Here is a 55,300-nt window from a genome sequence, read left to right on the forward strand (position 1 = left end):
TCATCTATTTTGGCAGCATTTTTGTCATCAATGTGGCTCACTGAGCTTTTTTCAACATCTGAAGCTGATGAAGCAGCAAACTGCCCGTCAGCCTGAGTCTGTTCAAACTCTTTTTTTATAGGCTCAAATGCATTGTGCGCATCTTGTAGCTGAGTAAAAAACTCCGCACCTGATTCATCACCGGAAGTAGCTAAGCCACTGTCTTTAAATGCTAAAAAAGACTCTTTATCAGCCGCAATTGAAACAGACATATCATTCATCGCCATAAATCACCTAATACGGTTACGGCAACATGTCACCGCACATTGCCCAAAATTAAATACCACCCATTAACAAAGCAATAAACGTGCCTAACTTAAGAAAGTTTTCGACGCTGAAAAAATTGATTAGATGTAAACTCATCTAACATTTTCTGTTCGTTTTTAGCAACTATAGCTGCAGCTTTCACTTTTTGATTCTCTATCAGTTTAGCAACCGCTTTCGCTTTTATTTGTTGTTTTAGCCACAGCGTTTTTCGCTGTGAAACAACTTGCTTTGCTGTATTAACAGTACTTGCCTGTTGGCGAATAGCTTCTTCAATTTTTGCAATAAACGCATGATACTGCCCAAAACCTGCACTTGATAAACCCGACTGCCCTTTTAAATGTAATTGCTGGGAGTACTCAAGTCGAAAGTCATTTAGGCCTTGAAGTTTTTGCTGATTTGCGAGCAAGTTTTGATTTGCTTGCAGGTAACTCATACGCAAGTTTTCTTCTTTTTCGCTTTCAAGCTTTAGTAATAATTCGAATTTACTTTTAGCCATTATCCTTGGCCTAATAATTGAGCAAGACCTTGTAACCCATCGTCATAACTTATTACATCACGCATACCCTGCTGTAAAAACCCGTTAACCCTAGGCATCATGTTTATTGCTTGATCGAGCATAGGATCGGTTCCCTTTTGATACGCACCTAACGTGATCATGTCTTTGTTTTGTTGGTACATCGAATACACCTGCTTAAGCACTCGCGCTTGCTGCATATGAGGTTCAGAAACTACTTGAGGCATAACTCGAGATATTGATTTTTCGATATCTATTGCGGGGTAATGTCCGCTATCGGCCAACTCACGAGAAAGTACAATATGACCGTCGAGAATGGCGCGAGCAGCATCAGCTATTGGGTCTTGCATATCGTCACCTTCACTCAATACAGTAAAAAAGGCCGTAATTGCACCTTGCCCTTCTCCCCCATTACCCGCTCGCTCAACCAAGGCGGGTAACTTTGCAAAAACCGAGGGTGGATAACCTTTTGTAGCCGGTGGCTCCCCTACAGCTAAAGCAATTTCTCGCTGAGCCATGGCATAACGTGTTACTGAATCGAGTAGCAGTAATACATTTAAGCCTTGGTCTCTAAAATACTCAGCAATAGTAACTGCGCTTTCACAGCCTTTTAGACGCATTAGCGGTGATGAATCAGCCGGTGCAGCAACAACAACTGAACGTTTACGCCCTTCTACACCAAGTATTTCTTCAATAAACTCTTTTACCTCACGGCCACGCTCACCTACCAAACCCACTACAATGACATCGGCTTCACTGCCCCGTGTCATCATGCCTAATAATACAGATTTACCTACCCCAGAGCCTGCAAACAATCCCATTCGTTGACCTTGGCCTACGGTGATCACTGAGTTTATAGCACGTACACCTACATCCATGGGTTGGCTGATGGGCCGTCTTGCTAATGGGTTTATTGTATTTTGGGCAAACTTTAAGTAATGCTCAGCATTAATTTTGCCTAAACCGTCGAGTGGTCTGCCTAACCCATCAACAACACGCCCTAATAAGCTCATGCCTACAGGTAAACCCAAATTATTTATTTGAGGAATTACACGCGCACCAGGTAGCACACCAGAAATATGATCGTTGGGCATTAAATATAAGGTTTGATCGTTAAAACCAACGATTTCGGCGTCAACAAAACCATTCATGGTTTCTATTTTACATTGACTACCAACAGGCGCTCGTAAGCCCTTAGCCTCTAGAGTAAGGCCAACTACACGCGTTAATATCCCCGCTACAGCAGGTGTATGGGGCTTAATATTTTGTTGATATTGCGATAAGCGTTCGCTTAAAGAAGCACTTTGAGCAGACATAGTACGCCTAAAAAATACTTAGATATTGCTACTATGCAAAAAGCTATCCAACGTTTCTTTGACACGTGTTTTTAGAGTCATATCAAGAGAGGATTGCGCGGTTTTCACCTCACATCCACCTCTATCAAGCGTGGGTTCGGGAACCAATTGCCAGTTGTTTTGTGCAATAGTTTGTTCGCCATAGCTTTCTTTGATTATATCTAGGTCAGTCGGGTTTAGGTGAATTTTCACTGTTTCTTGCTGCGCATTTAACGAATCAATACTGTGTTTTAATGTATGTAAAATAACCTCTGACGATGTTTGTACCTCTTGGTAAATCACCGCCTCAGCAAGCATGCTAGCCAATTGAACAAGCTGCAATTCGGCTTGTTCGTCCACCTTTTTTAGCGGTGAATTAAGCGCCTCTAAAATGCTTTTTAAGCTAATTAGCTGCTCTTCAACAATCGGTTTAATATCTTCTTGCCCTTGGGTTTTCCCAAGCTCTAACCCTTCTTTATAACCGGCTTCTTTTCCCTCACTAACGCCTTTTTCAAAGCCGTCAATGTAGCCTTGTTCATGGCCTTGCTTAAGGCCTTCTTCGTAAGCATCTTGCCTAATGCGTTCAAGCTCAACCATAGTAAGCTTAGGCAGCTCGGGTTCTTGTGGTTCATCAGCGGGCATTTCTTCGGCAAGCTCTTTTTTATAAAGCTCACTAAGGGGCGTACCATAGGCTGTTGAGCGGTTACCAAAGCTTTTTTCGTTAGGTGCTACATCTGGGATAGCCCAGTTTTTTAATAATTCATCGGCTTCTTCAGCTCGAAGTGGACGCCCTTTGAGTTTGCTCATGGCTTATAAGAACTCCTCACCACCACCACCGCCTAACTGAATTTCACCCGAATCAGATAAACGTCTTGCTGTTGATAAAATCTCTTTTTGTGCTGCTTCTACTTCACTAATACGCACAGGCGCCATTGCCTCTAGATCATCGGCAAGCATATCCGCGGCACGTTTAGACATATTACCAAGTATCTTATCTTTCAGACCGTCGTCAGCACCTTTGATTGCTTTCATTAGCACGTCCTGTTGTACTTCTCGTAATATAGCTTGAATACCACGGTCATCCACATCCATTAAGTTTTCAAATACAAACATTAGATCTTGAATTTGCTGAGACATCTCTTCGTCATGCTCACGAATAGAATCCATTAACTGACCTTCAACATTTGTATCTAGGTAGTTCATGATGTCTGCCGCTGCTTTTAAGCCACCCATTTTCGCAGCTTGTGCACCCGCTTGACCGGCAAATTGTTTTTCCATTATTTCATTAAGTTCTTGTAGTGCAGCTGGTTGCACTTCTTCAAGGTTGGCTATACGCATGGTCAAATCAAGGCGAACTTTTTCAGGGAACTGCGCGATAATCTCAGCAGACTGCTCAGGCTCTAAATAAGACAACACAATAGTTTGTATTTGCGGGTGCTCATTACGAATAATGTTTGCCACTTGCTTAGAGTCCATCCATTTAAGCGAATCAAGGCCTTTAGCACCCGATCCCATAACAATTTGATCAATAAGGCTAGCGGCTTTATCTTCACCCAATGCAGCGGTAAGCGCCTTTTTAATAAAGTCTTCTGACTGAAACCCGATAGTGCTAAAGCTTTGAATCTGTTCAATAAACAAATTATGAACTGCACTAATCTTAGCCTGCGAAAGATCATCTAACGCCGCCATTGCCATGCCCACTTTTTGCACCTGCTTAGGCTCTAAGTGTTTTAGTATTTGCGCTGCATCTTCTTCTGATAGGCTCAACAGTAATATTGCGGCTTTATCTACGCCATCGAGCTTATCAACATCAAACGCTGGCGGTAATTGTTTTTGTTCTTGATCAGTCATCTTCTGTTAACCACGCTTTCACTACTTGTGATGAGAGTTCTGGTTCATTGGCTACAAGGGCACGAATTGCTTTTAGTAAGTCTTCGTCGCCATGTAGGTCTGGTAACTGAAGTGTACCATCGCTTGAGAAACCAATTGAAGCAGAATCAAAGTCTTTGTTTAGCATATCCAACGTGCTATCGCCAATATCTACACCAGCACTTAAGGCATCTTCGTCATACTCTTCAAGTGTATCGTCTGGGTAAATTAAGCGTTTAAGCATCGGTTTAACTACCGCCATTATCAGTACAATAATAACGAGGGCACCCAGTACTAAGCGGATTATTTTCATAAACCAGTCTTGTTCCCAAAGCGGCACACTAATGTCAAAATCAGTTGCTTCACGCACAAACGGAACCGTTACCACTTCAAGTGCATCACCACGTTGCATATCAAAACCAACACCACCTTGTAATAAACGGCGAATATTTGACAGTTCTTCCACTGAGCGCGGTGTCATGGTTGTTTCACCGTTTTCACCTACTTTTGGAGTGTAATCAACAGCCACCGACACGCTTATTCTACGTATTACACCTGTTTGCTGGCGCTTATGTGAAATAGTTGTATCTAGCTCATAATTACGCGTAGCTTCTTTATGTGTTCTTGATGGTGAAGTTGCACTACCTACTCCACCTTGGCCAGCTACTTCAGGAATGTTTGAGTTTACTGGCGGCTGATTCGTCAACGCACCAGGTATACCTACCGCTAAACCGCCTATATTATTTTCTTCAAACGTTGTTTCGCTTCTTACTGCAGGCAGATCTGGGTTGTAGCGCTTTTGCGTTTCTTCAATGGCACTAAAATCCATGCTTAAATCAACTTGTGCAGTGTAGTTTGCAAGCCCTACGACGGGAATTAGAATGCTATCAATTTTTTCAAGATACTCTTGTTCACGCTTGCGCTCTATGTCGTACTCTTTGCGCGAACGTGCCGCAAGAGACGTTTGTGAGCCAGAATTTAATAAGCGACCATTTTGATCCGTTACCGTTACACGAGCTGGCTCTAAACCTTGTACAGCCGATGCAACCATATCAACAACAGAGTCTACTTCTTCGCTGTCAAGTGAACGCCCTCGCTTAAGAGTCAATACAACGGTAGCTGAAGGTTTTTTCTCTCTGCGCGCAAATACATTTTCTTTTGGGATGGCAAGTAATACACGTGCGCGAGTAATGTTGTTAAGCTCTTCAATTGTACGTGCGAGTTGTTGCTCACGACCATGCTTTAAGCGTTCGCGTTCTAAGCGTTGACTTACACCAAAGCCCATGTCTTGCATGATGATATCTGAACCCGATGTAGGCCCTTGCTCTAACCCTTCACGAGTCATTAACAGCTTAATGTTTTGATATTCGGTTTCAGGGACAAGTACCACATTACCATCAACTTGATATTCAATTTTTTGTGCATCTAAAAAGTCGAGCGTTTGTATTAGCTCTTCTGTTTGCATTTTACCAAGCGGGCGCATATCTGGCTGGCGAGCCCAAATAATGATGAATATAGCAATTGCTAAACAAATGCCTAAAGCAATAACAAGCGTTACTTGGCGCAATAAATCAACACCGTTTAACGAACTTAAATAGCCAGATTTTTGTTCTTGTTGATCGTCGCTATCGCTTTGGTCAATATCACCAGTAGCAAGTGCAAGATCGGTTGATTGATTAGATTGCGCCACAATAATTCTCCACTACCTAGTTAAACAGGCATGTTCATAATTTCTTTGTAAGCTTCAACAAGTTTATTACGAACTTGTACTGTCGCTTCAAATGCCACTGACGATTTTTGAGATGCAATCATCGCTTCAGCCAAAGAGACGCTTCTGTCGCCGGTCTCTACTGCAACCACTTTTTGCTTAGCATCTTGCTGTAAACCGTGCACAGTATTAATTGCATCTGACAGCATGTCGCCAAATTGAGCCGTTGATGAGGCTTGTGTTTTTACTGGCAGTCGTTCAACTTGATTACTACGACCAGCCTCTAAAGCCATTGATTGCATTTCTTGAAATACAGCGCTATTTTGAATTTTCATAATTTTTCTCTGACAATGCAGTTAACTCTTAATATAGATAAAGCACAAACCATGCCAAATAATAAATGTTAACTTTCAATAACTTAAAGTTTAATTTTGTGAGTCAGAGTTTTGACAGCCCTTAAATTCAATAACTGAATCAAGGGCTAAATGTGAGGCTACGCAGGAAGTGAAATACCTAAGTCGCGCATTTGCGCTAGTTTATAACGTAGAGTACGAGGGCTAATACCGAGGGTTTCAGCAACATCTTTTCGTTTACCTTGGCACCTTGCTAACGTTTCTAAAATGATACGGTGTTCTTTATCTTTGAGCTCATCTTTATAACTGCCCGTATCACCAGCTAATAAGTCTTGTTTTGGCGGCTCTACTAATGATGACTTTTCATCATAATAAGCCGAGCTAGTAGGGCCATGCTCAATACTTTTATCAGCAGTGTTCGCCTGAGACTGACTAGCACTTTGTGTGCTAATCGATGTAGGCGTCATTACAAAATCTGTTGCGGCTATATTTTCAATAAAAATAGCATGCTCATTAATAGTATTACCAGTCCTAAGTATAAGAGCACGTTGTATAACGTTATCAAGCTCACGCACATTACCCGGCCAAGAGTGAGCAAGTAATTTTTTCTCTGCGCCACTATCGAGGTAAGCCATAGGCTCTTTACTTTTGCTTAAATGACGTTCAATTAAATGTTTAGCCAATACAATAATATCCCCTGGGCGCTGATTGAGCGGTCGCCACATTAACGGAAACACGTTAAGTCTGTAATATAAATCTTCTCTAAATTGATTCTCGCTTACCGCTTCTTTTAGGTCACGGTTACTTGTTGCAAGTATGCGTACATCTAACTGAATTGTCTTGCGTCCACCCAAGCGCTCCACTTCGCGCTCTTGCAAAACGCGTAATAATTTAGCTTGTAATCCAAGATCCATCTCAGTTATTTCGTCGAGCAAGATAGTTCCGCCTTGCGCTTGCTCAAACTTACCAGGGCATGCTTGAATTGCACCTGTAAACGCGCCTTTCTCATACCCAAATAAAGTTGCTTCTAACATGTTTTCAGGAATTGCTGCACAGTTAATTGCAACAAACGGCTCATCGCATCGATTCGATTTATCATGTATGTAGCGAGCTAACACTTCTTTACCAGAACCACTAGGACCAAGCACCATCACACTTGCATCGGAACGTGCCACTCTACTTGCCAATTCTAATAACTGAATACTACTTGGATCGGCAACAATAGGACCGTCTGTCTCTTTTGCTTTTTCAGGTAAGTAGCGGCTTACCATATTGAGCAAAACTTCAGGTGCAAACGGCTTTGCCATGTAATCAATCGCACCTAAGCGCATAGCTTCAACGGCATCATCTATGGTGGCGTACGCCGTCATCATTAAAACAGGTAGCTCAGGGTGGTTAAGCTTAATACTTCGTAGTAAATCTAAACCACTCATAGTCCCCATTTGTACATCACTCACCACCAGCGAAAATTGCTCTTTTTTAAGCAAAAGCATGGCTTGCTCTGCACAATTAGCCGCAATGCATTCAATCCCCGACATTTCGAGTGTATCAATTAAGGCTTCACGAAGCCCTGCATCATCTTCTACAACTAAAATAGTGTTACTCATAATGATTCCTCTAATTTAGATGCGGTGCGAATAGGTAAAAGCAAACTAAAACATGCTCCACCGCCTTTATTATTGGTCACTTCAACACGTCCTTGATGTGCGTTTGCAACTGAACTCACAACAGCAAGCCCTAATCCCGTACCTTGACTTTTAGTGGTATAAAACGGTTCAAATATTTTTTCTGCTAAGCTTAAATCAACACCGGGCCCGTTGTCAGCAACGCTAATGCGCACATAGTCTGAATCTAGCTCATCGGTAACTGCACTTAAATGCACTTCTGCGCCAGCACCAGTGATCTGGATACTGTTATGAATCAAGTTTTGAATTGCACTGGCTATGGCTGATTTATTACCTGTTATTTGAATATCTGGTTCTGGGAGACTGACAGCTAAGTGGCTATCGTTTAGTGTCACCATCGCATCGGCGCCCGCCTTTACTTCGCTGAGTAATTGCTGCATAGACACTTGCTCAACAACCTGCTGATCGCCGCTTTTGGCAAAAAGTAGCATGTCGTTTACTTGAGTTTCTAAATCTTTTAAGCGAGACATTAACTTGGTTTGAAAATTATCGCGAGATGCCTCAGGTAAGCGCTTAGAGCCTAAATTAGCAGCATAAAGCATAGCCGCTGAAAGCGGCGTGCGGACCTGATGCGCAAGAGACGCCACCATTTTACCCAACGCACTAAGGCGCTGCATATGGGCAACACGCTTTTGCAAACGGCGTGTTTCACTTAAATCGGTCATTAAAATAAGTTGCCCCGGCTCGGGAGCTAACGCTGTTATATCAAGCTTTATTAACCGTCCATCTTTTAGTGACACTTCGTGGCCATCGTCCTGGTGGGGTCTAAAAGAGCGCTGAATTACATTAAACCACTTCTCGCCCTCTAAAGGCTCACCCAACATATCAATCGCTATTTGATTGGCCTTTGCAATCATTCCTTTACCATCAAGCACAACTACACCTGCTGGCATAGTATCAACTAAATGAGAAAGCCAACTTGCTTGCTGACGCAGATCGCTTAATTCACCTATGTACTCCTCTTGAAGTAAACATGGGTTATACTGATTTGCAGAAATAAACTGTGGTTTTAGCACGCTAGCAAGGGCCATAATCAAATCTCGAATTTGTATAGATACAAAGCTTAATGCACAATACGTACCAAAATTAAATTGCTATATTTTCATAATCTTACAATAATAATAACGCGACATAAAAATGACGCGAATAAAAAGGAATACAGATGAGTGAGCAAAATAAGTGCCGCTGCCCGTGGCTCGATACCACTAAGCCCGATTATGTTTTGTACCATGATTTAGAATGGGGTGTGCCTGTTTACGATGACCAAACCCTGTTTGAATTTATCACACTTGAGTCAGCTCAGGCGGGATTGAGTTGGTATACCATTTTAAAAAAACGACAAGGCTATAAAAACGCATTTGCTAACTTTAATGTAAACAAAGTGGCCTTGTTTACAGCTGATGATGTTGAGCGACTCATGCTTGATAAAACAATCGTTCGCAACCGTTTAAAAATTACAGCAACAATAAATAACGCGCAGCGATTTTTAAACATTCAAAAAGAGTTTGGCAGTTTTAGCGCGTATCAATGGCAGTTTGTAAATAACACCCCCATAGTCAGCAATTTTAATAATACCGAGGACTACCCCGCAATCACTGAGGCATCAACAGCTTTTGCAAAAGATTTAAAAAAGCGAGGTTTTAAATTTTTAGGCCCTACAACAGTATATGCCTACATGCAGGCTTGCGGTATGGTTAACGACCATAGTAATGATTGTTTTAGAAAAGAAGAAATTATTAAGGCTTTTGCTGAATAAGGACTTATAACCATAAAAGTGTTCTGTTCACAAAGAGGCTAAGAGACGCTTCGCTTTAGAGAAGTAACGTGTAAGTTAACTATGGTTTCTCATTTGCCTTCGTTTTTAAGATGCGTGTTTAAGTAATTAAAAGCTACGCTTTTCACGCGAGCAAGCTCAGCGTCTACCGCTAAAATTTACACCTAGGCTAAATTTACTCGTAGACGTCAAGCTTGCTTACGTGACGGGCAAAGCCCGTAAAGTGATTGATCACAAATGAATAACTAAAAGTATTTCACCATTTGCGTACTTCTAATCTCGTGAAAGGTTATACTTTTTCATTTTTTCGACTAGTGTTGTTCTTCTCACGCCCAGTATTTCAGCTGCACGGGCCACCACATAATCGTATCTTTCTAGCGCCTGCGTTATTAGGCTTATTTCAAGCTCAGCTAAATACTCTTTAAGCTCAATGCCATCATCTGGAAGTAAGCCACCGGCGTTACTATTAAACTCTGCCTCGGGTTCGTTTTCATAGTCACTAAACCCAGTACTGAATATATCGTTAAACGCATCTTTCTCCATTAGTTCTTCAGGATACTCAGGCTCATAGGCATCAACTTCAATATAACGGTATTTATTAGGTAGGTCAGGTATGTCTACTACCTTTTCGGGGAACATTATAACCATGCGCTCAACCAAATTCGCAAGTTCACGAATATTACCCGGCCACGCATGCTCTTTTAAGCTTTCAATTGCACGCTCAGTAAACTTAGCGGTAGTACCCGTTTGCTCATTTACACGACGCATTAATTCTTTGAGTAATAAAGGAATGTCATCAGCACGCTCACTTAGCGACGGGTTCTCTATAGGGAATACATTTAGCCGATAATACAAGTCTTCACGAAAGCTACCGGCTTCTATCATGGTTTCAAGGTTACGGTGAGTCGCAGCAATAACACGTACATCGGCTTGAATTGCTTTAGTGCCACCTACACGCTCATAGCTTCGTTCTTGTAATACGCGTAAAAGTTTAACCTGCATTTGTAGCGGCATATCACCAATTTCATCTAAAAACAGCGTACCGCCTTGCGCTAACTCAAAACGACCTTTACGAGCAGAGATAGCCCCTGTAAACGCCCCTTTTTCATGACCAAAAAGCTCACTTTCTAGTAACTCTGCCGGAATGGCCCCACAGTTTACTGGTACAAAGGGTCCTGTACTTCGCTTAGATAGCAAATGAACGTTACGCGCAACCACTTCTTTACCTGTACCTGACTCACCTAAAATTAAAACGTTTGCATCTGTTTTTGCAACTTGCTCAATTAAAAAGCGGACCTCTTTAACTGCTTGTGTTTCACCAACAAGGCCATCAAAAGACTTATGCGGCTGACTATTTTTGTGCTCCCCCGGCAACATACGATGATACTGCTGGCAATCATGAAGTAACTGTGTGGTAACTTCGTGATTAAATGGCTCGCAAATAAGCCCAACTACGTTAGCAATGCTAAGTAACGGTCTTAACGTTTCACCAATTAATAAAAATGGAAGTGTTGGGTAGCGCTTGATTAAGCTTTCATGATCGAGTGACTGTAAAGCCCCCAAAATAACCATGCACTCGTGCTGCTTATATTTTGCACACTCTTGTTCAAAGTTATCTTCATCTAAGCGATGAGTAACCTCACCGATAAAACCAAGTGATGCGTTTAACCCAATAGAGCGATTGTTATTATTATCTAAAATCAGGATCATAGTTAGCGAGCCGTGCTTCACTCTTTGATATAATTAGCTAAATTGTAAGCCAGTTAAGCAAGGATGCAAGTGATAGCGGCAGTTTTTTGACATAAACGCCAAAAAACAGACGCACTAGTAAGATCAATAATACTTAAGAATTAACTATTAAGTATTAAAATTTAAAGTAAACCTAAAATAGACTCAGCAGATTGGTTAGCCTGACCACGAAGTGCAACTGATGATTGCGCTAAAATGTCATTAGACACTTGTTGCGAAATTGCCTGCGCATAATCGGTATCTTGAATTCGGCTTTGACTAGCTGCAATATTTTCTTGCTGCCCTCCTAATCCTTTAATTGTACTTGCCAACGTATTTTGAAATGCACCTAACTCAGCGCGTTGCGCATTTATTTCATCATTTGCTTGCTTGGTTATATCGATAGCTGCTTGTGCTCCAGCCTGAGTCGAAATATCAATAGTAGATAGCGTCGGGGCAAGACTTCCATCAGATTGGTTTAGTGTTTGACTGATATTTGCATCAGAGCCTACCTGAAATGATACAGGCTCACCATTAAACAACGGTTTCCCTGCAAAATTAGCGTTTTCGAACGTGTCGTTAATTTGACTTTGCAGCTGCACGACTTCTTCTTGTAGCGCAGCACGATCATTATCAGTCAGTGCACCATTACCCGCTTGAACAGATAACTCTTGAATGCGCGTGACAGCATCATTTACACCACTCAAGCTAGCTTCGCTTACTTGAGTATATGAAATTCCGTCATAGGCGTTATTTAAAGCCTGACTGAAGCCATTTTGCTGTGAAGTAAGTCTATCAATAATTTGTAACGCTGCGGCATCATCTGCTGCACTATTTACTTTTTTACCGGTTGCTAGTTGCTCTGCAAGTTTGTTATTTGTTTGCTGAGTTTGGTTTAAAAAGTTAGCTGATGGTGATTGAATTTTCATAACGGCCTCCGTGGTGCTGACTGATTAAATTATAGCTTAATTTGCGAAATTTTGTGCTTTGTACCATGGTTAGACTAAATTAACTTGGCACTTTGCTTGCTTAGTGGTTAAAGTATTGAGATGCGTATTAAAAAATCACGTTTGCGTGTCATATAACGCCAATAATAAATAATTTGGGTAGCACTATGTTCGATAACAAAACAATTTTAATCACCGGTGGTACCGGTTCATTCGGGAAAAAATACGTCAAAACGCTACTTGAGCGTTACAATCCAAAAAAGATCATTATTTTTTCACGCGATGAACTTAAGCAATTTGAAATGCAACAAGAGTTTGACCAACCTTGTATGCGTTATTTTATTGGCGATGTGAGAGATAAAGACAGATTAATACGTGCCATGCGCGGTGTAAACTATGTTATTCACGCAGCTGCTTTGAAGCAGGTTCCGGCCGCTGAATACAACCCGATGGAATGTATTAAAACAAATATTAACGGCGCTGAAAACGTGATTGATGCAGCTCTTGATAACGATGTCGAAAAAGTAATTGCGCTGTCTACTGATAAGGCTGCAAACCCAATTAACTTGTATGGTGCCACTAAATTGGCATCAGATAAACTTTTTGTAGCCGCTAATAATATTGCAGGTGGCAACCGCACTACCTTTTCTGTTGTACGCTACGGTAATGTGGTTTGCTCTCGCGGCTCTGTTGTGCCTGTTTTTCAAAAGTTTATTGATGAGGGGCGCGACCATATTCCAATCACACACGATGAAATGACTCGTTTTTGGATAAACCTTCAACAAGGCGTCGATTTTGTACTGACTAACTTTGAACGTATGTTAGGCGGTGAAATTTTCGTTCCTAAAATTCCTTCAATCCGTATTACCGATCTTGCCAAAGCGATGGCTCCTGACTTACCACTAAAAATAATTGGCATTCGCCCTGGTGAGAAACTTCATGAAGTAATGTGCCCAGCAGACTTGTGTTTTGAAACCTACGAGTACAACGACCACTTTGTTATTGCGCCTGGTATTAAGTTCAGTAGTCGCAGTAATGACTTTACCGTTAACGCGATTGGTGAGAAGGGTAAAAAGGTAGATCAAGGATTTGAATATAACTCTCTGCATAACTCGCATTACATGACGATTGATGAGATTAAAGAATTTAACACTCAGGCATTAAGTTAAAGCTGAATAAAATAAATGATTCCATATGGTAAACAACTAATAAGCCAAGCAGATATTGATAGCGTTGTAGCTGTTTTAGAGTCTGATTGGCTAACTCAAGGACCAAAAGTACCCGCTTTTGAGGCTGCTATTGCAAAATACTGTAACGCTCAATATGGTATTGCTGTTAATAGCGCGACTTCTGCTCTACATATTGCATGTTTAGCATTAAATGTAAGCGAAGGTGATACTGTTTGGACGTCGCCAATTTCATTCGTAGCCTCAGCCAATTGTGCGCTTTACTGTGGGGCTGCTGTGGACTTTGTAGATATTGATTTGGCGACTGGCAATATGTCAGTGCCAGCCCTTGCTGATAAGCTTATTAGCGCAAAAAAAAATAATTGCTTACCTAAAGTCGTTATCCCTGTTCACTTGGCAGGTCAATCGTGTGATATGGAAGCTATTTACGATTTATCAAAGCAGTATGGTTTTAAAATCATTGAAGATGCATCACATGCTATTGGCGCACAATATAATGGCAATAAAGTAGGTTGCTGTGAATTTTCAGATATCACTGTATTTAGTTTTCACCCGGTAAAGATAATTACCTCTGCCGAAGGCGGTATGGCAGTTAGTAATAATCAACAGCTTGCAAAAAAATTACAGCGCTTAAGAAGTCATGGGATCACTAATGATCCAAATGAAATGACTGAGCAAAGCCATGGCCCTTGGTATTACCAGCAAGTAGAGCTTGGCTTTAATTACCGAATGACAGAACTACAAGCAGCACTTGGTCTCAGCCAACTTGATAAACTTGATGAATTTGTTACAACCAGAAACGCACTCGCTATTTCATATTCTAATGCGTTTGAAACTATGCCACTCTCGCATTTAACACAACTTACAAAATGCTATTCGAGCTACCATTTATACGTAGTTAAACTTGCTGATGGCCACTGCCACCTTCATAGGCATATTATTGAGCAATTGAGGAGTAAAGGCATTATTAGTCATCTTCACTATATTCCAATACACACTCAACCTTTTTATAAAGAAATGGGCTTTAAAGATAGCGACTTCCCCAACGCAATGAAATACTATAAAACAGCATTCACTATCCCTTTGCATCCTCAACTTACAGAGCAAGAGCAGAACTATATTATTGATGAAATTGGTAAATTACTGTGAAGCTCGCACTAGGTACTGTTCAGTTTGGTGTTGACTACGGAATAAGTAATACACGTGGCAAAACACATCAGAAAGAAATAAAAAAAATACTGAACCTTGCCAAAAGCGAAAATATAACGACCATTGATACTGCATCAGCTTATGGTAATGCTGAAAAAGAATTAGGCCAGTGCCTAGTAAATTCATTCAATATAGTAAGTAAAGTTCCTCCTATATCTAATTTAATCAATGTTGATGATTTTATAACAAAAACGGTTAAACAGTCTCTTTGCGACTTAAATTGTGACGCTTTATATGGATTACTACTTCATCGCTTTGAAGATTTTAGTCAATTCCCTGTTGCACTTGATTGCTTAAAGCAAATTAAAGCAGATAATAAAGTAAAAAAAGTGGGAGTATCTTTATATTCCCCCGAGCAGCTTAATAATGATGTATTAGCATTTGCAGATCTAATTCAGTTACCTCTTAATATTCTTGATCAACGCTTCGTTCAATCAAATTCATTAAAACAACTAAAAGCTGCAGATATAGAAATTCATACTCGTTCAGCCTTTCTTCAGGGGTTATTGCTAATGGAAAGTGACACTTTCCCAGATTATTTTAAACCTATTGCTCCTTTACTAGAAAAGCTTACCACGCTGAGTAATTACTTAAATGTCTCAACGTTATCACTAGCATTAAATTATGTGGTTAGTATTGATGAAGTAGACAAAGTGGTTGTAGGCGTAAACAACGAACAACAGCTTAATGAAATTTTAAGCTGCTTAACTTCAAGCTTATCCAATATTGATTTATCTGAGTTTAGCCTACCTGATGAGCGTTTTATTAACCCAGCACTTTGGCAATTAAACTGATAGAGATTGATAGTGAGTATGTGCTCTCGTGCATGTATTAATTAATTTAGCTGTTTCAACAGGCCCAACGTTAAATAAGCAGTCAATCACACTTAAATGAGAGATAAACTCACCCTTAATTTGTGGGTATTTAGGATGAATAAAGTTTTGATAAAAAACATCAATACCATTTTTAACTAATGCCCCGCCTGGGGTCTCTTGTTCAATGTAAGCCTGCGCGCCTACTGGTGATAAATAAGTATTACATTCTAACTCATGACAAATAGATACTAGCCGAGCATCTTTAACACCAGACACGCCTTTAAGCTGAGAAGCAGTAAATGTTGGTGTGGTTATATTCATATACCCTATCAATACTCTAATGATTTTAATATTCATTTGAGCCAGGCAAGTAATGCTCTCGTCTTTATAAATGGGAGCTAATAGTGGAAACAAGGAACTAAAAAACGGTGCTTTTGCGTAGCTTTCAGCAATGCTTTTAAGATGCTTTCTTCGCCAAGGATTTGCACTGACAAATTGAGTGTTTTCAATTGTTGCTGTCATTCTTCCTTTAGGGGTACTTACCGGACAAGTCAGCATAAGCTCTTGCTTACCCGATTTAATTTTATTTCTAACATGCCAATCACTTTTTTCAAGCTTTACGTTGTCTAAAAATACGAATTTATCGGCGCTGTTAATTAACCCAAAATAACCTAACCAGGGTAAGTAAGTAGGCTGCATTATACTCAGTAACATGTTATTTCGCTTTTACTTAATTGCATTGTAAATTCATAAGGGTAACCACCTGGCTTAGTAACGTAGTCATGCTTTAAGGAAACAAAAGGTGTCATTGTTGTTTTGCATAATTCAAATAATTCTAAGGGTGAGACATAAAAAAGAGCCTCATTTTTAAATTCCACAAATGTCGATAACGCATTAAAAATAACCGACTGCTCACACTGCTGAATACTTTTTTGTAAGGTAAGTGTTAAAAAGCCCATGTTATCAGTCATTTTATTATTGAACACACCGCTAATAAGCACATGGTCATAGCCTTGTGCTATCTCATCCTCATAGATATCAAACACTTTGAATTGAGCTTTTGTATCTGAGGTAAACTTGGCATTTGCGGCGTCTATAAACTCTGGTACAAAGTCATAACCTAAATACTCACCGGTAAAACCGTTTTTTCTTAGATATGAAAGCATATCACCCAGCCCACAGCCTAAATCAATAACTCGGCTACTTGATGAAATCATATTCAGAAATATCGCAAATCTTATATTTTGTGATTCTTTTGATACATGCTGTACTGATTTGTGGCTGTCACCATACTCTTTATACAGAGACTGATAATACGACTTTAAAGTATTACTTGTCTTGGTAGTCATTTATAAACATTACCATATTGGTTAATTGCTCTTGAGGTGTTTCGGGACGGACAAATAAATTTATAATTTGATCATCAATCAGTGACGCATTTGGATAATGTCCATTGGTTTGTAATTCACCTAACGATTTATAATGCTTAGTAAAAATAATGCCACTCTCTTTTGCCTTAGCTAAAAAGTGACTTCTATTTTTTATAAGTAAAGGGTAGCGCCAATACGTTACTTCAGCATCAAAACTTGCTTTTACAAAAAGCGAATTAGTAATATTATTTTGCAGATAATCTACATTCTCTTTTCGCACTTGCATTTGCTTATTTAAATTTAAAAAGCGGCCATTTAATACTTCTAACGGTTTTACGTCACTAAATTGAGCCATTTTATTCTCGTTTAAAAACTCCTTAGCGCATTCAAATAGCCGCTCAGAGTTAGTTAAAATAGCTCCGCCATATTGATTATCAATAGGTTTATCATACCCAAAACTTAAAATAGAGAAGTCGCCAAAGCTACCTAACGGTTTGCCTTTGTATTTACTGCCATACACCAAACATGCATCTTCTATTAGTGTAATGTTATTGTGTTTTGCAAACTTTTCTATTTCATCAATTTTACAATAGTGTCCGTAACCATGAACGGCCACTATTACTGATACAGAATCATTAAAAACAGCTTCTATATTAGTGACCTCCATAGACAAAGAGCACAACGAAACATCAGCCAAAATAACGTTGTAACCTGCCATTTGAATAGCAAACAAAACAATCGGGCAACAGCTTGCTGGCATTATTACTGAGCTACCCTTTGGAGCCTGTGAGGCATTGAGTGCAGTTATAAGCGCAAAGCTTCCAGAGCTAGTCAATAATGCATGCTGGCGGTCAAATGCAGTAGCAATAAGGCTCTGTAATCGAGTTAAACCCATAACCTCAAATCCTTGCGATAACGAGATAAAGGAAAACCTTCTGGTTGAGTCAGTATTTCTACTTTCTTAACACAATGCTGTAAATCAGTTTTCAATTGCTCAAAAGAAAAAAAGCGCCACTGAGAATAACGATGTATCAACGGAATCGTTTTTTCATATTCCAGATCACTTGCACTTTTTATATCGTGCTCAAAGTGTTTATCGAGTATATCGCCAATCAAAATTATACCTCCGGGCTTGCATACTCGTATCATTTCTTTAATCGCATCAAGTGCATATTGATAGCTTGGGAAGTAATGAAAGATACTGTAACTGAGTACTCTCTCAAACTCATTGTTTTCAAATTGAAGAACACTCGCTTGTGATTGATAAAAAACGCCTTGAGGGAGTAATTTTTTTGCTTCATCTATCATTGCTTGAGAGTAGTCAACACCTGCATACTGTGAGCACTTGTGTAATTTTGATAATAGTAAGCCGTTACCACACCCTACATCTAAAATACTATTACCTTGCGCTGAGAACATGAGTTTTTGCTCAACATCATCGATGAGCGCCTGCCAAAGTGTATCGTCAAAGGGTCGCCCAACCTGTGCTTTAAAATCACTGTTTATACGCGCAATTTCATCCCACTCTGCTTGTTTAGAATTAAACTCACTCATTTGATACCTTTAAAATTTCTTTTGCGAATTGCTCGGTCGAATCGAGATAATATGATGATAACATTGCGTCTCTTTGCGCCAGAACACCGGTGTGTAAAAACCCCTCAATGTTTAATGTTAAGCTTTCTATCGTTGCATCTTCAGCAAGACCCAAATCAAAGGTTAAATGTGCTCTGGCAAGTTCTAAAGTATCGGTATGTTGTTCTCTCGTTTGTGAAATGGCGCAGTTAGGTATAAGGCAAAAACCTGCTTCATACTTTGTTAATCCCCCGCCATTAATGATTAAATCGGCTTGTTTGTATACAGCAGACATATCATCAACAAACTCTAATGCTTGGTAAGTGTTATTTTTTAAACTAATAGAAGGGGCTTTTTGATCTAATAAAATAATTTTCTTACCTACCACTAGCTTATCTAAGGCATTTACAACATGCGTAGCCACATCAAATCGATCATTACCGCCAATAAAAACCAAAATAGTATTAATACTATTTTGAAAGTGACCTTGTGAGCGGCTTCGCCTTAATGATAATAATTCTTGGGCAAATGAAAAGTAACGTACCCCTAACCTATGTTTATTGGTTGAACGACAAAACGCCTCAGCGTTAAATCTAAAATTCACAATAAGATCTATAAAAGTGTAATTATATTGATCAAAGTCGTCGATGATGCATAGCTTCAACCCTATTTTTTTTAACTCAAATAATTGCTCAAAAGTGAACTGATAGCTATCGGCAAGCACCGTCATATCTGGCTCAAAAGTAAAGTCACTGCCTGCTACGGTGAAACCAAAATTATTAATACGCTGGGTAGAAAATTGATCAAAGTCGCCAAAAAAAACAATATTACTAAAAGGCTGTAATGCAAAGGTCGCCCTTGCAACATTTAAACACCTTGATAAATGCCCAAAGCCTGTTTTCATAGTTCCATTACAATAGAATATAAAATTAGCCAACAGTGCAATACTCTTTTAATTCTTTATGAGCAAGAATTAGCACATCAGATAACAACCAGCAACGACCACTAAACCTACCCGATACAATAATATTTTTAAACGAATTTGTTAATGTTTCATAATTAATCTGTGTTGTAGTACAAAAATCATGCGTAGGTACAGGAAAAGTATTATCAATTATTTGTACACAACCACTTTTTATTTTGGTGTCAGCCGTTAAAACTCCCATATTTTTTAGATCAATAACACCCTGCTCTAATGTGTATGTAGGATCTGCTTTGTACCTTAATACCTCTGCCGATACTTGATACTTATCACTTTGCCTTAAATTGTTATACAGTGTAACCCTGAAAATATCCGAACATGGGTCCCAGTTCCAAAGGTAATGCGATTCTTTATTTAAAGGCTGCTTATCAAACGTAAAATGTAAGATATTTGCGGTCCTAAATATGGGTTTATAATTTGCGATCGGTAAATTAGCGGCCTTTAGTGCAAATACAGGCGGCGCACTCCAAAATAACAAGTCGCACTTAATACGTGAGCCATCGTTAAGGCTAAACGCACTAACTAAATCATCTTGATATTCAATATCTACCACTTGACTACTACAGCGAATTTCAACTCCTAAAGATTCAGCTTTTGCCTGTAATTGATCGATCCAAGTCTGCGCGCCTTTAGCGCTATTTGGGTAGTAATAATTAGGAAGGTATGAACCTTGCTCTGCAAGTAATGTTTCAAATTCAGCAGCACTATGATAGCCAAGCTTTTTATCAAACTCTGGATGTTGCTTTAACACTCGTGACAACGATGCATTGAATGCTTTTATTCTTGTAGCGCCAAAATAATTAATGCTGGTATTTTTAGCTAAATCAGTAAATGCTACGTCGTCACCATAAAGCTTATTAATAACCGGTTTTGCAAGGTACTGATAAAACACTACACCTAAAGTTTCACATAAATATTGCTCAATGTTATTAGCCTCAGACCCTGATGTGAGTGACATAAACTCACCAATACCTTGTTTATAAAGTGCTGTATCTAATTTTCTTGCATCAATTGTTTGTGTTTCTAAATCCCACTTACCTGCAAAGTAATTTCCTGTTTTGAGGTGTTTAAATGTACGCCAATTCTTAGAAAATTGAGGGTGGTTGAATAGTATCTCGTCTATTTCAGCAACACCGGTGCTAGCTGGAATGTGTGTACCTTGGTCGTAAAAATTACCAGCATCGTCAGTGACTGAATTCAACAAGCCACCTAACGATTCAGACTGCTCAATTAATACAACGCGATCGTAATGCTTGCGCAACAAAATGCTTGCCGTTATTCCACAAATCCCACCACCGACCACTGCACATGTTTTCATAGCTAGCCTCTTAACTTATTCGTTAACGCAAAACTAACTCTATCACCCAGCTCTACATCGCTTGTTAAACACAGCCCTATTACATCATCAAAATGCTTAGTGTGTAAGCCAAAGCCTGGCCTAACCGATTTGATATCGTGTTTTGTAATAACATGGCCCTTAGGTAAATCCTTAGCAAAATAGAGTGAGCGCCTAGCTAACATATTTTTTTTCGCTGAATCTGTTATGTCATAGCTCACAGTACCTATTGCTTTTTCGGCGTCTCTTACTGACCTAACCAGTGATGAAAATTCGTCTCTATCTAATGAGAAAAAGGCATCTACTGAATCGTCAGATTTATCAATAATAAAATGTTTTTCAATTATTTTTGCACCCAATGTAACACTTACTATCGGTGAAATAATCCCTTGTGTATGATCAGATAAACCAGCAATACAATTAAATCGTTTAGCTATATCGGAAATTGTTGCTAAGTTGCATTCTTCTAATGGGGTTGGATAAGCTGTTGTACACTTTAAAATTGCAATGCTATCACACCCGTTATTGCGCAATGTACTAACCGCAAGTTCAATGTCAGCTAACTCAGCAATTCCTGTTGAAAGAATCACAGGCTTGCCTGTTGCCGCAACATATTTCAAAAGGGGAATATCTGTTATTTCCGGAGAGGCAATTTTATATACCGGTGTATTTAATGATTCAAGTAAATCAACGGAAGATTCATCAAATGGGGAAGAGAATATATCAATTTCGCAACGCTTGGCCTCTTCGAACAGCGCCTGATGCCATTCCCAAGGTGTAAACGCTTTTTGATAAAGTGAGTGCAAAGACACATGTTCTTGCCAAGGGTTGTCGCTAGGCAAACAAAAATCTGGCTTCGAACAATTTAGTGTGATTGTATCTGCCGTGTAAGTTTGTAGCTTTACAGCATCTGCCCCGGCTAACTTAGCCTCAGCGATTAATTTTTTCGCTTTATTTATATCTCCACCATGGTTTGCAGACATTTCAGCTATAATGTAACACGGACTATTTTCATCGATTATTTTATTGTTAATTTTCATAATAAGTCCAAAGCTAATTAATGTTGTTCATTTTGTAATGAAATAGCTAACCCTTCGTTACGAATAACTTGGCTATTAATCTGTTTAATGTGAGGATAAGCATCAAGTATATTTTTTATATTTTGATAATTAATGTTAACAGTATCGTTAGTAAAACGTGCTAATTCTTTAATAACCTGCCAATCTTCAGGTGTATCTAATGTAAACCGATAGCTGCTGTCATCTGTTGTGTTTTGCATTTCATAGGTAGAAAATTGATTTAGTTTATTTTCGTAAAAATGTAACGTCACGTGTTCACGTTCAGACTCTCTGAGTGCAGCCGTATCTAAAGAAGACAGTACGCTCGTTTTAAAAACCTCACAATCAACGCCTTCGGCAAATTGTTCACTCAAAAAGGCATAATCAACCTGTTTTTCAAAGTACGTCTGCAATAATAAATCACACACGCCAACATCTACAAAAGGTGAATCGCCTGTTATTCTCACAATATGGTCTGATGGATATGCTTGGCTTGCTTGCTGGAAACGCGCTAAAACATTATCCTCTGAACCTCTAAACACGTTGATATTATGGCGTTTGGCTAACTTAACCAACTTATCATTTTCTTCGTTAAAAGAAGTAAGAAGAACAATATTATCAATGTACCTAGATTGCTTTAAACGCATTACAATGTGCAAAATAACGGGGATCCCATTTAATTCTTTTAACACCTTGCCTGGTAATCTTGACGACCCCATTCTTGCTTGAATAAATGCAGCAACTGATTTCATTAATTTAACCTTTGAAAGCCACTGTGGCATACCGGCCCATTGATTAGGCTTTCTATATCTGCATTACTGTCTAGCGACTGCTGAAGAAAATAAAAAACATCTCTCATTGCATCAATATATTTATCGCAAAGCTCATCGGTATGGGCAATCGAAAGGTAAATAACATTACTCGCTAAAAATCCTCTTTTAAGCATTTCTTGGGTAAATAGTGTTTTTAATGCCAAAGCATGATCACCTGGAAATATAAATATAGGGACACTATCAATACCTATAATTTTTAGGTTAAAGCCTGTTTGAGTGACGACTTCTTCAATTCGAGATTTTAGTCTTGCGCCAGTTTCATTTAAGCGTTTGGGAATATTATCTCTTTGAAATACTTCTAATGTTTTTAACGCAGCTGTAAAGCCAACTCGTTCGGTCCAATAAGAACTACTAATGAAAGATTGTTGCGCTGCATCCATCACTTCAGAACGACCTATTATAGCCCCTATTGGATGGCCGTTACCCAGTGCCTTTCCTAGTACACAAATATCTGGCTCTATCGATGTTAAAAGATGAGAAGCCCCTGTGTTGAGTCTAAACCCTGAGGATATTTCATCAAAAATTACAACAATGTTATGTTCAACAGCTAAATCTTTCACAGCTTGAAGAAAGGCAACATCCGGCAACCCATGACGAAAAACTTCCATCATAACAACGCCAAGGTTATCACCGTGAGCATCTATGATTGCCTTAAAGCCATCAATATCACCTTCTTTAAATGGCACCACAGTATTTTGTAATTGCTTAGGTACACCAGCAGGCCTTAAACCAGGTAATAATTGCTCATCTAAATTTTCAGCGTCAGTTATATTTGTTGCTAAGTACCAATCATGCCAACCATGGTAGCCGCAAAAGGCAACAACATCTTTTTTACTATAGGCACGGGCAATTCGCACTGCTAACGCACACGATTCCCCACCAGTACGAGTAAAGCGGACAGCTCCCGCCCAAGGGTGTATTTCAATAAGTTTTTCTGCTAATTCAACTTCTTCATGGCAATTCAAACTACTCATACTTCCGTTAGAAATCGAACTTATCACCGCATCGTTAATTTCATCATTAGCGTAACCTAAAGAACTAGTACCAATTCCCATAATAGAGAAGTCATAGTAATGGTTATCATCTAAATCCCAAACTTCACAGCCTTTAGACTTTTTATAATAGGCAGGCCATTGATCGGGTAAAAACATTTCGGCACGCTTTGAAAGTAATTGATTCCCACCTGGAATAATTTTTTTGGCTTTTTGCCACAGCTCAGCACCCGAATTGCTTTTTGATGACATGTTTTTTCCTTAGAAATAATAAGTTTAAATTATTTATCAACCATTATAATAACTTATCGGCTATTTTAAGAAAAGGCTTAGGAAGAATAGATATTTTTTATAGAAGTGATTTTTTCATAAACAAACCATGGTCAGTTTGCTCGCTAATTTCAAAACCCAATTTATTATAAGCAGATATTGCAGGTATATTACCCTTATCAACACCCAGTATAATTGTTTCTATATGAAAGTTTTTAGCTAAGTAATCTGCACTTGCAGAAATAACCTCAGCTGCAACACCTTTACCACGCCATCTAGCCTCACCCAACAAAATCCCCATTGTCGCGGTTTTATTAACTAAGTCGATAGGCTCATACTTTATATTGCCAATATGCTCACCATCAGCAAAAATACCCAGCAAAATAGCTGCGGGGTCTTCATTTTTAGTTTTAATATAAGCCTTCAATTCGTTTAAAGATGACGATGTATAGCTAATAAACTCTTTAGCTTTATTATCTTCAAACCAGCTGAGGTATCGATTTGAAGCATGGGCCTCAGTTAAGAGCGTAAGAACAAATCGTTTACTCTTAATCTGCATATTTACTAGCTCACAGAAGGTTTTGAGTAATCAAAGCTGTAATCACTTAACTCATTCCAACGGTCTCTATATTGCTGTGGAGCATCCGCAATGAAATCTCGCCAAAGTGTTTTTGCTTTCTCATAATAAGGTACTATCGATGTCTCATCACCAAAGTTATAAAGTAACGAGATAAGCACCGAGGTAACGTAAAGCGACTCACCTTCAAGTAACAAATAAAGATGTGTGTATCTTGGATGATTTTTAAATGAGAACAAATACCTTAAACTTTCAAGTAGCTGCTTGAGCGCTTCAGCTCGATTTAAAATTGGACCATCAAGTATCTCAACCATTGTGTTACATAGCTGCTCAAACTCATCAAAATCCAAATAATCTGTTAAACACACACTTTCATCTACACTAGAGAATGGCTGCGTTTTTATATGATCAATAACTTCATTTTTAGAAAAAATAAATTCTTCTAGTAAAATATCATCTGACCTTAAAGGCATGCTCCCCTTAACAGCGGCCCCATCACTGCAATTAAAACAATTTATCCCTGAATCAAGTTTAGACTCTAAAAAACGTTCCATTTGCACTTTTCCTGTGTGCATGAAGTGATCGGTAATTATATCGCCGCCAAAATTGCCAGGTATAATGAGCTCGCCCCCCATTTTTAAAGGCGCATGTATCGTTTCACCCTCACCTGAGTAATAATAGCTACCTTTTGAATGATGATGGTTAGGATCTTTATAACCATTATCAGCACCGAAAAGATAAATATTTTTAAATTCCATACTACCAAAAAAACTAAGTGCTGTGTTCCCAACCAAGGGGTTGCTGAACCCTATAGTTGATGTGATTCTGCCATTATTTAAAAACTCCGAAATATGAAATAATGATGTACCTGCTTCGTTACTTTTTAGTGCAACGCCACACCAGCCAAACAAATCGAGTACGTTTGGGTACATTACATTTAGCACAAGTAGATTTATTTTTTGGCGGGTATTTTCAGGAATAAATGCTGTTAAAAAATCTTCTGTTGCCTTCGTTCTTTCAAGTGCAACATGAAAATCAGGTGTAATACCTTGCTTTAATAATGCTGTTGTAGCAGAGTTACATGCAACGACAATGACCTTGTCTTGTAACTTTTTAATTCTTTCAATATCGTTATCCAATGAAGGTCCATTTGCAACAATAAATATAGGATAATGATTATACTTTTCGGAAACCTTTTTCGCAGGCTGTAGCAAATTAATAGGTTTTAAAGAGTTTTCGACTGAATGAGCAACGCTTAAGAGCGCATCATCAAAAAAACCCCACCCCATAAAAAACTGATGATAATTGCCTTTAAACTCATTAATTAATTTATTTACAGATTCAGAAGGGTAATGTTGAAAAAATAGTGCACTTGCAACACTAAACGCACCAATTTCTCCAGCTCTTAAATGCAAAGCTTCATACATTTCTTGCTCAGGCACACCAATCGAGAAATATAAATAACTTCCAGCTTCATCTACTTTGCTAAGAAAATTAGCCCAGTCAAATGTAAATAAACTTGCAAAAAAATAATCTTCATTGGGTTCAAAGATGCTTATATAAGCTGCATTAAAAGAGTCAAAAAAATGATCTAAATGATATCCTAAGCCAACGCCAAAAATAATTGCACTGGGTACATATTCAGCAACATCTTTTGTCGAAGGAAGATCCTGTTGCGTTTCATTGTAGATAGCGCCAATTTCAGCCATTAAATCAATATGGATAAAACCCGTCTCATTTTTTAAGAATTCCAATTGGCTATGGTCAACTTTACCCATTATAGGGTTTTCAAGCATATTCTTTATTTGCTCACTAGACTGCTTATGCGGGTCTTCACTATAAATAGGAACCCCTGTGTCGTAGTCAACAAAATTAGCTGTACCATTGTGGTTAAGAAATAAATTAAATTTACTGCTTGGCTGATGCGAACTAAATTTCTCGGCAATATCAGGAAAATACTTTTTAAACGCTACGATATTATTGTCGAAAGTCGTATTCGCTTTATCTACAAAAGCATCTTCGTTTTTTTGTTTTTGCGAAATTGAATTAAGGGTCTCTTCAATCTCATTTATTGACTGTTGAGCACTTTGCAGATCATTTTTAGACATTTTGATATTTCTTAATATTCTTTTGGTTTTTATTAAACTGAGTAATATTTTTAAAAGACTGTTTTTTTAAGTCGTCGACTTTATTTATTATATTTTGATGCTTTGCGGCGACTGATAGAAAATAAGTAGCATTTTCATGTAGGGATATTTCATCGGTCGCTTTTATTTCATCAAGTAACTTGCGGTCTAAATTGAGTGCTTTTTCGAGGTTTGGCTCATCAATCGCAGCTTCGAGCTGCGAAATCAAAGAGTCAATTTTATCCAACATGAGCATCGATACCATTTTCAGATAACGTTTGTTCTCTTACTTCATGAGGGATTGCATCCCACGCTGATTTTATCTCTTTTAATAGGTTCGACACTTCAGTAATTATTTCAGGATCGTTTTTGATACTCGCATCCAATAGACGCTCATCCATGTAAGTATAAAGTGAATAAAGATTTGTTGACACATCACCACCAGCGTCAAAATCTAAACAACCGCGCAATGCATTGATAATCGCTGATGCTCTTGAGATATGTTCGCTTTTAGCTTCCAAGTGTTTTTTTTCAATCGCTACTTTTGCTAAGACCATTTTCTCAATTGCGCCCGCCATTAGCATTTGAATAATTTCATACCTATCGGCCCCTGCAACTCGCGTTTTTAGGGCCTCTTTTTGATAATTTTTTACTTTAGCGTTGTACATAACTCACCTATATATTTTATTGCTAAATCAATTACTTACACTTAACTATCTGAACGTGTAAAGCCCGGAAGACTTGCCAATTGTGCACTCAAGTAGGTTTGCGTTGACTGCATTTGTGCAAGCAGTACATCTAACCCTGCATATTGTTCGCGAAGTCTAGCTTCCAAAGATTCCATTCTGAATTGATGATTTTCAACATCATCTTCTAAATCAGAAATTTGTCCATTTAAACTGTCCTCTCGCTGCTTCATAATGCCGTTCGTATCGACATAGTTATCCAATAACGTTTCAAACTTTGAAGCTATACCGTTTTCACCTGCAAAAGCCTTGCCAATATCATCAAAATTATTATCTAACGCATCATTCAAGCTTCTCACTAGAGTCGATTTTTCTAAGTAACCTTCTTTATTAACTCCAAGCCCGATATCAAAAATACTCTCAAAAGGACCTGCATCTGATAAGCTAGTTGATAGAGCATTCACTAATTGCGAACTAAGAGAGCGGATAGTAGAATCACCATTTAAAGGCTTACCGATGCGTGACTGAAACCCTAGTTGACCTATAACATTGTTATAATTTGTGATTAATTCATCAACTAACGTTGTTGCACTTTCTCGGTCAAAATCAACTGAAAGCTTGGCTGTCTCATTGTCGACACTTTCACGTTTTGCTGTTATCGTCATATCTTGTACAGCATCTTTAAAGGTGTTTGTATCGTTTGTTATGGTAATACCATCAACTTTAATAATTGCATCTTTTGCGGAGTTTTCTGCTGCTATTCCAATGCCGCCTGCACCACCTGCATTTGCTATAGTAGATACGTTATCAAGTTCAGCGTTATCGTTTGTGATAACAAGATCGTTTCCGGTCCCTGTTACAGTAGAAGTCAAAACAAGCTTCGCTTCAGTACCCGTGTTAATAATATTTGCCGTAACACCAAAATTACTGTCAGAGTCGTTTATAGCATCACGTAAGTCAGAGAGAGTAGCACCGGCGTCTAAGGTTAAATCAAAAGTTTTATCAGGGCCTGCAGAAAACGATAATGTGCCACCTGAAGCACTCACAACGTCTTCATTAGTAGCAAATAACCCATCTTCAGATAAAGCTCTACTCCCTTGAGCAATTGCAACCACTTCTATCTTGAAGTCACCTGGAGTTATATCAGAGGTAGGTGTAACAGAGATCAAGTCTCCGTCATCACTTGTTGGCTGGGTTATATTAGCAACTCGTTTATTGAAGTTATCTGGGTCTGCTAATTTTTCAATTGTATCTTGTAACTGCGATAAAGCAGATTTAACTTCACCTATCGCTGATAACTCGACTTGAAGCGCCTCATCCTTCGCTGCAAAGGCATTCATTTTAGGTACATTTTCAGCATCAACTGACGCCGAAATAATACTTTCCAAATCGAGACCTGAACCAATACCCGCAGATGTAATAAGAGGCATAATATAATCCTAAATAGCTGGAATGGCCTAAACTGTTTTGTTAAACAGTAAACCTTTATTAGTTAATTTATCGGCAAATTCATCTAAAGCTTTAGCTATTTCCCTAAACTCTTCGGTAGGTATCTCTCTAATTACTTCATCGTTACTTTTATCAAGCACTTTAATGATAGGAAGATCTCCACTATCATCAAACTCAAATTTTAAGTTAGTTGATGTTACCGGGATATACTCATTTAACTTCTCTAGATTATCTTTTACCTCGACAAACAAATCTTTATCTTGTTTGCCTTCTTGTTCCTCAATATTTTGAGCATTCTTCAAATCAACAGCTTCTCTTGCTGTTAAAGAGGTGCCCTTTTCAAGCTTTTCCTCTTTTACCGCATCTTTACTAATAGATGAACTTACAATACTAAGCCCGTCTATTGTTTTTTGTGTAGAATTTAAATCAATCATCTCGGCTATCCTCGAAACATATAATAAGACTATAAGCCACATTTGAACTATTTGCTTAGTCTAAAGTGGCTCATAGTTCAAATCAATTAGCCTAAAAGCGATAACGCTGCTTGTGGACGTTGATTTGCTTGGCTTAAGATTGTTTGGCTAGCCTGTTGTAAAATCTGCATCTTAGTTAGGTTAGCTGTTTCTTGCGCAAAATCGGTATCTTGAATACGTGATTTTGCAGCCGATAAGTTTTCTGAGATATTTGACTGATTTCGAATAGTTGATTGAAAACGGTTTTGAACAGCACCAAGCTCAGCACGCTTCTTATCAACAACAGCAATCATCGAGTCCATACCAGCTAAAACAAACTGAGCATTACCCTGCGTTGATACACTAATTGTATCTGCTCTAAATTTAGTATCAAAGTCATCTGTTGCACCAACTGCTGCGCCAGAAACATCAGAAACACCAGCAGCTAAAGTTGTTAAACCTTTACCTGTTAGGTTACTAGCAACACCTGCGATTCCTGATAACGTGAATCCACCATTTGCAGAAATAGAGTTAGGACCACTTGCCGTAGTACCCACATCTTGCATACTAAAACCAATAGTTTGCACAGCATCTGCACCTACTTGGAATTTGGCGTCATAACTACCATCTAATAAATTTTGACCACCGAATGTAGTGTCTTCTGCAACACGGTTTACTTCTGAAGACAATGAACGAATTTCTTCTTGAATCGCTAGGCGATCTTCATCTGTGTTTGAACCATTTGATGCTTGTTGTGCCAGTGTACGAATACGTTGGAACATCGATGTTACTTCATCAAGTGCCCCTTCAGCTGTTTGTGCAAGTGAAATACCATCATTTGCGTTTCGGTTACCCTGATTTAAACCATTAACTTGTGATGATAAACGGTTTGAAATCTGCATACCTGCAGCATCGTCTTTTGCACTGTTGATACGCATACCTGAAGATAGACGTTGGAATGAAGTATCCAATGCATTACTTGATTTGCTCAGTTGTCTTTGTGCGTTCAAAGAACTCACATTACTATTTACATATAAAGCCATGATAGCCTCCGCTTCAAAGTTCGATAGATAGTAACGGGATACCCCTACCCTGTTATTATCCGTGATTTAGAGTCCTGGATTTTTAGTCCTCTAAATCATTTATCGTCCGATAAAGCGAAAGCTTTAGCTTTATTTGTATTTAATTTCTACTTACTTTAATTTTATTAACCTTGAAGTAGACTAAGTGCGGCCTGTGGACGCTGATTAGCTTGCCCTAAAATAGTTTGACTTGCTTGTTGTAATATCTGATTTTTAGTTAAGTTAGCCGTCTCCATTGCAAAGTCAGCGTCTTTGATACGCGATTTCGCAGCAGATAAATTTTCAGAAATATTAGCTTGGTTTCGAATTGTTGATTGGAAACGGTTCTGTACCGCACCTAATTCAGCACGCTTTTTATCAACTACAGCAATCATTGCATCCATACCTGCAAACACTTGCTGTGCATTAGCCTGAGTAGATACACTTATCTCTGCAGCAACCATACTTGTGAAGCTAGCAGTTGCAGCTGTAATACTACCACTACCAATTTCGCTAATTCCGGCCGCAAAAGTAGACATACTTTTACCTGCAACTGCAGATGCAATCCCTGCTATACCAGACATTGTAAAACCACCGTTTGCAGAAATTGTATTAGCACTGCCACCTACATCCTGCATGCTAAACCCGATTGTTTGAACCGCATCAGCACCAATTTGAAAACTTGCAGAGTAAGTACCATCAAGCAGATTTTGACCGCCAAAAGTAGTATCGGTAGCTATACGGTTAACTTCATCAGATAATTGACGGATTTCTTCTTGGATAGCTAATCTGTCTTCATCTGTATTTGAGCCGTTTGAAGCTTGTTGTGCAAGCGTGCGAATACGCTGAAAAGTAGAGGTAATTTCATCCATAGCACCTTCAGCAGTTTGCGCTAAAGAAATACCATCATTCGCATTTCGGTTACCTTGGTTAAGACCTAATATTTGCGACTGTAAACGATCTGAAATTTGTAAACCTGCGGCATCATCTGCTGCGCTGTTAATACGAAGGCCAGAGGATAAGCGTTTGAAAGACGTATCTAAGTCACCGCCGCTTCTCTCAAGCTGCCTTTGTGCATTAATCGCACTCACATTGGTATTTACATATAAAGCCATAATAAACTCTCTTCTTATCTGTCAAAGTTAGGTCACTATCTCGTTCAAAGAAAGTGGGAATTTGACAAAGTAGCTAGATATATAGGCGTTATACTCTGCCTAGGGGCAACTATCTGCCACTTTGTAAGTTAATAATAAACTTACAAAGACAAAAGCAAGCATTAGGCCAACTTTATTTTAAGGACTGTTAAAGATTGAGAATACGTTGTCTGGTGTGTCTTGATTTAAGTTTGGGCAGTTTGAGATTGAAGGAGTATAATTAATGAATAAGGCCCGTTAAGGGCCTTATTATTTGATAAGTTTGAGAGTGGGTGACTAAAATAAACTAATGGCATAGTTTATGCTAGTACATATATGTTCTACAAATGTTAGAACAACTTGGATTAAAGCCTCCGCTGGCAAAATCCTATAGCGCCTTTGTTAATACCCCATTAAGCAAGGGCGCTTTCATTTTTTCTTCGTCAATAAATTGACTAACATCATTTCTAAAATTTTAATTAACCTAGTAGGCTAAGTGCAGCCTGTGGACGCTGATTAGCTTGTCCTAAAATTGTTTGGCTTGCTTGTTGTAAAATCTGCATTTTAGTTAAGTTTGCAGTCTCTGATGCGAAATCGGTATCTTTGATACGTGAACGCGCAGCTGATAAGTTTTCAGAAATATTTGACTGATTACGAATTGTTGATTGGAAACGGTTTTGAACCGCACCAAGCTCTGCACGTTTTTTATCAACAACAGCAATCAACGAATCCATACCTGCTAAAACAAATTGTGCATTACCTTGAGTAGATACACTGATTGTGTCAGCTCTAAATTTAGCATCAAAGTCATCCGTGCCTGCTACGGCTGCACCAGAAATATCAGAAACACCTGCGGCTAAAGTTGTCAAACCTTTACCCGTTAAGTTACTAGCAACACCTGCAATTCCTGATAATGTAAAACCGCCGTTTGCAGAAATTGAGTTTGGACCACTTGCCGTGTTGCCCACATCTTTCATGCTGAAACCGATAGTTTGTACTGCATCAGCACCAACTTGGAAGCTTGCTTTGTAAGAACCATCAAGAAGGTTTTGACCACCGAATGTTGTATCTTCAGCAACACGGTTTACTTCTGATGATAACGAGCGAATTTCCTCTTGGATAGCTAAACGGTCTTCATCAGTATTTGAACCATTTGATGCTTGCTGAGCAAGTGTACGAATACGTTGGAACATTGATGTTACTTCGTCAAGTGCACCCTCAGCAGTTTGTGCTAGAGAAATACCGTCATTCGCGTTACGGTTACCTTGATTCAAACCATTTACTTGTGATGTAAGACGGTCAGAAATTTGTAGGCCTGCCGCATCATCTTTTGCACTATTGATACGCATACCAGATGATAAACGTTGGAATGATGTATCAAGTGCATTACCTGAGTTGTTTAATTGTCTTTGTGCGTTTAACGCGCTAACATTTGTATTTACATATAAAGCCATGATGTCTCTCCTAAAGTAAACTTATCATTTACTCTCAAACTTACTAGATTAAGCAGTGGTTGTAATTTCAACGCTGTGCTTGGTTAATTAAGTTATCGGTCTAGAAAAAAAATCCTTTAGCTTTTTTTTTTAAAAATCAGACTTATTTTTTAACTTACTGAATTTATTAAATTAAAATATACAAAATTTAAATTCATCGATAAATGCAAACACCATTAAAAATGTTTATAAAGTGCTTTTATTTATGAGATAAGCGGTTAATTTAAATAAAGTATTTATTAAAAGCGAAGAGTTTTAAAGAGTAAGGCAAAGTATTGCCTTACTCTGAGTTTAATTACAAGTAATCAAACAATGAAAGGTTTGCTAAACGGCCAAAGGTTGCCTGTGATGCCTGAAGTGCAGTTTCTTGTTTGGTTAACTCAGTTATTGCTTCTGTTATATCTATATCTACTAAGTCAGATCGTGCTGATTTGTTATTAATATCTAAATCTGTATTTGATTGCAGTACTTTTTCTGCTGTATTTATTCTCCCACCCAGCCCAGCTTGTGTTAGAGACACATTATTTTTAGCGTTCATAATTTGAACAAGCGAGTCTGCAATAACTTGCTCAAACTCCTCTTCTGTTAACGCAGGGTTAGTCAGGCCTGCAATAAGTTCACTCATTGAGTTGAGCACATTTTCTTTTTTAGGTGCTTCAAGCGTAATATCAATTTGACCTGTCGCAACTGGAGTAACACTTATCTCCATACCAGCAAACTTAATAGTAGAGTCGTCAATATTGCCGGTTGCTAGTATTGTACCTGCTTGCTCAATTTGATAAGTGTTGGGTGTTCCTGCCGTTGTGATCACATTTAGTGTATTGGCACCCGCTGCCGCTGCCGGATCAGGGTTATAATTAGTTTTATGAAACGTATCAAATTGACCTTGCTCGGTCACATACACCTTAGAGCTTGTAATCCCGCCCGATACAATTCCATCGCTAGAAACAACATCTAAACGCGCATCCACTTTTTCAAATGCATCAAACCCATTATCACTTGATTTAATATTAACCCCTTCGGCTATCTTAATCATATGCTGACCTTGGTCGCCACCATACACATACAAGCCAGTAGATGAATCGAGCGAGTAAGTCTGTGTATTGTCCTGATAACCAGAAAAAATGTATTTTCCGTCTTCCGTTTTAGAGTTCATTAAATCAAGGACTGTACTTTGAAGCGCTTTGATTTCTTCGGCAAGCCCTTCTCTGTCAGCAGCACTGTAAGCACCGTTACCTGATTGAATGGTTAAAGTATGCGCTCTCTCTAAGGCGCCTTTTATGTTTTCAAGGGCACCTTCTTCTATATTCAAACGGCTATTAAGCATGGTTATATTTTTACTGTACTGCTCATTACTCTGAATTCTATCGGTATATTGAAGTGCGCGAGAAGCTGCAGCAGGATCATCCGACGCCGTTAATACACGCTTTTGAGTATTTACTTGCTCTTGAGCCTTACTAACATTTTGTTGATTGTTCAAAATTGAATTTAAACTACTTTGGTACATCAAGTTATTTGATAAGCGCATAATTACCTCGCAGCACTTAATATAGTGTCAAAAATAGTACGAGCGGTTGCAAGCACCTGCGCAGAAGCGGCGTAAGACTGTTGAAAACGTAATAAATTGGCAGCCTCTTCATCTAGGTTTACACCAGAAAGCGATTCGTACCAGGCTTCAGATTGCTGAGCAAGCGCTTCAAACGCGTCGCCATTTGTTTTTGCTTGATTAGTTACCACGCCAATATCGCTAACCAACCCAGCATAAGCCTGATTAAATGTTTTGTGGTTGTCTGAGTTTGCACCGGTAACAACATTTTGGCGCACTAGTTCACCTTGTTGTAACCCCGCTAACTTTTGACCGTTACGATTATCATCAAAACCACCTTCGTTAAACTCAAGCGTAAATGTGTCGCCGGTTTCAGGGCTGCCTTCAATATCAAAGTCAAAACCATATAATTCAAAGCCACCACCAGCCTGTTGCAACATGTCTTTTGCTGGCGAAGTTGCTGTAAAAGTACTGCTATTCACACCATCGCTTATTGTGTATTCATTTAGATTAGCGGTTTTAACAACAGTAATAGGCCCGTTTGTAAAGCCTGCTGGTGATGTTGTAAAGCTACCTGTAGTAACATCACTTACTTCACCAACCGTAATTGTGGCATTACCTATGTTGTTAATGTCGTTTGCTGTTCTTATTGGTGCTGCAAGGGCTAGATCTTCACCACGGTTGGTTGCTAAAGACATATTTGCCGCCGACTCAGAGTTAAGCTTTATTTGAAACTGATCACCTGTATTTGCAGCGCCCGCAACATTAATTTCTAAACCAAACGATTCGCCACTCGTGATTGTAGATGAATCAATGACGCCAGCGGTTATATTTGCTGTTGATGCGGTGCCTAGCGGCTCACCTTTATTATCTATGGGCTGAATCTCTACCGTTGTCGCACTGGTATAAGTGACTATAAAATCACTTGCCGGCAATTCACCGCCTTTGCCTGCTTCAAGCGTTGCAGTCATACTTGAGCTACCCGTATTCGCTGCATAAGCATAGCCACCAACCGTAGGAATATTAAAAATGTTTCCCCCAAGCTCTCCATTAGCGTCCATACCTAGCTTGTTTTGTTCATTAAAAGAATCAGCTATTGCTAAACCCATTTGGCCAATTTGATTTTGAGCCGGGACTAGCACATCGTCTCTAAATGCCAGTAATCCGCCGATTTTTCCTTTTAATTTAGATACATCAACTTCAAGCGGCACTGCCTTGCCACCATTTACATCTAGCCTAAGCTCTTTAAAATTTGGATCAGGATCGCCACGCATAGAAAACAAATTAAACGAGCCATTTTGCATTACAACTGCTTCACCTGTGCCCATAAATACAAGTTTTTCACCGTTTGGACCATCCAGTGTTTCTATGTCTATTAGCTCAGATAAATCACGGATAGCCTTATCGCGTTCATTATAAGTAGAGCTCGCATCTGCTTGGTTATTAGTGCCGTTTACAGCGGCAATATCCTGATTTAATGTGCCAATTTTTTGAATTAAGCCATTCGCCTCTTCTGTAAATACGTCTAGCTGTTCATTGACAATATTTTTCTGATCAAAAACAATGCCTGAGAGTCTGTCCATTTGATTCACTAAGTTTTCAGCATCGGTCATCACAAGCGAGCGAGCAACAGTAGATGAGGGTTGATTTAGCGACTCTTGAACATTATTAAACAATGAGTTTATACTAGTAGATAAACTATTAGAGTCTTCTGAAAACAAACTATCAACACGATTTGCTTCTGTAACAAACTGATCAAAAAACGTTTTATTAGAGGTATCTCTATTTAATTGCTCTTGCGCAAACTGATTTAACAAGCGATAGGTTTCTCCTTTTCCTACCTGGTTATCGATCATAGTTGTATGCTCAGTGCGCTCTCGCACGTAGCCTTCGGTATTTACATTCGCAATATTTTTACTTGTCGTTTGCAGTAGTTCAGAGTTAGCTCTAACCCCTGAACTGGCAATATTTAATAAGTTAAACGACATTTACTTTACTCCTTGGCGAATTACGCTTGTTGCAACATCTTTTAATTGAGCACTGTTAAGTACTTTTTTTATCTTGTCCGCGTAATTAGGATCCGTTGCATAGCCAGCTCTTTGTAAAGAATCTAAAAAATCGCTTGGCTTAGCAGTATTTTGTAATGCTTCTTGATAACGAGGATTTTGAGTTAAAAAATCAACAAAGTCGTTAACACTCTCTTTTATCGAGTCATAAGCTCTGAAACTAGCCTGCTTTTTAACAGGTGTTCCTTCTTCAAATTCTAGGGTTACTTTACTTGCCTTTTCGCCATCCCAGCTTTTATCTGATTTGATATTAAATAAGTTATTTGAACTATTGCCGTCGCTCTTATTAATAATGTGCTTACCCCAACCAGTCTCAAGTGCCGCTTGTGCAACCATTACAGCAGGGTTTAAGCCAATTTTTTGTGCTGCAGTTTTAGCGTGTTCCCACACTGTAGTAACAAACTCTTCTGTGCTTTCGAATGGCGCTGAAGATGCTTTAGGCACTTTAGAATCGGCTTTATTGTTATGCACATTAATCGCTGCATTTTCTTCGTTTTGAGTATGAGGAAGCGACGAGCCAGCACGCATATCACTTAAAAAGTCATTGGTGGTTCTCAATACAGAGCCCGGCATAAAAGTTTTGCCGTCTGGCGATAACTGCTGAACAATTAAATCAGCAAGGCCTAAAGAGCCATTTGATGAAAGCTCAGTAGATAGCTGTTGATCGTGCATGTCTTCAAAAAACTTAACACTACTTGAGTTAAGCGGACTTTCTTTATCTTCAAACGCTTCGTTAGCTTTACGCATACTTTTAAGTAACATTTGAGTGAAAATAGCTTCAAATTGCGCAGCTGCTTTTTTTAGAGCGGCTTTAGACGCATCAGTCGATGCATCACCACTGCTTAAGGCTTCTTTACGAAGTGAATCTAAATTGCCTAAATCAAAAAAGTTTTGTTTGTCTAGATGATTCGTTTCCATCAGCTTTTTGACACAATAGTGAATAATATAAATTAAAATGCAAAATTTAAGCCAGATTGGAAATGTGAATGAGGGAGTAAAAGGGAAGCTTTAGCAAAGCATTTGCTAAAGCTTAATAAATATTAAATAACAACAAGTTGACCGTTAATAGCTCCAGCTTCTTTTAGGGCTTCTAAAATAGCCATTAAGTCGCCTGGTGCAGCGCCTACCTCGTTAATAGCGCGTACTAAATCGTCTAAGCTAACACCCGGGTTAAAAACAAATGCACGAGAATCATCTTGGTTAACATCAATGATTGATTGCTGTGTCACTACCGTTTCCCCCTCAGCCAACGCATTAGGTTGAGTCACGTTTTGCTGCTCTGTAATAGTCACTGTTAACCCACCATGCGTTATTGCAGCAGGCTGCAACTTAACATTTTTGCCTATTACAATAGTACCAGTACGGGAGTTAACTATAATTTTGGCAGACATATCTGCAGGTTTAAACTCCAGGTTTTCAAGTGTTGATAAATAAGATACGCGTTGAGAGGCATCTCTAGGAGCAATCACACGAACAGAGACTGAATCGATTGCTTTTGCACTGTTAGGCCCGACTAAATCGTTAATTGTTTTTTCAAGGCGCTTTGCTGTTGTAAAATCAGGGCGATTTAAATTAAAAGTTATAAAGTCACCTTGCATAAACGGGCTTTTAACTTCACGCTCTACTGTTGCGCCACTTGGAATGCGCCCCACCGTCGGGGTATTAATAACAACACGGCTGCCGTCAGCACCTTGTGCGCCGAGGCCTCCAACAATTAAACTGCCTTGAGCTACAGCATATACATTGCCATCAGCCCCTTTTAAAAACGTTTGCAACAAAGTACCGCCACGCAAGCTACCCGCACTGCCGATAGATGAAACGGTGACGTCAATTGTTTGACCTGGCTTTCTAAAAGCAGGTAATTCAGCATGTACAGCAACGGCAGCAACGTTTTTAATTTTAGGACTTAAGCTTGCAGGTAGCGAAATTCCAAAATTGCTCAACATGCCTTTAAAGCTTTGTTGAGTAAACCGGCTTTGCTCACCAGTACCCGGTAAACCGACTACTAAGCCATAACCTACCAACTGGTTCGATCTAACCCCTTCGACCATAGAAATATCTTTAATACGCTCTGCATTTGCCGAAAAATGGCAACCTATTAGCGTGATTAAACAAATTAACTTTAATACATTCATAATGAATGCCCTCTAAAAAGGAAAAATCGAACTGCTGAAAAAACGTGTTAACCAACCTGCACTTTGCGCTTCTTGTGTTTGCCCTTTGCCAGAGTACTGAATACGTGCATTGGCTATTCGGTTTGACTCAACTGTATTATCAGAACTCACATCTTGCGGGCGTACCAAACCTTCCAAACGGATAAATTCTTCGCCAGTGTTTAAGGTTAACCACTTTTCGCCGCGAATCACTAAGTTACCGTTAGGTAGAACACGCATAACATTGACCGAAATATTGCCAAATAAGCTGTTGGATTGATTTGATTTAGAATCACCCGTAAAAGAGGCATCGCTACCAATACCAAACTGAATACTATCGCCACCAATGTTAACGGGTAAACCTCCAAGCCCTATTACAGGGTCTAGGCTTGCATCAGATTGCTTATCAGTTTCTGTTTTAGCAGCTTTCGTTGCTTGAGTAGACTCTTGTAGATTAACAGTAATAATATCGCCAGTACGCAGTGCTTTTCTGTCTGCGTATAAGTCGTTTGATACATTAGTATTAAATAACGAACCCGTTGCAACTACCGGCTCCATACTTGGTTCAGGATACATTGGCGCATAATAGGGGTCATCTTGAACAACATCACTATTTTGTGTTGAGACACAGCCACTTAAAAATAATGTACCTACCGCAAATAACATATAATGACGCATAATTCCCCCTACACCTTATAATTGCTGATTAATGTAACTCATCATTTCATCAACAGCCGAAATAACTTTTGAGTTCATTTCATAGATTCGCTGCGTTTCAATCAGGTTAACCAACTCTTCTGTTACATTTACATTTGATGTTTCAAGTGAACCCTGAATAATTGTGCCTAAGCCTTCTACACCCGGGTTACCTTGCACAGGCGCGCCACTTACAGCCGTTTCGGTGTAAAGGTTTTGCCCTACAGGCTCAAGACCCGATGGATTAATAAAATCACTAATTGTAAGCTGGCCAATAACAACGTTGTCGGCTTGGCCTGAAATACGCACAGATACTTCACCATCTTGTGAAATAGTGATTGATTGCGCATCATCAGGAACGTTCATCTCTGGTTGCACAACATAGCCAGAACCAGACGTTACAATTCGACCATCGCCATCGGTAGTAAACTGCCCATTACGAGAATAAGCAATATTGCCATCGGGTTGTAATACTTCAAAAAAGCCAGGCCCTGAGATCATCCAATCCAATGAATTCTCAGTAGTTAGCATATTACCTTGAGAAAAGTTTTTTTGGTTAGCCACTACTTTTGCACCGGCACCTAACATTAAACCAGATGGCATTTCGGTGTCTTGTGACGAGCGGCCTCCGGGCTGGTTAATATTTTGATAGAGTAAATCTTCAAAAATAGCGCGGCTTTTTTTATAACCGACCGTACTGGCATTCGCTAAATTGTTTGATATAACCGAAATATCGGTTTGTTGAGCGTCTAGCCCCGTTTTACTGATCCACAATGCTGGATTCATAATCGTGTCCTCATTTAAAGTTAAACTATGCGCATCAGCTGATCTTGTGATCTATCAAGATCTTCAGCTGTTTTCATCAGTTTTACTTGTAACTCAAATTGACGTTGATGGCTGATCATATCGACCATTTCGTGAATAGGGTTCACATTAGACATTTCTAAGGTTCCGCTTAATACTTTGACATTGGCAGAAGTATCAACAACCTCTCCTGCCTTAGGCCTAAATAAACCATCGTTCCCTTTTTCTAGTTGAAAACTATTAGCTTCAACCACCTTCAAACGGTCAACTTCTTCTAAAAACGTAGCAGGCGCCCCCTGCGGACGAACTTGAATTGCACCGTCTTCACTAAATTCAATTTTTTCGATCGGTACTGGTAAAATAACAGGCCCGCCTTCGCCAATTACTTGACGACCATGGCTGGTCATTAACCTACCTTCAGCGGTAATATTTAATGTACCCACCTTGGTGTAAGCTTCATTGCCTGAGGCATCTTGCACGCTTAACCACGCGTTATCGCTCATTGCAATATCTAGGTCTCTGCCTGTTTCGACTATGCCGCCAGAGGTCATATTAGAACCCGGACGCTCTTGCATAGAAAAAACACGCGACGGCAACCCTTCGCCAAAAGCCTGCATAGAGCGAGCTTGTGCAAAGTCTGACTTAAATCCAGTGGTATTCGCATTCGCCAAATTATTGGCTTTGAGGGCCAGCCCTTGTAGGCTTTGTTTAGCGCCTGAGGCCGCAATGTAAACCATTTTGTCCATAGCATCGACTCATTTCAAAAATCTCTATACACAGGAAATGCAAAATAGATGCCACAATAGGAAATGATGTAAAATGGTTATAAAACAAACTAAATGAAGTAAAAATAAAAAGGGCCACTTTAAAAAGCAGCCCTTAACATGGTGTTAAGTATTAAATTAACGAATCTGTAAAATTGCCTGTTGCAGTGTTGAGTTAACCTCAAGCGCACGAGAGTTAGCCTGGAAGTTACGCTGAGCACTAATTAGGTCAACCAACTCATTCGTTAAGTTCACATTAGATTGCTCTAGTGCTGATGAATTTATTGAACCTAATGTACCCGAACCTGGTTCACCTGCAATTGGCTCTCCTGACGTTAAGCTCTTTTTCCAAGAGGTATCACCAACTTGCGATAAACCCTGTGAATTAGAAAAACGAACCATCGCTACCTGACCTAAGAAAGATGTGTCGCCATTACTGTATGAAGCCACTATTTTTCCGTCGGTACCAATATCAATACCCGCTAAACGACCAACCGTAGCGCCATCTTGGTCTAGCGCTTTAACTTCAAATCGACTTGCGTACTGAGTTGGCTGCTTATTTGTAGTTGCAGCCTCATCTCGCCAATTAAGCTCTACGCCCGTATCAGGAAATGACGCGCCGTTGGTCAGTAACGAAGATAAACCAGTCCCAGCACCCGCAGGTAAAACTAACTCATCGAAACTGCTTGGGTTTGCATTAGCAACCCCATTTGTTGTTTCAGGTAAACCGCTTGAGCTAAAACCTAGGGTAGTTAAAGGTGTGTATGGCGCAGTAGTTTGCTCAGCGCCCGTTGCTGGATCAACAACTAAACCATCGAGCGTTGCATGTATATCCCACTCATTAGGGTTTGTCGTCGGATCATTTTTTACAAAAAAGTATTGTAAAACATGTGCCTCACCCAGTGAATCGTAAACAGTGGTTGAAGTTGATGAGTTATACGAAGCACTTTCTGTTGGATCAAATGGCAACGAAGGCGCATCTGCACGTGAATCTAAATTAAATGAGCTGTATACCGTTGCCGTTGCACGAGGTGATCCAGACGAATCAGGGATTTGCAGTGCCGACGAAGTACTTAAACTAACAGAGGTCGTATCGCCGGTAGCCTCATCTACAGGGAAACCTTGTAAAAAGTTACCTTTAGCATCAACGATAAAGTTATCTTTATCTAACTTAAAAGCCCCTGCTCTTGTAAAGGTAAAATCTTGCGCACCCAGGTCTTGGCTCATTGCAAAGTAGCCTTCACCTGTAATGGCTAAATCCAATGAGTTATTAGTAAATTGCAGCGAACCTTGGTGAAATTGCTGGGCAACCATAGTAGTTTGAACACCGTCACCATTTTTAGTTCTACCAGAACTAAAGACTGAAGAGGCATATACATCTGCAAACTCAGCACGTGACTCTTTAAAACCGGTTGTATTAACGTTCGCAATATTATTTGCGGTAACGTCTAAATCTTTTTGTGCGGCAGCTATGCCTGTTAATGCAATATTGAAGCTCATAATTGACCTCTAACCTATTAAATACAGCCTGCAAACAGGCGAAATATTATTAAACTCTATTACGCGATCTCTGCGACATCAGTCAGCCTAACCGCACCTTCTTTAGTGTTAATAATGATGCCATTAGCACCATTTATATTTACACTTTCAATATTTTTAAACGTAGCAATAGGAAGGCTTGAAAATTCACCGTTGGTGCTGCCTTCAGCCACTATATTGTATTCACCCTCTGGTAAACGTTCACCCGCTTCGTTTTTACCATCCCAAGCAAAACGTACTGCACCAGCCGATTGCGATCCTAGTTCAATACTTCTTACAAGTTGTCCAGATTCATCCGTAATACGAAGCGTTAAACTCTCTACTGGGCTTTCTGCAACCACTGATCCTTTGGCGTCACCCGTTGCATTTAAATCTAAAGAATCTGACTCTAATAACGCTTGCTTTCCAACTAATGTTGACGCTTGTAAAGCGGAGTTAGATGTCATCGAAGCTGCAAGTGACTCAAAATTACTATTAAGGTTTGAGATACCTTCAGCCATAGTGAAGTTGGTCATTTGCGCAATCATTTGATCGTTATCCGCAGGCTTGCTCGGATCTTGAAACGATAATTGCTGAGTTAACAACGAGAAGAAATCTTCTTGAGTTAACGCATCGCTTTGCTCTTCGGTTGTAGTTGGTGTTGTATCCTGCCACCTTAAAGAGTCTAAATAGGATGAAGATGTACTAATATCGTTACTCATAACCTACCCTCGGTTAACGCTGACCTAGCAGCAGAGTTTTACTTAACATTTGCTTAGCTGCATCTGCAACTTGCACGTTTGTTTCATAAGAGCGAGAGGCAGAAATCATGTTAGCCATCTCCTCTACAACATTAACGTTGGGTTTGTAAATATAACCATTTTCATCCGCACTCGGGTGATTAGGGTTGTATTCAATTTGTAATGGTGCACTGCTTTCAACAATGCCCAGCACCTTAACACCAACAGAGGAGCCCTGATTGTTACTTGCCGACTCAGAAGCTTTGGTAAGCTCTGCAGCAAATACAGGTTGTCGCGCCCGGTACGTTTTGTCTTGAGAAGAGCTAATTGTATTGGCATTCGAAATATTACTCGCAGTGGTATTTAAACGCACATTTTGTGCGCTCATACCAGAACCAGCAATATCAAAAACGTTATATAAACTCATAATTATTATCCTTGACTACCGAGGGCTTTATTCAGGCCTTTAAACTTGCCGCTTAAAAATTGTAAGCTGGCCTGATACTCCATAGCATTCTGTGTATACAAGTTCCGTTCCACTTGCACATCTACTGAGTTACCATCACCTGTATCTGTTTGATTTGGCGTACGAAATAATTCATCACCACCCACACTTCGGGTACCACCACCAATGTGTTTTTCATTAGTAGTTACCATTGTATTGCCGCTTTGCTGGTGTGATTTTGCCGCTTTTAATGCTGAGGCAAAATTAATATCTTTTGCTTTGTAGCCCGGCGTATCAGCATTAGCAATATTACTCGCTAGCACTTCTGCTCGTTGTGAACGGATCAACATAGTATGCTGATGCACACCTAAAGCTTTATCAAAACTGATAGCCATAACCATCTCCAAAAAATTGACTTAGTTTGAATAAAGCAATAAATAAGCCATTTATAATTGAGTGATTATATTTTTTGTAATCGAATGATTTAAAATGAAAAACGACACATAGTGTGTCGTTTTAAAGGAAAGAAGGAGGGTTTACTTCTTTTGGTAAATAATGCCAGGGTTGCATCTAACCATATCAAATTCGTCACTTAATCCGGCCATTGACTCCGAAGCCCCTAAAAATAAATAACCTTTAGGGTTAAGTGCTTGCGCAAATTGTTTAATAATTTTAGCTTTTACTTCAGGAGAAAAATAAATAAGTACATTACGGCAAAAAATAATATCGAATTTACCCATCAACGCATACGAATCGAGTAAATTTAAGTGCCTAAAGCTCACTTGCTTTTTCAATGTATCGTTTACTTTTGCCATGCCATTGCCGCTGTCTGTAAAAAACTTTTTACGGCGCTCAGCCGATAAGCCTCGTGCCAAAGCTAGCGCGTCGTACTCGCCATTTTTGCACATATCTAGCATGGTATTAGAAATATCAGTACCAATTATTTGAGCACCCATCTTTAATACACCAGGCTGTTTAGCCTGAAACTCCGCAACCGACATAGAAATAGAGTAAGGCTCTTGCCCAGACGAGCTGGCCGCAGACCAAATTTTTACCGGTCGCCTTAACTCTTTAAACTCAGGAAACAAGCGGTTTTGTAGAAGCTCAAACGGGTATTGATCTCTAAACCACAAAGTTTCGTTGGTGGTCATCGCATCAACAACAGCCGCTCGTAATTGCCTTTCATGTGGCCCTAGTGTTTTGCTAACAAGTTCAGATAACGACCCTACATCAAAACGAGCCATTAATGGTGCAAGCCTGCTTTTAACCAAGTATTGCTTATTTTCACCAAGAACAATACCACATTGCTGTTCTAAAAATGAACGAAATTGATCGTATTCATTTTGCTGCAAGTCTTTGTTATTCAAATTAGTAGCACCTGTTTTGATTATTCACAATGAACCCATTTTTTAACCGCAGTGGCTAATTCATCTGGGTTAAATTTAGCAATAAAATCGTCTGCCCCTACCTTTTCAATCATTGCTTGGTTAAATACACCACTGAGTGACGTATGCAAAATAACATGTAAAGGTGCAAGTTTAGGGTCTGCTTTTATTTCTGCCGTTAGTGTATAGCCATCCATTTCTGGCATTTCAACATCAGATATAAGCAGCGCCACACGTTCTGTAATATCGGTTTGGCAATCAAGCTCGGCAATTTCTTTGAGTCTTACGAGTGCTTCTTTACCATTTTTGGCAAGTTCCGTTTGCACACCAAGCGGCTCTAGCGCACGTTTTACCTGATTACGTGCAACCGCACTATCATCAGCTATAAATACTATTCGCTCACCCAAGTCTTTCTGAATATCGCCACTTTCAGCAACTTCTGCGCTTACTTCGGTGTTAACAGGGCAAATTTCGTTTAGGATTTTTTCAACGTCGAGTATTTCAACAAGTTCGTTTTCAATTTCTGTAACAGCGGTCAAGTAAGAATAACGACCCGCACCCGATGGCGGCGGCATTATTTTTTCCCAGTTCATATTAACAATGCGCTCTACACCACCAACTAAAAAGCCCTGCACAGAGCGATTGTATTCGGCAATAATAATAAAGCTGTCTTGAATATTGTCTATTGGGCGTCCACCTACAGCCATTGATAAATCAATAACCGAAATAGTTTGACCACGAATATGTGCAACACCACGAATGTAAGTGTTCGACTTTGGCATACTAGTAAGCGGAGGACATTGAAGAACTTCTCTTACCTTAAATACATTGATCCCAAAACGCTGGCGCCCTCTGAGTTTAAATAATAGTAATTCTAGGCGGTTCTGGCCAACCAGCTGAGTACGCTGGTTTACTGAGTCTAAAATGCCTGCCATTAAAATCTCCTTTAGAAAACAAATAATACGGAACGATAATTGCTTCCTATATATACAAAGCTACACAACATCGTGGGTGCGTCTTAATTTTGACGCAAAATATTTATACCCTGTTTGAAACCATAAGCATAGTCGAAACATTATGAGTTTGTTAAAAAAAATCAAAAGATACAGTGTTTTTTATTTTGTTGCTAGCCTAGGTTTTGCATTCCCTGTATCTGCTCAGGTATTTAGTAAAGCATTACTACAAGAAATGGCTGTAAATTACATCGCTGAACAAATTGGTGAACACGATAGTAAGCAAATACAGCTTAGTGCATTACCGTTGGACAGCCGCATACCCGATCGTGCTTGTTCAACAACACCTACTATTATTTCATCGAGTGAACCCCCGTTTAACAGGCAAATTACAATACAAATTAAATGCGACGATCTGCAAAGCTGGGCGCAATACGTTCATATTAAGGTGCAAAAAATGGCGCCAGTTGTTGTTACTACTGATAATATTGCGCGGGGTGAAGTAATAACCAGCGATCATCTAACCATTGAAATGAAACCAACACACTTTGTAAGAGTACAATATCTAGACGAACCAAAAGTACTTATTGGAAGCAGAAGTAAACGCAACATTCGCGAAGGTATGCCAATATTGCTGAATCAGATATGCATGGTGTGCAAAGGTGATGCAATTAACATTTATGCAAGTATCAAAGGGTTACGAATAAAAACAACTGGCGTTGCGCTTGAAGATGGTACATTAGGCGATCAAATACGTGTAGAGAACAAAAAAACAGGTAAAGTTTTAAATGCGCGTGTAGATGGTGTAGAGTCTGTACAAGTAAATATTTAATTAAAAATAATATTAAAGTTTACTAAAGATATGCCGATAAAGTGGTATTAGTTGGGTAAATTATGGATTTTTATTATGGTTAATCAAGTCAATTCAGGTAATCAACAACCAAGCGCTTTAGCTAACGCTAAACAACAAAAGGTTGATTTACAAAGAGATAATGCAAATACACAAGCGGCTCAATCGGCTACACCTAAAGCTGCCAGCGATTCTGTGAGCTTAACACCACAAGCACAGCAGTTAAAAACTTTGCAAGAAAAAGCACAACAGTCGTCTGGGTTTGATAGTGACAAAGTTGCTGAGCTTAAAAAAGCAATCACTGAAGGTAAGTATCAAATTGACAGTGAAAAGCTTGCAAAAAATCTAGCTGACTTTGAGTTTGATGTATATGGCTGATCATAATAGCTTAATTATTGTTAAGCTAAACGAGCAAGATAAGTGTTTAGACTCTCTCGATGTTTTATTAAACGACGAACTAACAGCTATTGCCTCAAGAAGAGGTGAAGGTTTAAAAGAAATTACCCAACAAAAAATGTCTTTATTAACCAAGCTAAATACCCTCGACCAAGAGCTTAATAAGTTACTTGCTAAAAACGACGAACAATCAGAAGAGCTCCCAGAGCTTATTTCTCAAGTTCGTAGTAAGTTAGAGAAATGCCAAAAACAAAATGAAGTAAACGCACATGCAGCGCATCAAGCTCAGCTAAGCGTTAAACAATTAAAAAGTATTTTAATTGGAGCCCCGTCATCCACTACATACAACCAGTCTGGCGGTGAAGTTAACACTAACGGCCAACTGGTGCGAAACTTAAAAGCTTAAATCAGAAACTATTCAGCTTAATAGCGCCGCCTTTAAAACATTACCTACCTGTTGTTTAATATATAGAATCTCAAAATTACTTAGCAAATGTAAATCAACTACATTAGTGCGTGTTGTACTCTGGTGGGTTAATTTTCAGCAGCTTGTTTGGGTTTTATGTAAGGCGGAGCCCAGATAGTGTGGGACTCCCAATAAATTGACGATAACGCAGCATTAATAGTCAGCAGTCGCTGCTCGAAGGGGTATATCTAGAGGTTATTTACTCTTTATTGCCTACATGGATGTAATACCAATCCTCAATAATACTTAATCATTTTGCGGGGCAAAACGCGTTAATAGCTTTAAAATAGATGACTTAATTAAGCTAATTGGTATAGCCAGTAGAATAACGCAGGAGCAGTTATCCTACTAGCTTACATATCTCGTGCAGTGGCTAAATAACCTCTAGTTTGAAAAGTTTTAATCCGCAAAAATCAACAGGTCTTAGTAATAAGTCACTTTTTTAACTTCACGTGGTTTTATTTCACCAATATATAGGTCGTGCACACGCTTCATATTGAGTTCAAGCTCAGTAACATAAGTATCGTCTACCGCATAAGTTTTAATAATTTGCGCACCTTTAATTACGCCTTGCACTTTGCTTTGTAAGTAATCGTCTTTTGCTACTGCGTTTTCAACACTCATACCTGCGGTCACCTTTTGCCCATAAACTTGTTCAGTGAGCTCTCGGTAGGCTTCTAGCTTAGAGGCTTTGATTGCCATAAGCTGTTTTTGAGCAGCACTCGCTCCTTTTTGTAAACTAATAGGCGCGTAACCTACCGCTTTTAACACGGGGTAATTATTAGGTTCAACGTATTTGTATTCTACGTGCTTATCAAACACGCTGCTGCATCCACTTAAAGTTAAACACCCTAATGTGATCAGTAATGAAATTGCTCGCATAGTTTTATGCCCTAATATATTAATTATTTTGATTTATGCACATTTAATGCCATTAATAGTGTTATCTTCGTCGATAAACAACATTGGTACAGTCCTTGCTGCTTTGATAATAAAGCTAACGTATATTTGGAGTAAAAGTATGAAATCGTTTTTATTAAAGGCATTTGCAGGACTAAGCGCAACTGCGTTATTTACGTTTTCGGCTTTTACAAATGCGCAGTGGTATGAATCTACCGGGCATGCACTTATTCAAAACGACGACATAAGCACGGCCAAATCAGCAGCTATAAAAGATGCCATCACTCAAGCGTTGGTTTTTTCTGGGGCACGTGTCAGCTCTGTACAAACCTTGGTAGACGGCGTATTAATGCAAGATCAGTTAAAAATTAGTAGCCATGGCGAAATTCAAAAAATTGAGCTTGTAAGTGAAAATAAATACGACGATAAATTTGCCATTACCCTGCGTTTAGATATATTTGCGCAAACAGAGCAATGCCCGCAAAGCAGCTTTAACAAATTTGTTGCCGTAACACAAAGTCAGCTAGCTCATCGAGAGCAAGCCAGAATGGGTCAAATATTTGACGTAAACAAAGCAATTAGCAAGCGAATATTCACCACCTTACAAAAATCAAAAATGAGCGCCCTACCCGTTGCTTATTACAACATGCCTGTAAATGTAGATAATTACTTTTCACAACAGTACGACTATTCAAAAATACAGTTAGAAGAAATAGCATCCCGTACTAACGCTCAGTACGTGTTACTTAGCCAAATTACAGACCTATCAACAAGCGATAAACTCAATAGCGATTATGCTTTTTGGCAGGACGACAGCTACCAACGCAATTACAAAATAGAGTTTAGCCTTTTTAATGGCACAACCTACGAGCAACTTTGGACTAATAGCTATCAAGGCCAAGGTATTTGGCCGTTTGAAAAAACCGCTATTATTGATGTAAACAGTGATAGATTTTGGCAATCGCCTTACGGCCAAAGCATACAAGATATAAATCAAACCTTGAGTTATGATTTACAAGCTGTGCTAGCCTGTTTTCCAACACAAGGTAAAATAATGCATATGGAAAACAGCAAAATAGTGATTAACTTAGGTAAAGCACATGGCCTAAAAAAAGGACAAATGCTAAGTATTGCACACCATAACTACCTAACTGATGCTGCAGGTAATGTAATGCCTCATACCACTACAACACTTAATAAAATACGCGTAGAGCAGTTATATCAACAAACTGCGGTTGCAGTTAGCATTGACGACCAACCTTTGCCCGGCGTACAAATCAACGATGTAGTTGAAGTAATAAGCCAAGAACTCTAAAGTTTTTTATCAAGCTGTGTTTTTAAATTAGGGTGAGCCGACAACCACTCACCTAATTGCTCAACCCCTGCCAAATGCGGATAATGCTTTCTGCATGCAAATACAACATTACGCTGTTGGTTGGGAAATATAGGCATATAATCAATGCCTCTTCGCTTTGTGCAAGCTAACTTTGGCACAAAAGTAACCCCATCATCCATCGCCACTAATGCAAGTAACGTTTCTAAACTATTGCCTTTATATTGATTAGACACATCAACCCCTGCTGAAAAACAAAACTTTTGGGCTTGATCTTTAAAACAATGACCATCATTTAACATTAATAAGCTGCATCCTTGAAGATCGCTAAGCGCTACTTTTTTATGCTTAGCCAATGCGTTGTCTTGTGAAACAGCAACTAAAAAGTCTTCTTTATAAAGTGGGATAGTATGGTAGTGCTTAAGTTCTGGTACGTCGGCTAAAATTGCAAAATCAAGCTCACCATTATTAAGCGCATCTAATATGGTCGCGGTTTGCATTTCGATAAACGAAAATTGGCTGTCTACAAACGCCTCTTTCATCGAAGTTAACAACGTAGGCAATAAATACGGTGCGATAGTTGGAATAATACCAATTGTTAACTTACCTTGTAATGGGTCGTTAGAGGTAGAAGCAAGCTCTTTCAGTATTTGGGTTTGCTCTAAAATAACCTCTATTTGCGCTAGTAAACGTGCTCCTTTAGCCGTTAGGGTAACTTGTTTAGTTGAGCGGTCAAATAAAGAAACACCCAAGGTTTGCTCAAGCTTTTTAACCTGCCCACTCAGTGTTGGCTGGCTAACAAAGCACGCATCGGCTGCTTTACGAAAATGTTTATGTTGCGCTATAGCTTTAACGTATTCAAAATCTTTTAAGTTCATGTTCAGCTCCAACCTGATAGCTTTTGACTATCAGTTTAATACAAACAAACGATTAGAACTATATTTAAATTTTCTCCATAATGGCTTCAACAAATCAAGAGGAACTAAACCATGTTAAAGAATATTGAAGGTCAAACAATCCCTAACGTTACATTTGCAACACGTCAAAACGACGAATGGAAATCGGTAACAACAGACGAAATTTTTAAAGGCAGAACAGTCGCTGTATTTTCACTGCCAGGCGCATTTACCCCAACATGTTCATCTACTCACCTTCCTCGCTACAACGAGTTAGCTGGCGTATTTAAACAAAATGGCGTAGACGAAATTGTGTGTTTATCAGTAAACGATACATTCGTAATGAATGCATGGGCTGAACACCAAGAAGCGCAAAACATTACTTTACTACCAGACGGCAACGGCGAGTTTACAGACGGCATGGGCATGTTAGTAGACAAAAACGATTTAGGCTTTGGTAAGCGCAGCTGGAGATACTCTATGCTGGTAAAAGATGGCGTAATTGAAAAAATGTTCATCGAACCAGATCTACCAGGCGACCCGTTTGAAGTGTCTGACGCTGACACCATGCTTGATTACATCAACCCTAAACAAGCTAAACCAGAGCCAGTAAGCGTTTTCACTAAACCTGGTTGTCCATTCTGTAAAAAAGCAAAAGAGCTTCTTACAGAAAAAGGATTTGCCTATGAAGAAATTACTATGGGTGCAGGTGCATCATTAACAAGCCTCAAAGCAATCTCTGGCCGCGACACCGTTCCACAAGTATTTATTGGTGGAAAACACATTGGTGGCTCAGACGACCTAGAAAAATACTTTGCTTAATAAGTAATTTTAAATAGGGGCCAAGCGCCCCTATTTACTAAAGGAAAAAGACGATGAAACAATTGCAAACCGACGTAGTAGTTATTGGCGCAGGTACCGCAGGACTCAGTGCATACCGAAACGCTAAACAGTTTACCCCTAACGTACTTATGATCGAATCAGGTCCCTATGGCACAACCTGCGCACGCGTTGGCTGCATGCCGAGTAAATTATTGATAGCGGCAGCGGAAGCTGCGCACTCTATCGAAATGGCACCTGCATTTGGTGTGCATAGCTCAAAGCCTGTAATAGACGGCAAAGCAGTTATGTCACGCGTTAAAAGTGAACGCGATCGTTTTGCAGGATTCGTAGTTGAAGCCGTAGATGAACTTCCAGACGAAGACAAAATTAAAGGTTACGCTAAATTTTTAGATGCCAACCGTGTACAAATTGACGACCATACTATTATTACAGCCAAGCGTTTTGTTATAGCCACAGGCTCTCGCCCTTCATATCCTGGTGTATTTAATAATTTTGGTGACAAATTAATCATTAACGACGACGTATTCGATTGGGACGACCTACCAGAATCTGTTGCCGTATTTGGCCCGGGCGTAATTGGCCTTGAAATAGGTCAAGCACTTAGTCGCTTAGGCGTTAATGTAAAGTTATTTGGCGTTGGTGGTGCTATTGGCCCCCTCACCGACCCCGTAGTAAAAGACTATGCAAATACTGTTTTTGCAAAAGAATTTTTTGTTGATACCGACTCAAACGTATCAGACATGATGCAAGTGGGCGACAAAGCACAGCTTACATACACCGACAAGCAAGGTGAAAAACACACCGAACAGTTTGACTATGTACTTGCTGCAACAGGCCGAGTCCCCAATGTTGACAAACTAGGCCTCGAAAATACAGGCATAGAGCTTGACGAGCGCGGTGTACCGCATGCCGATCCGCATACAATGCAATGTGGCGAATCAAACATATTCATAGCCGGCGATGCCAGCAACATGATCCCGCTACTTCACGAGGCGTCTGATCAGGGAACCATTGCAGGGCAAAATGCAGGGCATTTTCCAGATGTACGTATTGGCCTACGCAGGGCCAAAATTGCCGCTGTATTCAGCGACCCACAAATAGCCATGGTAGGTGAAAGCTTTACCCAAATAACAGACCGTTTAGCTTCATGTGGCTGTTTTGAAGTAGGCGAAGTAAGCTTTGAAAATCAAGGCCGGAGCCGTGTAATGCTAAAAAATAAGGGCCACATGCGTGTATACGCAGAGCAAGGCACCGGCTTATTTTTAGGCGCAGAATTTATTGGCCCACAAGCAGAGCACATAGCACACCTACTTGCATGGGCAGTACAAAACAAAATGACCGTACCACAAATGCTTAATATGCCTTATTACCACCCGGTTATAGAAGAGGGTTTACGCACCGCACTGCGCGATTTAAACGCCAAGCTTAAGTTTGGCCCAGATATCATTAACCACTGTATGGAATGTGGCCCAGGCGCATAACTTACAAAAAATAAACACTTGCTATCAAAAAGCCAAAACGCCTGTTTTGGCTTTTTTATTTATATAATTTTTAAGCACTGGTATCTCAAAAAATAGTTTAGCTGTTACACTCAATACGTAATTTAATTAAAAAGATGGAATAGCTATGCCCAATAATAAATTTAGACTAGTCACCCGTAGCGATTTTGATGGCCTTGTATGTGCCGTACTACTAAAAGATTTAGATCTAATTGACGATATTTTGTTTGTTCACCCAAAAGACATGCAAGATGGAAAAATAGACATTACCGCTAACGATATTACTACTAACCTCCCCTATGTAGCGGGTTGTCACATAGCATTTGACCACCACCTAAGTGAAACCGTTCGTAACGCAAGCGACATTAAAAATCACGTTATTGATCCTAAAGCGCCTTCTGCTGCGCGTGTAGTATACGACTACTACGGCGGCGCTGAAAAATTTCCTGATATTTCAGTAGACATGATGGACGCTGTAGACAAAGGCGATGCGGCACAGTTTTCAAAAGACGAAATACTCAATCCAACCGACTGGGTGTTAATGAACTTTATAATGGATGCCCGCACAGGCCTGGGCCGCTTCCGCGAATTTAAAATTTCAAACTACCAATTAATGATGAAACTAATCGATGCCTGTAAAGATCAAAGCATTGACGACATATTAAAAATGGAAGATGTAGCCGAGCGAGTAGCGCTGTATAACGAACACAACGAAAAAGCAAAAGCACAAATAACACAATGTGCAACAGTACATAAAAACCTAGTAGTGCTAGATCTAACCCAAGAAGAAACCATTTACGCCACCAATCGCTTTGTAATTTACGCCATGTACCCCGACTGCAATATTTCAATTCATAAAATGTGGGGGCTTAAAAAGCAAAACGTAGTGTATGCAATTGGTAAGTCAATTACTAACCGCAGCTCAAATACAAACGTGGGTGAGTTATGCCTTAAATACGGAGGCGGCGGACACTTAAATGCAGGCACCTGCCAAGTAGAAACCAGCCAAGCTGAAACAGTACTAAGTGAATTAATTGATAAAATTACCAGTGATGGTTAATTATTAATTATCAGCTATTAAATTGTAAAGCGAGTAAGTTTAGATTTACTCGCTTTTTTATGTGTAGTTATAAATTTTTAGCTATAAAAATAACTGCTTTACTAACGCTTCAACTCAATAGTTATTAATATGTTAGGTTTTTAAAGGCAGCTTTGAGCGAAAAGCGATCGTTAACAGATACATTTCAATTTCCCCAAAGTATATTGCTTGCATAGTCAGGAAAACGACCTAATCGCTCGTTTTTGTCCTTAAGTAAAAAACTGGACTACTATATTTTGGTAGTACTGGCAAATAGTTAAGAAGTTTGTTACAAATAAGTGATTTAAATAAACGAGCGACGCTGTGGTAGAAAAACGTGCAATTCGCTCGCTATAAACATGTTATGTGCCACCGATTACTCAACTATGTAGGTCTTAATGGATAAGAACTTTTTGAAATCCTCTTATAGAGAAAAACTTATAGAGCATTTGTTTATTGGTGAAATACTCAAATTATCTTGGGTGTCAGATCAGTGCTCTATAGAAGTATCTAAGCCGGAAGTGGACAACCAAGGATATGATTTAATCATCGAAAACAATTCATGCTTGAGGCACGTTCAGTTAAAAACCTCAGCTATTGGTGCGCGCGCTAGTGGCCAAAAAGTTCATGTCGCACTCGGGCAAAAGCACTCTGGATGCGTAGTCTGGATATATTTCAACGAAGATACATTACAACTTGGTCCGTTTCTGTTCTTTGGAAATGAACCAGGTAAACCGCTTCCAAACATCATGGAGTTTAGAATCGCTAAACATACCAAGGCCAATGCGCAAGGTATCAAAAACGAAAGGCCTGAGATAAGGGTTATTCCGAAGGGGCAATTCAAAGTTTTAAACAGTATTGAAGAATTATCTGGAGCTCTTTTTGGCGAAAGCACATAACAAGTGACTATGGTGTCAATTCCTAATTTTAAACCATTTTAGGATCCCACATGACACCATCCCTCACCATNGAATTTATGATCACTACCAGCTTTCGTATACACGCAATAATGGCTACTTTTTTAGGCTTTCCTGCTTTAACCATGCGTTGATAAAGGTCTTTAAATTTAGAGTTGCACTGAATGGCTGACATCATCGCCATGTACATGGCAGTTCTTATTTTAGGTCGGCCGCCACGTATCATTCGCTTA

Annotated in this window: 56 protein-coding genes and 1 pseudogene (1 of these 57 only partly in view); 12 read left to right on the top strand and 45 right to left on the bottom strand. The window is 39.3% G+C overall.

What is annotated here, in order from left to right; all coding sequences use genetic code 11:
- The 9 genes from ATS71_RS03180 to ATS71_RS03220 form a co-directional block, all read right to left on the bottom strand.
- Positions 1-260, bottom strand: the beginning of a protein-coding gene (locus ATS71_RS03180) for a flagellar hook-length control protein FliK (protein WP_058403564.1). The gene continues 2,011 nt to the left of window position 1, outside the view; only the first 260 of its 2,271 coding nucleotides appear in the window; its start codon is at positions 258-260; its stop codon lies off the left edge, out of view.
- Between the two features lie 95 nt (positions 261-355).
- Complete coding sequence (gene fliJ / locus ATS71_RS03185) at positions 356-802, bottom strand: flagellar export protein FliJ (protein ID WP_058403500.1); 447 nt, start codon at positions 800-802, stop codon at positions 356-358.
- Positions 802-2,136, bottom strand: coding sequence for a flagellar protein export ATPase FliI (fliI, locus tag ATS71_RS03190; protein ID WP_058403501.1), 1,335 nt, complete (start codon positions 2,134-2,136; stop codon positions 802-804). The genes fliJ and fliI overlap by 1 nt, the downstream gene beginning before the upstream one ends.
- Before the next feature lie 18 nt (positions 2,137-2,154).
- Positions 2,155-2,961, bottom strand: coding sequence for a flagellar assembly protein FliH (fliH, locus tag ATS71_RS03195; RefSeq protein WP_058403502.1), 807 nt, complete (start codon positions 2,959-2,961; stop codon positions 2,155-2,157).
- A gap of 3 nt (positions 2,962-2,964) precedes the next feature.
- Positions 2,965-4,005, bottom strand: a complete 1,041-nt coding sequence (gene fliG, locus ATS71_RS03200) for a flagellar motor switch protein FliG (protein ID WP_058403503.1) — start codon at positions 4,003-4,005, stop codon at positions 2,965-2,967.
- Positions 3,998-5,713: a flagellar basal-body MS-ring/collar protein FliF gene (gene fliF, locus ATS71_RS03205; protein WP_058403504.1), complete on the bottom strand. Its 1,716-nt coding sequence runs from the start codon at positions 5,711-5,713 to the stop codon at positions 3,998-4,000. Before fliF ends, fliG begins: the two co-directional genes overlap by 8 nt.
- Before the next feature lie 20 nt (positions 5,714-5,733).
- Positions 5,734-6,066 (bottom strand): flagellar hook-basal body complex protein FliE, encoded by a 333-nt coding sequence (fliE, locus tag ATS71_RS03210; protein ID WP_058403505.1) that lies wholly within the window; start codon positions 6,064-6,066, stop codon positions 5,734-5,736.
- Between the two features lie 158 nt (positions 6,067-6,224).
- Positions 6,225-7,691 carry a sigma-54-dependent transcriptional regulator gene (locus ATS71_RS03215; RefSeq protein WP_058403506.1) on the bottom strand — a complete coding sequence of 489 codons (1,467 nt, stop codon included), beginning with the start codon at positions 7,689-7,691 and terminating at the stop codon, positions 6,225-6,227.
- Positions 7,688-8,800, bottom strand: a complete 1,113-nt coding sequence (locus tag ATS71_RS03220) for a sensor histidine kinase (RefSeq protein WP_058403507.1) — start codon at positions 8,798-8,800, stop codon at positions 7,688-7,690. The genes ATS71_RS03215 and ATS71_RS03220 overlap by 4 nt, the downstream gene beginning before the upstream one ends.
- 131 nt (positions 8,801-8,931) lie before the next feature.
- Between ATS71_RS03220 and ATS71_RS03225 the strand changes: the two genes are divergently transcribed.
- Positions 8,932-9,525: a DNA-3-methyladenine glycosylase I gene (locus ATS71_RS03225; protein WP_058403508.1), complete on the top strand. Its 594-nt coding sequence runs from the start codon at positions 8,932-8,934 to the stop codon at positions 9,523-9,525.
- Between the two features lie 291 nt (positions 9,526-9,816).
- Here the strand turns inward: ATS71_RS03225 and ATS71_RS03230 are convergent, their stop codons facing one another.
- Positions 9,817-11,253 carry a sigma-54 dependent transcriptional regulator gene (locus tag ATS71_RS03230; RefSeq protein ID WP_058403509.1) on the bottom strand — a complete coding sequence of 479 codons (1,437 nt, stop codon included), beginning with the start codon at positions 11,251-11,253 and terminating at the stop codon, positions 9,817-9,819.
- Between the two features lie 161 nt (positions 11,254-11,414).
- The gene (locus tag ATS71_RS03235) at positions 11,415-12,200 is read right to left on the bottom strand and encodes a flagellin N-terminal helical domain-containing protein (RefSeq protein WP_058403510.1); all 786 of its coding nucleotides are present in this window, start codon (positions 12,198-12,200) and stop codon (positions 11,415-11,417) included.
- A gap of 185 nt (positions 12,201-12,385) precedes the next feature.
- On the opposite strand from ATS71_RS03235, the gene pseB reads away from it, so the two are divergent.
- From pseB to ATS71_RS03250, 3 genes are read left to right on the top strand one after another with little or no spacing between them, the layout of a single operon-like run.
- Positions 12,386-13,387, top strand: a complete 1,002-nt coding sequence (gene pseB / locus ATS71_RS03240) for a UDP-N-acetylglucosamine 4,6-dehydratase (inverting) (protein WP_058403511.1) — start codon at positions 12,386-12,388, stop codon at positions 13,385-13,387.
- Between the two features lie 15 nt (positions 13,388-13,402).
- On the top strand, positions 13,403-14,554 hold the full coding sequence (gene pseC / locus ATS71_RS03245) for a UDP-4-amino-4,6-dideoxy-N-acetyl-beta-L-altrosamine transaminase (RefSeq protein WP_058403512.1): 1,152 nt from the start codon (positions 13,403-13,405) through the stop codon (positions 14,552-14,554).
- Positions 14,551-15,408: an aldo/keto reductase gene (locus ATS71_RS03250; protein ID WP_058403513.1), complete on the top strand. Its 858-nt coding sequence runs from the start codon at positions 14,551-14,553 to the stop codon at positions 15,406-15,408. Before pseC ends, ATS71_RS03250 begins: the two co-directional genes overlap by 4 nt.
- Here the strand turns inward: ATS71_RS03250 and ATS71_RS03255 are convergent.
- The 31 genes from ATS71_RS03255 to ATS71_RS03405 all read right to left on the bottom strand — a co-directional run bounded on the left by ATS71_RS03255 (position 15,400) and on the right by ATS71_RS03405 (position 45,871).
- A complete protein-coding gene (locus ATS71_RS03255) occupies positions 15,400-16,143 on the bottom strand; it encodes a WbqC family protein (protein ID WP_058403514.1) in 744 nt (247 codons plus the stop codon). The two genes, ATS71_RS03250 and ATS71_RS03255, sit on opposite strands and share 9 nt — an antisense overlap.
- On the bottom strand, positions 16,134-16,778 hold the full coding sequence (locus ATS71_RS03260) for a class I SAM-dependent methyltransferase (RefSeq protein ID WP_138528758.1): 645 nt from the start codon (positions 16,776-16,778) through the stop codon (positions 16,134-16,136). Before ATS71_RS03260 ends, ATS71_RS03255 begins: the two co-directional genes overlap by 10 nt.
- Positions 16,759-17,694 carry a DegT/DnrJ/EryC1/StrS family aminotransferase gene (locus tag ATS71_RS03265; RefSeq protein WP_058403515.1) on the bottom strand — a complete coding sequence of 312 codons (936 nt, stop codon included), beginning with the start codon at positions 17,692-17,694 and terminating at the stop codon, positions 16,759-16,761. Before ATS71_RS03265 ends, ATS71_RS03260 begins: the two co-directional genes overlap by 20 nt.
- On the bottom strand, positions 17,685-18,353 hold the full coding sequence (locus ATS71_RS03270) for a class I SAM-dependent methyltransferase (RefSeq protein WP_058403516.1): 669 nt from the start codon (positions 18,351-18,353) through the stop codon (positions 17,685-17,687). Before ATS71_RS03270 ends, ATS71_RS03265 begins: the two co-directional genes overlap by 10 nt.
- The gene (locus ATS71_RS03275) at positions 18,346-19,275 is read right to left on the bottom strand and encodes a glycosyl transferase (RefSeq protein ID WP_235591403.1); all 930 of its coding nucleotides are present in this window, start codon (positions 19,273-19,275) and stop codon (positions 18,346-18,348) included. Before ATS71_RS03275 ends, ATS71_RS03270 begins: the two co-directional genes overlap by 8 nt.
- A 25-nt stretch (positions 19,276-19,300) precedes the next feature.
- Positions 19,301-20,671, bottom strand: a complete 1,371-nt coding sequence (locus ATS71_RS03280; RefSeq protein ID WP_058403518.1) for an FAD-dependent oxidoreductase — start codon at positions 20,669-20,671, stop codon at positions 19,301-19,303.
- A 2-nt stretch (positions 20,672-20,673) separates the two neighbouring features.
- A complete protein-coding gene (pseI, locus tag ATS71_RS03285; RefSeq protein ID WP_058403519.1) occupies positions 20,674-21,729 on the bottom strand; it encodes a pseudaminic acid synthase in 1,056 nt (351 codons plus the stop codon).
- A 17-nt stretch (positions 21,730-21,746) separates the two neighbouring features.
- Entirely contained in the window at positions 21,747-22,499 is a 753-nt protein-coding gene (locus tag ATS71_RS03290; RefSeq protein WP_058403520.1) for a cytidylyltransferase domain-containing protein, read from the bottom strand.
- Complete coding sequence (locus tag ATS71_RS03295) at positions 22,499-23,824, bottom strand: aminotransferase class III-fold pyridoxal phosphate-dependent enzyme (RefSeq protein WP_058403521.1); 1,326 nt, start codon at positions 23,822-23,824, stop codon at positions 22,499-22,501. The genes ATS71_RS03290 and ATS71_RS03295 overlap by 1 nt, the downstream gene beginning before the upstream one ends.
- A gap of 97 nt (positions 23,825-23,921) precedes the next feature.
- Positions 23,922-24,401 carry a GNAT family N-acetyltransferase gene (locus ATS71_RS03300; protein ID WP_058403522.1) on the bottom strand — a complete coding sequence of 160 codons (480 nt, stop codon included), beginning with the start codon at positions 24,399-24,401 and terminating at the stop codon, positions 23,922-23,924.
- Positions 24,402-24,406: 5 nt separating this feature from the next.
- The gene (locus ATS71_RS03305; protein WP_058403523.1) at positions 24,407-26,527 is read right to left on the bottom strand and encodes a motility associated factor glycosyltransferase family protein; all 2,121 of its coding nucleotides are present in this window, start codon (positions 26,525-26,527) and stop codon (positions 24,407-24,409) included.
- Entirely contained in the window at positions 26,520-26,795 is a 276-nt protein-coding gene (locus tag ATS71_RS03310) for a hypothetical protein (protein WP_058403524.1), read from the bottom strand. Before ATS71_RS03310 ends, ATS71_RS03305 begins: the two co-directional genes overlap by 8 nt.
- Entirely contained in the window at positions 26,785-27,213 is a 429-nt protein-coding gene (fliS, locus tag ATS71_RS03315) for a flagellar export chaperone FliS (protein WP_058403525.1), read from the bottom strand. Before fliS ends, ATS71_RS03310 begins: the two co-directional genes overlap by 11 nt.
- A gap of 41 nt (positions 27,214-27,254) precedes the next feature.
- Positions 27,255-28,661 carry a flagellar filament capping protein FliD gene (fliD, locus tag ATS71_RS03320; protein WP_058403526.1) on the bottom strand — a complete coding sequence of 469 codons (1,407 nt, stop codon included), beginning with the start codon at positions 28,659-28,661 and terminating at the stop codon, positions 27,255-27,257.
- A 27-nt stretch (positions 28,662-28,688) separates the two neighbouring features.
- Positions 28,689-29,114: a flagellar protein FlaG gene (locus ATS71_RS03325; protein ID WP_058403527.1), complete on the bottom strand. Its 426-nt coding sequence runs from the start codon at positions 29,112-29,114 to the stop codon at positions 28,689-28,691.
- An 86-nt stretch (positions 29,115-29,200) separates the two neighbouring features.
- Positions 29,201-30,175 carry a flagellin N-terminal helical domain-containing protein gene (locus ATS71_RS03330; protein ID WP_058403528.1) on the bottom strand — a complete coding sequence of 325 codons (975 nt, stop codon included), beginning with the start codon at positions 30,173-30,175 and terminating at the stop codon, positions 29,201-29,203.
- Between the two features lie 164 nt (positions 30,176-30,339).
- The gene (locus tag ATS71_RS03335) at positions 30,340-31,308 is read right to left on the bottom strand and encodes a flagellin N-terminal helical domain-containing protein (RefSeq protein ID WP_010555890.1); all 969 of its coding nucleotides are present in this window, start codon (positions 31,306-31,308) and stop codon (positions 30,340-30,342) included.
- Positions 31,309-31,805: 497 nt separating this feature from the next.
- Positions 31,806-32,780 (bottom strand): flagellin N-terminal helical domain-containing protein, encoded by a 975-nt coding sequence (locus ATS71_RS03340; RefSeq protein ID WP_058403529.1) that lies wholly within the window; start codon positions 32,778-32,780, stop codon positions 31,806-31,808.
- Between the two features lie 334 nt (positions 32,781-33,114).
- On the bottom strand, positions 33,115-34,347 hold the full coding sequence (flgL, locus tag ATS71_RS03345; protein ID WP_058403530.1) for a flagellar hook-associated protein FlgL: 1,233 nt from the start codon (positions 34,345-34,347) through the stop codon (positions 33,115-33,117).
- Positions 34,348-34,349: 2 nt separating this feature from the next.
- The gene (flgK, locus tag ATS71_RS03350; RefSeq protein WP_058403531.1) at positions 34,350-36,353 is read right to left on the bottom strand and encodes a flagellar hook-associated protein FlgK; all 2,004 of its coding nucleotides are present in this window, start codon (positions 36,351-36,353) and stop codon (positions 34,350-34,352) included.
- Positions 36,354-37,349, bottom strand: a complete 996-nt coding sequence (gene flgJ, locus ATS71_RS03355) for a flagellar assembly peptidoglycan hydrolase FlgJ (protein ID WP_058403532.1) — start codon at positions 37,347-37,349, stop codon at positions 36,354-36,356.
- A 122-nt stretch (positions 37,350-37,471) separates the two neighbouring features.
- On the bottom strand, positions 37,472-38,566 hold the full coding sequence (locus ATS71_RS03360) for a flagellar basal body P-ring protein FlgI (RefSeq protein WP_058403533.1): 1,095 nt from the start codon (positions 38,564-38,566) through the stop codon (positions 37,472-37,474).
- A gap of 12 nt (positions 38,567-38,578) precedes the next feature.
- Entirely contained in the window at positions 38,579-39,262 is a 684-nt protein-coding gene (flgH, locus tag ATS71_RS03365; protein WP_006792704.1) for a flagellar basal body L-ring protein FlgH, read from the bottom strand.
- Between the two features lie 15 nt (positions 39,263-39,277).
- Positions 39,278-40,066, bottom strand: coding sequence for a flagellar basal-body rod protein FlgG (gene flgG, locus ATS71_RS03370; RefSeq protein WP_006792703.1), 789 nt, complete (start codon positions 40,064-40,066; stop codon positions 39,278-39,280).
- A 20-nt stretch (positions 40,067-40,086) separates the two neighbouring features.
- Positions 40,087-40,830, bottom strand: a complete 744-nt coding sequence (locus ATS71_RS03375) for a flagellar basal body rod protein FlgF (protein ID WP_058403534.1) — start codon at positions 40,828-40,830, stop codon at positions 40,087-40,089.
- 156 nt (positions 40,831-40,986) lie between these two features.
- Complete coding sequence (gene flgE, locus ATS71_RS03380; protein WP_058403535.1) at positions 40,987-42,348, bottom strand: flagellar hook protein FlgE; 1,362 nt, start codon at positions 42,346-42,348, stop codon at positions 40,987-40,989.
- A gap of 59 nt (positions 42,349-42,407) precedes the next feature.
- Positions 42,408-43,088, bottom strand: coding sequence for a flagellar hook assembly protein FlgD (locus ATS71_RS03385; RefSeq protein ID WP_058403536.1), 681 nt, complete (start codon positions 43,086-43,088; stop codon positions 42,408-42,410).
- A 13-nt stretch (positions 43,089-43,101) separates the two neighbouring features.
- Positions 43,102-43,533: a flagellar basal body rod protein FlgC gene (gene flgC, locus ATS71_RS03390; protein ID WP_058403537.1), complete on the bottom strand. Its 432-nt coding sequence runs from the start codon at positions 43,531-43,533 to the stop codon at positions 43,102-43,104.
- 5 nt (positions 43,534-43,538) lie between these two features.
- Positions 43,539-43,946: a flagellar basal body rod protein FlgB gene (gene flgB / locus ATS71_RS03395; protein WP_006792698.1), complete on the bottom strand. Its 408-nt coding sequence runs from the start codon at positions 43,944-43,946 to the stop codon at positions 43,539-43,541.
- 141 nt (positions 43,947-44,087) lie between these two features.
- Positions 44,088-44,918, bottom strand: coding sequence for a CheR family methyltransferase (locus ATS71_RS03400; RefSeq protein WP_058403538.1), 831 nt, complete (start codon positions 44,916-44,918; stop codon positions 44,088-44,090).
- Positions 44,919-44,938: 20 nt separating this feature from the next.
- Positions 44,939-45,871, bottom strand: coding sequence for a chemotaxis protein CheV (locus ATS71_RS03405; protein WP_058403539.1), 933 nt, complete (start codon positions 45,869-45,871; stop codon positions 44,939-44,941).
- Between the two features lie 142 nt (positions 45,872-46,013).
- Between ATS71_RS03405 and flgA the strand changes: the two genes are divergently transcribed.
- The 3 genes from flgA (at position 46,014) to flgN (ending at position 47,541) form a co-directional block, all read left to right on the top strand.
- Positions 46,014-46,721 (top strand): flagellar basal body P-ring formation chaperone FlgA, encoded by a 708-nt coding sequence (flgA, locus tag ATS71_RS03410; protein WP_058403540.1) that lies wholly within the window; start codon positions 46,014-46,016, stop codon positions 46,719-46,721.
- 75 nt (positions 46,722-46,796) lie between these two features.
- A complete protein-coding gene (gene flgM, locus ATS71_RS03415) occupies positions 46,797-47,117 on the top strand; it encodes a flagellar biosynthesis anti-sigma factor FlgM (RefSeq protein ID WP_058403541.1) in 321 nt (106 codons plus the stop codon).
- Positions 47,110-47,541, top strand: coding sequence for a flagellar protein FlgN (gene flgN / locus ATS71_RS03420; RefSeq protein WP_058403566.1), 432 nt, complete (start codon positions 47,110-47,112; stop codon positions 47,539-47,541). Before flgM ends, flgN begins: the two co-directional genes overlap by 8 nt.
- Positions 47,542-48,024: 483 nt before the next feature.
- Here flgN and ATS71_RS03425 read toward each other — a convergent pair whose 3' ends face one another.
- Entirely contained in the window at positions 48,025-48,483 is a 459-nt protein-coding gene (locus ATS71_RS03425) for an LPP20 family lipoprotein (RefSeq protein ID WP_058403542.1), read from the bottom strand.
- 139 nt (positions 48,484-48,622) lie between these two features.
- Between ATS71_RS03425 and ATS71_RS03430 the strand changes: the two genes are divergently transcribed.
- Positions 48,623-49,816 carry a flagellar assembly protein FlgT gene (locus ATS71_RS03430; protein WP_058403543.1) on the top strand — a complete coding sequence of 398 codons (1,194 nt, stop codon included), beginning with the start codon at positions 48,623-48,625 and terminating at the stop codon, positions 49,814-49,816.
- On the opposite strand, the gene ATS71_RS03435 is transcribed toward ATS71_RS03430, so the two are convergent.
- Positions 49,813-50,712: a LysR substrate-binding domain-containing protein gene (locus tag ATS71_RS03435; RefSeq protein WP_058403544.1), complete on the bottom strand. Its 900-nt coding sequence runs from the start codon at positions 50,710-50,712 to the stop codon at positions 49,813-49,815. The two genes, ATS71_RS03430 and ATS71_RS03435, sit on opposite strands and share 4 nt — an antisense overlap.
- A gap of 111 nt (positions 50,713-50,823) precedes the next feature.
- Here ATS71_RS03435 and ATS71_RS03440 point away from each other — a divergent pair, with 111 nt between their 5' ends.
- The 4 genes from ATS71_RS03440 to ATS71_RS03455 all read left to right on the top strand — a co-directional run bounded on the left by ATS71_RS03440 (position 50,824) and on the right by ATS71_RS03455 (position 55,049).
- A complete protein-coding gene (locus ATS71_RS03440) occupies positions 50,824-51,552 on the top strand; it encodes a glutathione peroxidase (protein ID WP_058403545.1) in 729 nt (242 codons plus the stop codon).
- Positions 51,553-51,605: 53 nt separating this feature from the next.
- Positions 51,606-53,054, top strand: a complete 1,449-nt coding sequence (locus tag ATS71_RS03445) for a dihydrolipoyl dehydrogenase (RefSeq protein WP_058403546.1) — start codon at positions 51,606-51,608, stop codon at positions 53,052-53,054.
- Positions 53,055-53,199: 145 nt separating this feature from the next.
- The gene (locus ATS71_RS03450) at positions 53,200-54,132 is read left to right on the top strand and encodes a hypothetical protein (RefSeq protein WP_058403547.1); all 933 of its coding nucleotides are present in this window, start codon (positions 53,200-53,202) and stop codon (positions 54,130-54,132) included.
- A 416-nt stretch (positions 54,133-54,548) separates the two neighbouring features.
- Positions 54,549-55,049 carry a group I intron-associated PD-(D/E)XK endonuclease gene (locus ATS71_RS03455; RefSeq protein WP_058403548.1) on the top strand — a complete coding sequence of 167 codons (501 nt, stop codon included), beginning with the start codon at positions 54,549-54,551 and terminating at the stop codon, positions 55,047-55,049.
- Between the two features lie 71 nt (positions 55,050-55,120).
- Here the strand turns inward: ATS71_RS03455 and ATS71_RS03460 are convergent.
- Positions 55,121-55,300, bottom strand: a pseudogene (locus tag ATS71_RS03460) (transposase); the annotation flags it as partial.

The organism is Pseudoalteromonas sp. H71, from assembly GCF_001468485.1.
Lineage (GTDB): Bacteria > Pseudomonadota > Gammaproteobacteria > Enterobacterales > Alteromonadaceae > Pseudoalteromonas.

Bases quoted from the DNA above. Each gene is read 5' to 3' on its own strand.
- fliJ (WP_058403500.1), bottom strand. From the start codon at position 802: ATGGCTAAAAGTAAATTCGAATTATTACTAAAGCTTGAAAGCGAAAAA.
- fliI (WP_058403501.1), bottom strand. From the start codon at position 2,136: ATGTCTGCTCAAAGTGCTTCTTTAAGCGAACGCTTATCGCAATATCAA.
- fliH (WP_058403502.1), bottom strand. From the start codon at position 2,961: ATGAGCAAACTCAAAGGGCGTCCACTTCGAGCTGAAGAAGCCGATGAA.
- fliG (WP_058403503.1), bottom strand. From the start codon at position 4,005: ATGACTGATCAAGAACAAAAACAATTACCGCCAGCGTTTGATGTTGAT.
- fliE (WP_058403505.1), bottom strand. From the start codon at position 6,066: ATGAAAATTCAAAATAGCGCTGTATTTCAAGAAATGCAATCAATGGCT.
- ATS71_RS03215 (WP_058403506.1), bottom strand. From the start codon at position 7,691: ATGAGTAACACTATTTTAGTTGTAGAAGATGATGCAGGGCTTCGTGAA.
- ATS71_RS03220 (WP_058403507.1), bottom strand. From the start codon at position 8,800: ATGGCCCTTGCTAGCGTGCTAAAACCACAGTTTATTTCTGCAAATCAG.
- ATS71_RS03225 (WP_058403508.1), top strand. From the start codon at position 8,932: ATGAGTGAGCAAAATAAGTGCCGCTGCCCGTGGCTCGATACCACTAAG.
- ATS71_RS03230 (WP_058403509.1), bottom strand. From the start codon at position 11,253: ATGATCCTGATTTTAGATAATAATAACAATCGCTCTATTGGGTTAAAC.
- ATS71_RS03235 (WP_058403510.1), bottom strand. From the start codon at position 12,200: ATGAAAATTCAATCACCATCAGCTAACTTTTTAAACCAAACTCAGCAA.
- pseB (WP_058403511.1), top strand. From the start codon at position 12,386: ATGTTCGATAACAAAACAATTTTAATCACCGGTGGTACCGGTTCATTC.
- pseC (WP_058403512.1), top strand. From the start codon at position 13,403: ATGATTCCATATGGTAAACAACTAATAAGCCAAGCAGATATTGATAGC.
- ATS71_RS03255 (WP_058403514.1), bottom strand. From the start codon at position 16,143: ATGTTACTGAGTATAATGCAGCCTACTTACTTACCCTGGTTAGGTTAT.
- ATS71_RS03260 (WP_138528758.1), bottom strand. From the start codon at position 16,778: ATGACTACCAAGACAAGTAATACTTTAAAGTCGTATTATCAGTCTCTG.
- ATS71_RS03265 (WP_058403515.1), bottom strand. From the start codon at position 17,694: ATGGGTTTAACTCGATTACAGAGCCTTATTGCTACTGCATTTGACCGC.
- ATS71_RS03270 (WP_058403516.1), bottom strand. From the start codon at position 18,353: ATGAGTGAGTTTAATTCTAAACAAGCAGAGTGGGATGAAATTGCGCGT.
- ATS71_RS03275 (WP_235591403.1), bottom strand. From the start codon at position 19,275: ATGAAAACAGGCTTTGGGCATTTATCAAGGTGTTTAAATGTTGCAAGG.
- ATS71_RS03280 (WP_058403518.1), bottom strand. From the start codon at position 20,671: ATGAAAACATGTGCAGTGGTCGGTGGTGGGATTTGTGGAATAACGGCA.
- pseI (WP_058403519.1), bottom strand. From the start codon at position 21,729: ATGAAAATTAACAATAAAATAATCGATGAAAATAGTCCGTGTTACATT.
- ATS71_RS03290 (WP_058403520.1), bottom strand. From the start codon at position 22,499: ATGAAATCAGTTGCTGCATTTATTCAAGCAAGAATGGGGTCGTCAAGA.
- ATS71_RS03295 (WP_058403521.1), bottom strand. From the start codon at position 23,824: ATGTCATCAAAAAGCAATTCGGGTGCTGAGCTGTGGCAAAAAGCCAAA.
- ATS71_RS03300 (WP_058403522.1), bottom strand. From the start codon at position 24,401: ATGCAGATTAAGAGTAAACGATTTGTTCTTACGCTCTTAACTGAGGCC.
- ATS71_RS03305 (WP_058403523.1), bottom strand. From the start codon at position 26,527: ATGTCTAAAAATGATCTGCAAAGTGCTCAACAGTCAATAAATGAGATT.
- ATS71_RS03310 (WP_058403524.1), bottom strand. From the start codon at position 26,795: ATGTTGGATAAAATTGACTCTTTGATTTCGCAGCTCGAAGCTGCGATT.
- fliS (WP_058403525.1), bottom strand. From the start codon at position 27,213: ATGTACAACGCTAAAGTAAAAAATTATCAAAAAGAGGCCCTAAAAACG.
- fliD (WP_058403526.1), bottom strand. From the start codon at position 28,661: ATGCCTCTTATTACATCTGCGGGTATTGGTTCAGGTCTCGATTTGGAA.
- ATS71_RS03325 (WP_058403527.1), bottom strand. From the start codon at position 29,114: ATGATTGATTTAAATTCTACACAAAAAACAATAGACGGGCTTAGTATT.
- ATS71_RS03330 (WP_058403528.1), bottom strand. From the start codon at position 30,175: ATGGCTTTATATGTAAATAGTAATGTGAGTTCTTTGAACGCACAAAGA.
- ATS71_RS03335 (WP_010555890.1), bottom strand. From the start codon at position 31,308: ATGGCTTTATATGTAAATACCAATGTGAGTGCGATTAATGCACAAAGG.
- ATS71_RS03340 (WP_058403529.1), bottom strand. From the start codon at position 32,780: ATGGCTTTATATGTAAATACAAATGTTAGCGCGTTAAACGCACAAAGA.
- flgL (WP_058403530.1), bottom strand. From the start codon at position 34,347: ATGCGCTTATCAAATAACTTGATGTACCAAAGTAGTTTAAATTCAATT.
- flgK (WP_058403531.1), bottom strand. From the start codon at position 36,353: ATGTCGTTTAACTTATTAAATATTGCCAGTTCAGGGGTTAGAGCTAAC.
- flgJ (WP_058403532.1), bottom strand. From the start codon at position 37,349: ATGGAAACGAATCATCTAGACAAACAAAACTTTTTTGATTTAGGCAAT.
- ATS71_RS03360 (WP_058403533.1), bottom strand. From the start codon at position 38,566: ATGAATGTATTAAAGTTAATTTGTTTAATCACGCTAATAGGTTGCCAT.
- flgH (WP_006792704.1), bottom strand. From the start codon at position 39,262: ATGCGTCATTATATGTTATTTGCGGTAGGTACATTATTTTTAAGTGGC.
- flgG (WP_006792703.1), bottom strand. From the start codon at position 40,066: ATGAATCCAGCATTGTGGATCAGTAAAACGGGGCTAGACGCTCAACAA.
- ATS71_RS03375 (WP_058403534.1), bottom strand. From the start codon at position 40,830: ATGGACAAAATGGTTTACATTGCGGCCTCAGGCGCTAAACAAAGCCTA.
- flgE (WP_058403535.1), bottom strand. From the start codon at position 42,348: ATGAGCTTCAATATTGCATTAACAGGCATAGCTGCCGCACAAAAAGAT.
- ATS71_RS03385 (WP_058403536.1), bottom strand. From the start codon at position 43,088: ATGAGTAACGATATTAGTACATCTTCATCCTATTTAGACTCTTTAAGG.
- flgC (WP_058403537.1), bottom strand. From the start codon at position 43,533: ATGAGTTTATATAACGTTTTTGATATTGCTGGTTCTGGTATGAGCGCA.
- flgB (WP_006792698.1), bottom strand. From the start codon at position 43,946: ATGGCTATCAGTTTTGATAAAGCTTTAGGTGTGCATCAGCATACTATG.
- ATS71_RS03405 (WP_058403539.1), bottom strand. From the start codon at position 45,871: ATGGCAGGCATTTTAGACTCAGTAAACCAGCGTACTCAGCTGGTTGGC.
- flgA (WP_058403540.1), top strand. From the start codon at position 46,014: ATGAGTTTGTTAAAAAAAATCAAAAGATACAGTGTTTTTTATTTTGTT.
- flgM (WP_058403541.1), top strand. From the start codon at position 46,797: ATGGTTAATCAAGTCAATTCAGGTAATCAACAACCAAGCGCTTTAGCT.
- flgN (WP_058403566.1), top strand. From the start codon at position 47,110: ATGGCTGATCATAATAGCTTAATTATTGTTAAGCTAAACGAGCAAGAT.
- ATS71_RS03425 (WP_058403542.1), bottom strand. From the start codon at position 48,483: ATGCGAGCAATTTCATTACTGATCACATTAGGGTGTTTAACTTTAAGT.
- ATS71_RS03430 (WP_058403543.1), top strand. From the start codon at position 48,623: ATGAAATCGTTTTTATTAAAGGCATTTGCAGGACTAAGCGCAACTGCG.
- ATS71_RS03435 (WP_058403544.1), bottom strand. From the start codon at position 50,712: ATGAACTTAAAAGATTTTGAATACGTTAAAGCTATAGCGCAACATAAA.
- ATS71_RS03440 (WP_058403545.1), top strand. From the start codon at position 50,824: ATGTTAAAGAATATTGAAGGTCAAACAATCCCTAACGTTACATTTGCA.
- ATS71_RS03445 (WP_058403546.1), top strand. From the start codon at position 51,606: ATGAAACAATTGCAAACCGACGTAGTAGTTATTGGCGCAGGTACCGCA.
- ATS71_RS03450 (WP_058403547.1), top strand. From the start codon at position 53,200: ATGCCCAATAATAAATTTAGACTAGTCACCCGTAGCGATTTTGATGGC.
- ATS71_RS03455 (WP_058403548.1), top strand. From the start codon at position 54,549: ATGGATAAGAACTTTTTGAAATCCTCTTATAGAGAAAAACTTATAGAG.